Genomic DNA, 57671 nt, shown 5'->3' with positions numbered 1-57671 from the left:
AAAAGGCGTATCCGCATGTGACGATCAAAGCGTATACAGGCGCGGAAATCGAATTCTTTTCGCGCATCGCGGGCCTGTCGTTCCGCGAAGTGATTGAGGAACTGATCAAGGCCGGCCTTGACACCCTGCCGGGCGGCGGCGCGGAGATCCTGACGGAGCGTTACCGGGAGAAGATGAGCCCGGAGAAAGCCAGCACCGATCAATGGCTGGAAGTCCATCGCACCGCCCATCAGCTGGGCCTGCGCACCCATGCCACCATGCTGTACGGCTCCATCGAGACGCGGGAAGAACGCCTGATCCACATGCTGCGGATCCGCGAACTGCAGGATGAGACCAACGGCTTCATGGTATTCATTCCGCTGGCCGTGCAGCCGAAGAAAGTGACCGCCGGGATCAAGCTGCGCACTTCCGCCATCGATGACCTGAAGACATTGGCGATCAGCCGCTTGATGCTGGATAACGTGCAGCATATCAAGGCTTACTTCATCAATATCGGCACGCAACTGACACAGGTATCCCTGACGATGGGAACCTCCGACGTCCACGGCACGCTGATTGAAGAGCGCATCAGCCATGCGGTGGGCGCCCTCACCCAACAGGCCTTGACCGTGGATGAGCTGGTCTGGCTGATTCGGGGGGCCGGCAAAAAAGCCGTTGAACGGGATACATTCTATCAAGTGATTAAGGAATACTAGTACATGAAGAAGGACCTTCCTAGAAAGGAAAGTCCTTCTCCCATTTATCCTGGTCTTCCTGTACTTTTTGTTTGATGCGCGCCAGCAGCTCTTCCGGCGAATCCGCCTCGACGTAATCCCCGTTGACCAGCGCAAACGGCTTCATGTAGCATTCACCGCAGTGGCCGAGACATCCGTATTCCATCACGTCCACATCCAAATCCGGAGCATTCTCCAACGCTTCCATGACCGGCTTGGTATAGGATGATACATTGCTGGAGCAAAATTCAACCAATGCTTTCATGTTTGTCACCTGTCTTTCTCATCCCTTATTGTACCTCGTTCCCGGGAAAAATCCAGCATTCACGCGATGGGAAAAAGATTCTTCTTGCATTTTTGTGGCAGTCGGACAAAAATAGAATGGGTACATTTTTCATGGTTTTTATTCGGTGAAGAAAGGAACAGACCTCGTATGAAGCAAATAGTCATCCTTGGGGGCGGCTACGGCGGACTGCGCATTCTGGAACGCCTGCTGGCCGCCGACTTGCCTGACGATGTAGGGATTACCTTGGTTGACCGAATGTCGTTTCACGGTTTGAAAACCGAGTATTACGCACTCGCGGCCGGAACGGAGCCTGAGCATGCGATTCGCGTTCCCTTTCCCAGCAACCCGCGCTTGCAGGTGAAGCTTGGCGAAGTGGTACGCGTCGATCTGGATACACAGCATGTTGTGTTTGCCGATGGCGATATGCTGCCCTACACCTGGCTGGTGATCGGGCTTGGCTGTGAAGATCGCTACCACGACATTCCGGGCGCAGACCTTTACACGTATTCGATTCAGACACTGAGCGCCACACGCACCACCTATGCCGCTCTCAACAACCTGAACCCGTACGACCAGGTAACCATCGTCGGGGGCGGCTTGAGCGGGGTGGAACTGGCTTCGGAACTGCGGGAGAGCCGTCCGGATCTGAATATCCGCATCCTCGACCGCGGGGAAAGCATCCTCAGCCCGTTTCCCCAAAAGCTGCGGCAGTACGCGTCCCAGTGGTTTATTGAACACGATGTGCAGTTGATTTCAAAGGCCAATGTCAACCGGGTGGAACCGGGCATCGTGTTCAACCACAATCAGCCGCTGGAGAGCCATGCGATCGTCTGGACAGCGGGCATTCAAGCCAACCGCATCGCCCGTGAGCTGCCGGTGGAACAGGACGGCATCGGACGGATTGTCCTGAACAGCTACCATCAGATTCCCACCCACCCCAACGTCTATGTGGTGGGAGACTGTGCGAGCCTGCCGCATGCACCGAGCGCCCAACTGGCCGAGGTGCAGGGCGAGCAGATCGCCATGCTGCTGGTGCGGGACACCAAAGGCGAAACCTATCCCCCCAGCCTGCCGCCGATCAAGCTAAAAGGGGTCCTCGGTTCCCTTGGCAAAAAAGAAGGCTTCGGCGTGATGGGGAAAGTTTCCCTCGTCGGTCAAATGCCGCGTGTCATGAAAAGCGGCGTCCTCTGGATGTACAAAAAACATCTCGGATAGCGTGTAAAAATCCCCCGGTTAACGGGGGATTTAGACTGATGACAAACTTCTGCTTGGGGTATGGAGTAATGGGGCCAGGTGAGCTCCTTTGACGACCGGCTCAGTGGAGAAACAAAGACGCGGGGTCTCAGGGGGCGTGAGTCTCACATCCCTGAGACGCCCAGATGTTGAGCCCCCTGCCCGCGTCGCGTTTCGGAGCGGACACGCCCCACTTCCTCGCGGGTCGTCAAGAGAGCGAGCAGGAACCATTACCCATGATCGACCAACGTTGTCTGCACATTGAATCCCCCGGTTAACGGGGGATTTTGGTTTTACCACTCATGTTTTTTGCACCTTTATCACGGGAATCTGCCTCACCACATAGGTTCCCTGCAGAATCTCGTCACTGATCACATTCAACTTCAGCAGCCCGTTGATTTTTCCTGCATCGGCCTTTGACACCAGCCGCCAGATCTCCTTGTCAGGCAGCGCCTTGTACAGGAGATTGTCATCATACTCCTTCCGTTCCTGGTAAGAAATAATGCACTTGTATGGACCGCTCTCCGCCGTGTACGGTCCCGGATACAGCTCCAGGATCTGTTTGCGCAGCGTCTCCACCTCCTCCTCGATCTCTTTTTGCAGCTGCTTCAATTCATAATATCGGGCAAAAATCTGCTCCATGCCGCCACCGCTCCTTTGTCCGAATTTCCCTACAGCCAGCCTATGCGGAGGCGGGGCGGCGAAGAACGAAAAAAGCTGCCGGTATAAAACCGGACAGCCTAATCTCTGTCAATTCCACACACGTCACCGGTGGAAGCAACGTCGATATGGATGGTTTCGGATGTGCTTGCGTTTGTAAAAGATACCCGTGCAAAGGTTTGTTGGACGGGACCTTTCGGCGTGTTATGCGTGTGTGTGTTGGCGCTGACTCCGGTCAGTCGATAGCCGGCTGCCGTTTCACCCAGATAGCTTTTCAAAAAGTCGGCCGCTTTCCGTTTTGCCGCTTCGTCAGCGGCCGGTTTGTTCAGGCTCGGATCAACGATCAGGAAGTTAAGGATCTCTCCCTTCTCATCAAACTTCATATAAATGCCCGGATACGGATTCGCCTTATCTTTTTGCAGATAGATTTTCGCTGTGCCGTCATCCCCTGCAATAATCCTTTCGACAGGATAATTCCGCATCAGAGGGAAAAGTGTCCGCATTTTTTCCAGCGTCCTTGCCGCATCCTCCGACAGGACGTCATTGGGCCTGACCCGTTTGTCCAGTTCCGCGCCGTACCAGGAATCGTAAGCAACGGGCAAGGTTTTCCTGCTGTATTCCAGGAAATCGCCGTTGTTCAGGAGCGTGATCTCCACATAGTCGGCCTTACCTGAATCTCCGCCAACAGGGGCTTTATAGTTGATCTGGGAATACAGCCGTTTTTTCTGCCCCAGTTCAAATGTCTCTATAGGCCAAACCGAGACCTTGTGATACATCTCTGCCTGTTTCCCCAAAAGGGCCTGCAGATACTCCTTCGACTTGGCGATCACTTCCTCAACAGGGATTTCTGTTGAAGACGGCCGTTTGCCCATCATGGTGATGCGCTGGACTTCCCCTGTTGTCAAGTCCAGTTCCAGTATGGCAAGTCCTGTCAGATCGTGTACGACTCCGTTCGGATCGACCGTTGCCGCATTCGGGTCCCGTTTAAGCAGGCCCACTGTCACCTTGTTCCGGACAAGGTCATTCACATCGATCTTGTCATACGATTTCAACTGTGGGAATGTTTGTCCCAAGCGCTCGATGGATTCAAACACGGCTTTGGGCAATTCGTCCGCCTTCGGCAATTTCTTGACCGGTTGAGCCGGTATCTTTGGTTGCGGTTCGGCCCACGCCGGAGAAATCGCCAGCAGGCTGACCGCCAGCAGCGCGCTTACCAGTTTGTTCATCTTCATCATACATCCTCTCCTACTCGCCAGATTGTGGAATGGTTTCCTCTATTAGTGCCGCCTTTCGCCAAAAGGTTACAAATCCACCCAATTTTTCAATTGCGTTTTCCTGTTCGGGCGTCAAATACCACGGGCTCCCGGGATAAGTCCGGCAGCGAATAGATGAAATCGGGCGCTGCCGTTGCGGTGCTTCCCGGTGTGCAGACCAACGCGGGCGGGGACTGCGCAAAGTATTGTCCGATGACCGCAGTTCCCGTCATGATGTTGGTCTGCTCCGGCCGACCATGAGGGATGCTGGCAAAATCGCCGGAGAAGCCGATGATCCGTCCATCCGTCATATCCATTGTGACGATGTACGGGTGCTCCAGAACCGGAATCTTGTCAAGGGCGGGGTGGAAACGGAATTCGAGGATGGAATCTTCGGCCCGCCGGTTGACATCCCCTACATAGAGCGAAGTGACTGGCAAAGGGAGATGCCGGGCCAGGAAACGAACGGCGATATCGCGTGCGTCTGCCTCGGATATCCTGATCATCTTCCGGCGGCCGGTAAGGGTCTGGGCCGCATCCGTGAAGGAAAAATGCGTGATCCGTCCGTCGCCGGCTGTTTCAACGCTCACGGTCGCAGCCTGCCCTTGTTTCCAGACATACCGGGAACCGCCATTCACCTTCTGCACCCCCGCGAACGACAGGCCGCTTACATCTATTCCCGTCTGTGTCCGCAGCAGATCGCTTGCCTCTTGCGGATTTGCCGCCGCAAACATCTGCTGCTGCGGTTCCACCTTCAGCAGAAAGGGATGCGGATAACGGGAAGAGGTAGGATCTTCCAACCCGTTAAAATGGCCTGATCGCGCATCCAGGTCGGCCAGCTTTGGCAGCACGTAAACAACGGACGATGATTTTTCGCTGTAGTACAAGCGAAGGCGGCTGGCTACCATGTTGGTCAGCTGGTCATGCGTGATCAGGCTGCGCGCTTGAGCAATCGCCTGCTGATCGATGGGATGGGCCGCGATCAATCGCTTCACCGTTCCCATGCTGTCGACCGTGACCACCATCTTGCTGCCAGATACCGGGACGCCGTTAACGAAGCGGCTGAAGCTCACGTCAAACAGGGAAGGCTGCCGGGGGGAAACCGCCGTGGCCCGATACTCTTCCACATTCCTCTCCCCCACCAGGTCGCCAAGGAACTGTCTGGCGCTTGTCACAATCCGCTGATCCCCGATGGCCTGACTCACGTCCGGAGTGACACTTTCTCCCTGTGTGCTTGTGCCATTCGCCTGAGCTGTCGGGGAGGGGGGGAGGTTGCCGGTATCTTCCTGCTGTCCCACCGTTGACGGGGGATGCTGCTCGTTGCCTGGCTCCTGGGACCATTCGCGTGTGGAAGAGCGCTCAGCCTGCTGCTGCATCAGGGAGTGAAGGGGGGACTGGATCACCTTTTGCCCGGACGCTGAAAACAACCACACCAGCAAAAAAAGGCAGACCGCAGCTGCGGTGCTTCGACTGGCGATTCGCCACATCTGACGCTTGTGCTGCATGCTCCTTATTTTTTCCAAACATGCCATCTCCAACTTTTTCACAAAGGCTTTGTCCGGCTCGAAACCATCAAGCTGTTCCATCATTCGTCGCAGCTGCTGCTCATTTAGCCAGTCCATTTGCCCACTCTCCTATTCTTGACGGGTGTAACCTTTCCTGAAGCATCTTGCAAGCGCGATGGTAATCCACCTTTACCTTTGCTTCCGAACACCCCAAGATTTCCGATGTTTCTTTGATACTGCATTCCTTGAGGCAGCGAAGGATGAATACCATCCGGTACTGTGTCTTCAAGCCCTGCAGGGCACTGATGAGCTCCCGGACCCCTTCTTTGCTGTCCAATTCCGCTTCCGGCAGCCCTTCCTTCGTCCGGAGACTTTGCAGCAGGGTATCTGAAAAAAAGGTGGTCAGCCGTTTTTTGCGGTACCAGTACCTTGCCTTGTTCTTGGCAATGCCCAGAATCCAGGTTTTCAAATGGGAGCGCCCTTCAAAGGTGTCAAGAACCTTCACGACCGTCAGGAATACTTCCTGTGTCAAGTCCTCCGCATCGCTTTTATGACCCGTAAAACAAAAGAGAAACTGATAAACGTCCCGATAATATTGTTGGTACAGCGCTGAAAATCTCTGCTCCGTCGTTTGATTGTGATCCAAATCGATCGCTCCTTGCCAGACCAAACGAAAATGGAAATCTTTTTATGCTTTGGTAACATTCCCCCTTCAAAAGGTTACAAATTTTTTCCGGTGAGGCAACATTTTTCTTTCGGAGGATTACTATTCGCAGCGGACACGGCCAACTTCACATGCTGATTCTCAAGAAAGCAATCGGTCCCCCATGACAGGACGTACATTGTCGAAATACAAAAAGACGGGATTGCTCCCGTCTTCTCGTGTGTAAACAAATTCCTTTTTTGTATGGGGAATGGTTCCTGCTCGCTCTCTTGACGACCCGCGAGGAAGTGGACCGTGTCCGCTCCGAAACGCGACGCGGGCAGGGGGCTCAACATCTGGGCGTCTCAGCGAAGTGAGACTCACGCCCCCTGGGATCCCGCGTCTTTGTTTATCCGCTGAGTCGGTCGTCAAAGGAGCTCGCTTGACCCGATTCCTCCATGCCTCCAACAGTAGTTTGTCTTCAGTCTGGAGGACGGGATTGCTCCCGTCTTCCGATGGCGTCGTCTATTCATCCGCCGCTGGCAGCGGCTTTACCCCCAACGCTTCCAGCCTGGCGTAAATATCTTTCAATTTCGGGTTACCTTCACCGACAATTTCCCCGGAAATTATGACAAGCGGATACCAGAGATCTTCATTGACGATCCGGTCCGCCCAGTTTTTGTCTTCTGCTGTCTCCGGATGCTGAAAATCGCTGTATGTGACAATTACCGCATCATTTCCGTATTTGCGCGAAACGGCTGCCGTCAGCCATTCAGCCGTCTCTTTGGCAGAGGGAAGGTTTACGCAGCTGGCACAGAGCTGTTCCGTGCCGTATACTTTGATCTCGACAGCCATGGGCCTCCCCCTCCTTACGACAAGGCTTGTTCCAAATCCTCGATCAGATCCTCTACATCCTCAATCCCTACGGAGATGCGAATCAGCCCGTCGGTGATGCCAAGCTCCGCGCGCCGTTCCGGCGGGATCGAAGCATGTGTCATCCGTGCCGGCACGCTGATCAGGCTTTCCACCGCTCCCAGCGATTCCGCCAGCGTGAACCATTTCACCTTGGACAGCACTTCTTCCGCACGGCTGGCGCTGCCCACATCGAAGGAGATCATGCCGCCGAAGCCGCGCGCCTGTTTTTGGATCAGGGTGTGGCCCGGGTGGCTCTCCAGCCCCGGATAAATGACGCGCTGGATGTCGCCGCGCTCGGCAAGCCACTTGGCTAGCGCGCGTGCATTGGCCTCATGCTCTTCCATCCGGACGCCCAATGTTTTCATCCCGCGCAGCAGCAGCCACGAATCCTGCGGCCCGAGAACGCCGCCGATCGCATTTTGCAGGAAGTGAAGCTCTTCTCCCAGCATCGCATCCTTCGTTACCGCCAGACCGGCCACCACGTCGCTGTGGCCGCCGAGATACTTGGTGGCGCTGTGGAAGACGATGTCGGCCCCCAGGTCCAGCGGATTCTGCCAGTATGGCGTCATAAAGGTATTGTCGACAATCAGCAGAATGCCTTTCGATTTGGCAATTCCTGCCAGTGACGCAATATCGCTTACCTTCAGCAGCGGATTGGTAGGCGTTTCCATCAGGATCGCCTTCGTCTCGGGCCGGATCGCCGCTTCAACGGCAGCCAGATTGCTGGTGTCGACATACGTCGCCTCCAGGCCAAGACGGGTGAAGACGCGCGTCACGACCCGATAGGTACCGCCGTATACATCGTCCCCGACAACGAGGTGGTCTCCCTTGTTAAACAGCGACAGGATGGTGGAGAGGGCGGCCATCCCCGAACCGAATGCAAGGCCGCGCGCTCCTCCCTCCAGCTCGGCGATGTATGTCTCCAGCGCATGGCGGGTCGGATTGCCGGTTCGTGAGTATTCAAAGCCTTTGTGCTTGCCGATGGCTTCCTGCTTGTAGGTGCTCACCTGATAAATCGGCACCGAAACGGCGCCGGTATGCGGGTCGCCGTCGATGCCGCCGTGAATCAATCGTGTTTTCAACCGCATGGGTCAAATTCCCCCTTGGTAGATTTTCTTGCTCAAATAGCGTTCGCTGCCATCCGGGAAAATCGTGACGATATGGGTTCCGGGCTTCGCCTCCTTGGCTTCCCGAAGCGATGCCGCCATCGCCGCCCCGGACGAACTGCCCACCAGCAGGCCTTCCTTGGCCGCCAGCTGTTTGACCAGCTCAAAAGCCTCTACATCCTCAATCGTGTGAATGGCATCAAAGTAGCTGGTGTCCATAAACGGGGGAAGAAATTCCATGCCGATCCCTTCCGTCTTGTGCGGCCCCGGCTGGCCGCCGTTCAGGATGGAGCCCTCGGGTTCCACAATGACGGTCTTGACAGCGGGATTCTTCTCCTTCAGGTAACGGGCAACGCCCATAAATGTCCCGCCGGAACCGGCTCCCGCCACGAACACATCCACCCGGCCGTCCATCTGTTCCCAGATTTCCGGTCCGGTGGTTTTGTAATGGGCTTCCGGATTGGCCGGATTGGCGAACTGCTGCGGCACGAATGAACCCGGAATGGATGCGGCCAGCTCCTGCGCCTTGGCGATGGCTCCCCGGATCCCTTCTTCGGTCGGGGTGTTGACCACCTCCGCCCCCAGCGCCCGCATCAGCTCCTGCTTTTCCTCGGAAAACTTGGCCGGTACGCAGAAGATCACCCTGTAACCGCTTCCTACCGCTGCCAGTGCGATTCCGATGCCGGTATTGCCGGCAGTCGGCTCGATGATGGTGCCGCCCGGCTTCAGCTGGCCGCTGGCTTCCGCTGCGCGGATCAGTTCCACGCCGAGGCGGTCCTTCACGCTTCCTCCCGGATTGTAGAATTCCAGCTTGGCAAAAAGACGCACCCCTTCAGGCAGGGCAAATTGCGTAATTTCGACAATCGGCGTGTTGCCGATCAATTCCTTGACGTTGTGGTATACCTTCACGCAAGTATCCCTCATTTCGTTTTTCTACCTGCTCCATTATAGCATGACCAGGGAGAAGGGTCATGACCCGAAGTGTCGAAACGCGAAGAGGGAGAACTTCGAATGTTCTGGCAGCGTGCACCTTTCCAGCATGATGGTCATGGATTTCTCTCGGCCGGAGGATTATAATAAAGGGGAGGATGGAAAGGAGTGAACAAGCCATGGAATTGTTTGATCAAGTACAGGAAGTTTTAGATAAACTTCGTCCATATCTGCAGCGCGACGGCGGCGACGTGCAGCTGGTCGACGTGGAGGATGGCATTGTCAAACTGCGCCTGATGGGAGCATGCGGCAGCTGCCCGTCCTCGACGATCACCCTGAAGGCAGGGATTGAGCGCGCCCTGTTTGAAGAAGTTCCGGGCATCAAAGAAGTTCAGCAGGTATTCTAAGCCTCACAGACAGCAAGCCCCCTACAGCGGTAGGGGGTTTTTTGCCGTCTGCCGCAAAAAGGCGAGCACCCTTTCCGCATACTCTTCCGGCCGCTGTGCATAGCTGCGGACATGCCCGGCCCCGGGCACCAGCCACAGCGCGGTATCGGGATGAAGGGCGTGCTGTACCAGGCGCTGGCTGTTCTCGCAGGGAACGGTCTGATCCCCCGTCCCGTGGATCAGCAGAATCGGACGCTGCCCGATCTGCTCCACGGCCCGGCAGGGGGAGACTTCCCGCGGATCGGCCCGCAGCACCAGCGGAACGAGCGTCATGATCAGGGCATTGAACGGAAAACGGGGCAGGCCGGTCCAGACGGGCAAATTTTCCTGCAAATATTCGTCCAGGGAATAAAACGGCGAATCGGCCACCACGGCCTGCACGCGTTCATCCTGGGCAGCCGCGAGCAGGGAGGTGACTGCCCCCATCGAGAAGCCGATCAGGCCGATTCTCTGCCCCGGGCGGCGGCTGGCGGCATAATCGATGGCTCCCAGCAGGTCCCGCTGTTCCAGATACCCGACCGTGGTGAACCTTCCTCCGGACATGCCCGCATTGCGGAAATCAAACATCAGCACATCGTAGCCTTCCCGCAGCAGGCGGGCGGCCAGGGAGAGTGCCGGCAGATGCGGTTCGAGACGGTTCTGGCCGTAGCCGTGGGCAAAGATCAGGGTCATGCCGTTCTCCCGGCAGCCATTGGCGGCAGCTGACAGATACCACCCGCTCAGCGTGACCCTCGTCTCCCTGCTGGGAAAGGTGACCTCTTCATACCGGGCGATGCCGAATTCCTCCGGCTTCATGCCCACTTTCTTGCGCGGCGGATGAAGCAGTTTCCAGCCCACATAAAGGGAGAACCCGCATACGCCAAGGAATCCGACGATGACGATGGCGACGATGACGGCAAGGGCACTCCACCACCCGTTCATACCGGTGTAATCGGCTCCTTTCCGGACAGGACGGCGATGAGATTCTCCGCCGCGAGCCGCGCCATCCGGTCCCGGGTCTCATACGTGGCGCTGCCGATATGCGGGAGGGCCACCACGTTGGGAAGCGACAGCAGCGGATGATCGACGGGAACGGGCTCCTGCGCAAACACGTCCAGTCCCGCCGCCCAGATCCGCTTCTCCTTCAGCGCCCGATACAGCGCCTCTTCATCAACGGTGCCGCCGCGGGACACGTTGAGGAACACCGCGGTTGGCTTCATCAGGGAGAGTTCCCGCTCCCCGATCAATCCGCGGGTCTCGGGGGTTAAGGGCGTCAGCAGCAGGACATAATCGGATGTCCGCAACAACTCGTCCAACTCGCAGAAACGTACACCCAGCGTCTGCTCCGCGATGGGGCGGGGACGCCGGTTGTGATACAGCACGTTCATGTCAAAGCCTTTTGCCCGCCTGGCAACCGCCTCCCCGATGCGTCCCATGCCGATGATGCCGAGCGTGGCCCCGTAGACGCTCTGGCCGGCCATCAGATAGGGACTCCATGTCTGCCAGCCGCCGCTGTGCAGAAAGCGGTTGGCTTCGATCAGACGGCGGCCGGTTGCCATCAGCAGGGCAAACGCCAGATCGGCCGTCGCCTCCGTCAGCACGTCCGGCGTATTGGTGACGATGACGCCCTTCTGCTTCGCCGCCCGCACATCGATATTGTCATAGCCGACCGCCATATTGGCCACGATGCGCAGCCGCTTCGCCCGGTTCAGCAATTCCTCGTCGATGGTATCGGTCAGCAGGACGAAGAGGCCGTCCGCCTGCTCCGCTTTTTGCAGCAGCACCTCCCGGGGTACCGGCCGATCCTCCGGCCATACCTCCACCTCCGCCACCTCTTCCAGGGCGGCTACAATCTCAACCGCTACTTGCCTCGTCATGTACACGAACGGTTTTGTCATCGAAAGACCTCCACAACCAATGGATTTCGGGAATGTGTACGCCGTATCTGGTTGCTATCAATCGGGGATAGTCGCGGAGCGCCCGCTCCATCTCCTGCAGCTCGCCGTCAAGCATGTCGCGCCAATCCGCAAAATCCACCCCTTCCAGTTCTTCCGCCGGAACATTGCGATACCCTTCCACCATTTTCAGAAAACGCCCCGGATACAGCAGCAGCGCGTAAATGCAGGCGTATTCTTCCTTCAGGAGCGGGGAGATGCTGTTGTAGCCGTCCAGAAACCGCTCCACCCGGTCCCGGTTCCAGCCATCCCGCCGGATCTCCGCCTTGATCCACTGGCCGATGTCACGGGCGCGCATGTCAATCACCCAGCTCCATTCCCCGGCCAGATACCGGCTGCCATCATCGGCGACCAGCAGATAGCCGTCGTCAAAATTTTGATAGGCCACTTTCCCCAGGCCGGCCGTCTCCTTGATCACCTTGCTGTATCCCGCATCCTTCAGATACTGCACGGCGGTGTCCCCGATATGGTGGATGTACGTATACGTGGTAAGCAAATATTCGTCGAAGGGGGTAATAATCCCTCTCTCCTGCTCCAGTTCATCCCGGTAGGCAGCATACTGGCGCAGCTTTTTCAACCACATACCCGGCCATCCGGCGAGGGAGCGGTACGGCAGAAAGAGCTTCTCCCCCGTAAACGAGCCGGTCGACCGATGAAACCTGGCCAACGCCTCGCCCAGCGCAAAGGCAGGTTCCGGAAGCGATGCTTCCCGCACGCCCTCCTGCAGAAAATAAAGCTCATTCTCCTGGGTGACATACGACTGTCCCTTTACGGTTTTCACCAGCGGCAGCACGCCGCAGTCGCCATGCTTCAGCAGGTGTCGCTGCACCATCTCCACGAATTTTCGCTTGAACCGATAGACGGCCGGGCAGCTATACAAGTAATAAAGCCCCCGATCGGTAAACACTTCCGTGCGGCTTCCCGCTTCCCGGACGCCGAGCACCGTCAAGCCGTAATGGTCCCCGATCAGCTTCCTGATCTCTTCCACGCTTCATGCCTCCTCCCATACATCTCCCTGCGTTATTTTATGTAAGGTGGGCGGGATAGGTGCCTAGGGCGCGGCACATACTACAAAAATCCCGCCCGACGGCGGCAAGCTTTCGGGTCGGGCGGGTCCGCATGCAGGGGAAACGCGCGCTGGGAGGAAGAGTATGCAGCCACGTTCGCAAGAGATGCATCAAACCGTCATCCGCCTGCTGGAAAAACGCGGCGTGCCTGTAGAGGAGATCGCCCGCATCGTGATGTTTTTGCAGCAGGATTATATTCCCGCCTTAACCCTGGAGGCCTGCCTGGAAAGCGTGCATGCCGTCCTGTGCAAGCGGGAGGTGCAGAACGCCCTCCTGACCGGGATACAGCTGGATATGCTGGCGGAGGAAGGACGGCTGATCGCCCCGCTGCAGGAGTTGATCGCTTCGGATGAGTCTTTGTACGGCATCGACGAGGTCCTCTCCCTGGCGATCGTCAATCTGTACGGAAGCATCGGCTTTACCAATTACGGCTACGTCGACAAGCTGAAGCACGGCATTCTGGCCTGGCTCAACGACAAGCGCAACGGCGTCCACACGTTCCTGGACGATCTGGTGGGCGCAATCGCGGCCGCCGCTTCCAGCCGGCTGGCCCATCGGGCGCGGCAGGCCGAAGAAGAGAAGGAACCATGCGGGAAGCATACAACCGGAGCGTGAAGTGACGGCGGTTGGCTATCGGTTCCCGCCCGCAAGCTTTTCGTACCAGGCCATCAGATGGTCGGCCACATACGTCGGCTGCCACGGGGAGACGGCCGCATCGGCGGCGCTGGAATAACCGGTCAGGACGAGCAGGCTGTCCATGCCGCTGTTGACACCGGCCGCAATGTCGGTCATCAGATTGTCGCCGACGATCAGCGTCTCTTCCTTCGGGGTACCCAGACGCTTCAGCGCATAATTGACAATGATGCTCTCCGGTTTGCCGATCACGATCGGCTGCGTGCCGCCCGCCGCCGCCACGGCCGCCACCAGGGCCCCGTTGCCGGGCATCAACCCGTTTTCCGTGGGGAGGGCGGGATCGCGATTGGTGGCGATCAGCGTGGCTCCGCTGCGGATGGCACGTGCCGCTGCGGCCAGTTTCGCGTAGCTGAACGACCGGTCGATCCCCACCACCACATAGTCTGCCTCCTGATCGGTGAGGGTGCACCCGGCCTGTGCCAGTGCCATGTGGAGCCCTTCTTCTCCAATCACATGGACGCGGGTCCCCTGCGGATGTTTTTCCGCCAGATAGGCCGCCGTCGCCATGCTGGAGGTATACACTTCCTCGGGAGACGCTTCAATCCCCATGGCCTGAAGCTTCTTCGCCACCGCCTCGGGCGGGGCGGACGAGTTATTGGTCAGGTACAGGTAGGGAATCCCCTCCTCCCGCAAGGCGCGGATAAAATGTACCGCCTCCGGAATCACCTCGTTCCCCCGGTAAACGGTCCCGTCCAGATCCAACAAATATCCCTTGTATGCTTTCACGCTGTTTCACCCCTGTAAAAACGAAAAGAATCCACTCGCTCGGGAGTGGATGTTATCCGCCATTTGCCGCTTTTTTGATCTGAAACACGCACTTGTCGCCGCCTCTCGCCATGCAGGAGGTTTGCTCCACATCCGCTTCCAGCACCCGGCGGAACAAGGAGAGCTCGCAGTTGCAGGCTTGCTTGAACTCGCGCGCGATCTGCGCGATCGGACAGTTGAATTCCTTGATATAGTAGCTGCCGGTGGCTTCGTCTTTTTCCCATTCCACCATGTAGCCTTTCTCGTTCTGCAATCTCGCCAGGGTCGCCACCCGCTCTTCCAATTTCCCCGTTACCAGCGGACGGTATGCTTCTTCCAGGCGGTTCTCCCGGCGGCGGAACAGCAGTTCCACCTTTTCCGGCCCGTCCAGTTCATGCAGATCACGCAGGAAATCAAGGGTAAAATGCGAATAATTGCGCGGGAACAGTTCGTCGGCTTCTTCGGAAAGCGAATACACGTTGGTCGGACGCCCCATGGCCTGCCGAACCAAGGTGGACGTGATCAGATTGTCCCGCTCCAGGGTATTCAGATGGCGGCGCACGGCCATTTCGGTAATGCCCAGCTCCAGCGCCATGTCGCTGACGGAAAGGGAGCCTTTCGTCTTCAGCATGTGCAGGATCTGGTCACGCGTGGAAGTATGCTCATTCGACACGATTATCACCGCCCTTCATACTGTTATTGTAACGAAAAACACAGCTTTAGTAAACTAAAGAAAAAGTTTTGTATCAAAAATCAACGCGGCCGGTTAAAACAGCTCCTGCTGAATATAGGTGCGAACGGCAGGGGCGAACGTTTCGAGCCACTCCACCGATTCCCGAACCAGCCGGATCATGTCGGCAACCGGCACGCTGGTATATTCATTGACGAGCGATTTCCGGAAAGCGACAACCGCCCCCAACCGCTCCGCCTGACGGTCATCGATCACCTTCTCGTCCCGCAAAATCTCCACAATATCCGCATAGCTGCCCGGGTCGCGCATGATGAATCCGTCGATCAGCGCGTTGCCGACATCGGCGATCCCCTCGATGCAGAGGTGGAGCGCCCGTTCCATCGCGGCGACCGCGATTGCGTCCGCGGCAATCTCGCCGTCGCTTCGCGCACTCACTGCGCGCAGCACCTGCAGCATGCGGTCCATATGAGCCAGAACTTCTTCGATTCTGCCAGTATTCACATCATACATCGCTGATCCCTGCCTATTGATCATTCTCTTTTCTGCGTTTTTTGGATGCCCGTTTTGCATAAAGGATGGTCCCGACAAAGGTTAGCACGAGCATCAAGATCACGAGTTCGCTTTCCGCGAGATACGAATTGTGTTCCATTGACGTCACTCCTTACCCACCAGTATACCAGAATTGGCCTTGCTGTCACGAATCACGAATGAACGGGAAACGCCGCGTGAAACGATTCCCGTTCCCTGTCGTCATTATGGATATACCTGACAGAAACAAAGAGGGGGGTTTTCTTGTGTATGGCCGAATGAAGAAAAGGTGGATCGCGCTGATCTTGCTGGGGCTGCTGCTCCTGGTCAGCGGATGCGGCGCCTCCCGGGAAGAGGAACAGTCGGCCGGTGCATCCCGGTCGATGGCAGTGGTAACAGAAAGCAAAGACGTAAGCCAGGAACAGGAAGCGCCGGCACCCGCTGCTGCCAACGCCGCCGGGGAGCAGCCCGCTGGGTTCGTCCCGAATGTTGCCGCGCAAAACCGGAAAATGATCTATCGGGCGGACGTCACCATGGAGGTGGAAAGCCTCGCCCAAACCCGCAAGCAGCTGGATCAGCTCCTCGTCAAGTACCAGGGGTATGTCCTCTCCTCCTCCGAGCAGGAAGGGGACGGGACCAGGCAAGGCTATCTGGAACTGCGCATTCCGCAGGGTGGGTTCCAGGCGTTCATGAATGAGCTGGACCGGCTGGCCGTCCGCATTCCCGTGCGCTCGGTGCGCGGAGAAGATGTGACGGAGGAGTATGTGGACCTCTCCTCCCGCCTGAAAGCCCAGCAGGCCGTGGAAGCCCGTCTTCTGCAGTTCATGGGCCAGGCACAGAAAACGGAAGACCTGCTCAAAATCTCGGCCGATCTGGCCAAAGTGCAGGAAGAGATTGAACGGATCAAAGGCCGGATGCGCTACCTGGATGAGAACGTACGCTATTCGACGCTATCGCTGACGCTCCTGGAGAAAAAGGCGACCGCTCGTTTGGGCGAAGTGGCGGACGAAAGCACCTGGAAGCAGGCCTGGCTTTCCATGAACCGCTCCGCCTTGGCGGTGCTGCATTTCCTGAACGGCACCATCATCGTGCTTGCCGGAGCGCTGCCGATCCTGCTGCTGCTCGCCATCGTGGCGATTCCGATTTTTCTTTACCTGCGGAAACGGCACAAACCGCGCCCGCCTGCCGAACCGCCCACGCTTTCGTAAGCCCCATAAAGCGCCAAAACCCAACCGGCAGAACCGGTTGGGTTTTTCATCAAATACCGAACGCAAAACCGTCCTTCTGCTTGGCCACCCAGTTGTCTTTAATCTCCGGAAAGGGCTCAAGCGGCAGGGAGAAAAAGAACCCTTGGGCACAATCCACCTTTTTGGAAAGCAGCACCTTGGCTTCCTCCTCCGTCTCGATCCCTTCCGCCACCACATGGGAACCGATCTTTCTGGCTACCATCATGATGGCATCCAGCACGGCATCCTTCACTTCATGCCGGTCGATGTCGTGGATGATGGAGCGATCGATCTTGATGACATCCGGCAGGAGTTCGGAAATCACGTGCAGGCTGGCGTATCCTGCTCCCGTGTCATCCACCGCCAGCTTGAAGCCCGCCTTTCGGAGAATCCCCAGCGAGCGGGAAAATGCAGCAAGGTCATCGATCGGATGGCGCTCCGTGATTTCAAACACGATCTGCTGCGGATCGATTTCAGGAAACTGCGTCAGCAGCTTGGTCAGGCTCTGAAAGAAGTAGGGATTTTTGAGACTGGGTACGGTTACATTGAGAAAAACCGGACGCGTTGTGTTTTGCTGGCGGATCACCATAAACGCTTTTTTGACCACCAGCAGTTCCAAATGAACCAGCAAGTCCGTCTGGTAGGCATAGTGAAACAATTGATCCGGCATGGCGAAAGGGGTATTCTCAGGCCCTCTCGTCAGCACCTCCCATCCGGTGATGTGGCCGGTATCAAGAGAGACGATGGGCTGTGCCAGCACGCGGATCTGCTCCTCCTCGAGCACCTGGCGAAGAGCCGCGCGAAGGTGGCCGATATTGGCGGGAAGGTGCCTTTTCGCAATGGAACGGGCATCCTGCAGAGCATGATGGACGGCTTCAAAGGCGTCCTCCCCCTGCCTGATCCATGAAAAGGCGGTATGAAACGCAATGGGGAAATCAAAGAAAGAAGACGTGCGGGCCGCAATCTCCGCTTCGAGCTTTTGCTGCACATGCGTCAGCCGTTCCGCCAGCCGGCTGTCGTCCTGACCGGCGTGGCGGAGAATCACCACATAATCGTCATCATAATACTTTTGCATCGCAAGCACATGCTCCGGAGCAAACCACTCCGGGACAACCAGCTGAAAAACACGTTCAATCGTGTCTTCGATTTGCTGCATGACATGGACGGGATAGAGAGCTTTCATCTCTGCATGCTGTTTCACATCGAACAGTAGCAGCATGCACCGGTTCCCGCTCCGAAGAGCCCTGTCCACCTGCTCGATCACGACATCCCGCATGATAAAATGTGGAGGAAACTGATGTAGGCAACGGGCAGGGTACATCAATTTCATCCACATTCTGAATCGTTCCCAACCCTTGTATGTCTTTTGGTACATGTTGGCCCTCCGCGTGCAGATGGCAGGATATGTATTCTAAGATTATAGTAGACGAAAAAATAGCGGCCAGCAAGAAGAATCATTGACTTTGCCCGGCGAAGGGATACAATGGGTTGAGGATAAGTGAACGACAGCGCGGAAAGGAGCAGACGGATGGACAGGGAGTTGGCACTGGAAGTGGTACGCGTCACGGAGGTAGCGGCACTTGCTTCCGCCCAGTGGCTGGGGCGCGGGAAAAAGAACGAAGCGGACGGCGCCGCAACCAGCGCGATGCGGGCGATGTTTGATACGATTGCGATGCGCGGAACCGTCGTGATCGGGGAAGGTGAACTGGATGAGGCGCCCATGCTTTATATCGGGGAAAAACTGGGCAACGGGGCGGCGGATGCCCCCGAGGTGGATGTGGCTGTCGATCCGCTGGAGGGAACGACGATCGTAGCCAAAGGGCACAGCAACGCATTGTCGGTACTGGCTATCGGCGATCGCGGCACGCTGCTGCACGCGCCGGACATGTACATGATGAAGATGGCCGTTGGAGCGCGCGCGGCCGGCCTCATCCATCTGGACGATCCGGTGGAGAAAATGATCGAGGTAGTCGCCCAGGCCCATCACAAACGGGTGCAGGACGTCACCGTCATCATCCAGGAGCGCGAGCGGCATCAGGCCCTGATCGAGGCGGTGCGGGAAACGGGCGCGCGGGTCAAGCTGTTCGGCGACGGGGATGTGGGCGCAGCCATCGCGGCCTGCATGCCTCAAACGGGGATCGACCTGTTTCTGGGCATCGGCGGAGCGCCCGAAGGCGTCATCAGCGCCGCAGCCATCAAGTGTTTGGGCGGCGATATGCAGGCGCGGCTGAAACCGCAGAACGAGGCCGAACGGGAGCGATGCCGGGCGATGGGGCTGCGCGACCCGGAGCAGCTGCTGACGCTGGAAGATCTGGTAAGCGGCGATGATGCCATCTTTGCCGCCACCGGCGTCTCTGACGGAGAACTGCTGCAGGGCGTGCGCTATCTGGGGGACAATCTCGCAGAGACCCATTCCATCGTAATGCGGGCCAAGACGAAAACCATCCGCTTCATTCGCACTTTGCACAATCTGGATTATAAACCCAATCTTGTCTGGGGGTGAGCCGACCGATGACGAACGAACTTTTTTACCTGTACGATGAAACGGAAGAGACCAGCACCCGCTTTGTCAGTTTCATGGGAAAAGCCAACCGCTTTGATCTTGCCATTACGACGACCAACCGCTTTTACGGGAAAAAGCTGGTGATCAATATCCAGAATGGCCGCAGCGCCATTATCGGGGAAGACGATCTGGACGAGGAAGGATACCTGGAATATGCTTTCCAGCTTTCCGCAGAAGACGCGGAAGACCTGCGATCGTTTTTGCATACGGTGGTGTAGGAAAACCCCGCCGACTTTAGCTAACGCTGGTGTCGGCGGGGGCCCCCAACCTTTCTCACTTCGCTTTATCGCTTTAAAGAGTCTAAACTTTCTGATATACGAGCAAAAGACCCGGGCAAACGAAAAGAAGCGTTGCCCGGGTCTTTTTTCATGATGCCCGTATCCGCTGCGGGGGGCGGGCATTGGTTGATCGCCCCAACGCTGTTCCTGCTTGCGGGCGTTCGCCCATTTCGGGCTGGACAATTCGCCTATTCTTGGCGGGCGCGTATACTGCTGGTGTAAAAATAATCTATGCCATGTGAGGAGTGCGAACGAGTATGCAACCGTATGACCATGATCAACAGGAAAAACGGAAGCCGGTTCCCGTCGGTTTTCCCCGGCGTAGACGCAAACAGGATTGCGACAGTTTCGAAGACTTTATCCCATTCCCGCCGCCCTTCCCCCCTACACCGTTCTTCTTTCCACAGCCCTTACCGTTTCCGTATCCGTATCCCATTCCCTATCAGCAGACACCCTTCTTTCAGCAGGCGCCTTTCTATCTGTCGACTCCCTTCTTTGCGCAGCAACCTTTCTTTGGGCAGCAACCTTTCTTTGGGCAGGCGCCCTTTTTTGGGCAGACTCCCTTCTTCGGATCCCCTTTCTCCCCGTGGGCGGACCCCTTTGGATTTCGTCCGGTTTATGGGCAGGCGATCGATGATGACGGATCCGACGAGGAACGTGATTAACGCGCAGCCATCGTGGTGCATCGAAAAACGCCTCATCCGCAACCAGGTGCGGATGAGGCGCTCTTTCTTATATAAAGGTTGGGGGCCCCCGCCGACATGTTCAGGGGTCCCCAAAAAGTACTCGGACTATGCTTCGAAGGTCAACGTCACTTTTTGGGGTTAAACAAAGCTCAAGTCGGCGGGGGTTCTTACGGGCGATTCTCATTGTTTGCCGAATTGGTGGATACTTTCTCCCGGTTGGGGCGGTATTGATTCATTCCCCGTCTCTCTTTGGACGGGCGCTCCCCTTTTCCCTTGTCGCGGCCGGGCTGCTCCTGCCGCGGCTTGCCAAGCCGTTCCGTGCGGTCGGAACGGGCTTGCCCCTGTTTCCCCTGCTGGCCTGCCGACTGCCGGTCTTCCCGATCCCCCCGCGGGCCTGACGGACGTCCCGGTCGTTCCCTTCTGTCGCCATTGCCGGACTGCCGCTCGTAACGTTCGGGACGTTCGTAGCGCGTGAACCGTTCCTGACGCTCCTGTGCGGATTCCTCCGCTTCCGTTGGGGATCCCGCCCCCTCCGGCAGTCGGGCCCCCTTGACCCGGTGCAGGACGAAGTACGGGCAGCCGAAGTTGCAGAATTCCTGCAGGTACTCGTCCAGATAGTCAATTCTTTGTTCAAACGGCACTTTGCGGTTCATGCTGTCGTAAAAGCCGCGCAGCCGCAGCTGCCCGTATCCCCAGTCGCCCACGACATAGTCATACTTATCCAATATATCGCTGTAGCGCTCCTTGAACGCTTCCTGATTCCAACCGCCCCGGTATTCCTCTACCAGTTCAAAGACCCCTGCCTGCGTGCGGATCAAGGCGCTTCCTCCCCTTCGTGGCCATACTTCGGACTCATTTCCCCCATCTTACCACATTTTTTGGGTTTGGACATAAAATTCCCACGAAAACGGGAGGTTCCGAGGGGGCACGCTAGATGCAGGGGGTGTAACCATGAAAAAAAGTTGGCTGATTGGCGCGATTGCTGGCCTGACACTGATGGCAACAGCTTGTGCGAACAATGCTGCGCCCAACTATACGAACCGTTACGATGGCGCAGCGGTTCGAAACCAGGCCGCTCCCGTGTACCCGCGTACCGGAACAACCGGCATCACCGCCTATGACGGCTATGGAGCCGCTTACGGCACGCCCGCCTATGGCACAACCGACGGTGCTCTCGGCTGGAATACCGGACGCTGGGGCGCGTATGGCACCGGCGCGGACAACACTGCATTCGGCTTGAACCGGACCGATGGGTATTACGGCATGACAAGCAACAATACCGGTTTCCGCGGTCTTGGGAACTTTCCTGGCTTTGACGGGACGGCGGGCACGCGCGGCAGGGTCCATGGGCCATTGTCGATCTATCGCGACAGGGGCATGGGCACTCTCGGTACGCAGGCGAATCCGCACATCGGCTATGCCACCGTCCACCGGAACAGCCTGCGATCCAATGCCGTTCCCAACATCCACGTAGACCGCGATGCTCTTGCCCGCGCAGTCGGCAACGTTACGGCAAGCTGCCCCGGCGTTGTCACCTCTACCGTGCTCGTGACGGATGAAGAAGTGTTTGTCGGGCTGCATACGCGCGGTACCGACAGCCGTACGGCCAAATCCCAGGCCCGGATGAACGCCATGTCCGTATCTCCGCGCTACTACAAGGTGTATGTCACCGATAATCCGCAGATGATCAACGAAATGACGCGCATCGCCAGCCAATCCTCCCGCCTGAATGCCAACGCCACGCAGGAAGAGCGTCACATTGACGCGCTGATCCGCAGCTTTGGCGGCCTTGTTGACGGGGATGAGATGCGCAGCAAAGGCTCCAACCGTACCACGCAAATGGGCGGCATGACCGGCAAAGGAACAACAGGAAGGTAACAAAAACATTCCCCTATGCACAACCATAGGGGAATGTTTGCGTGAGAGGCCGTTAAGTTGCCTGGGCAATCGCATCCCTGGCCGCATGGGCCTGCTCATGGGCATGGTAGGAGCTGCGCACCAGCGGCCCCGCCTCCACGTGGCTGAAACCGCGCTTCATGCCTTCCTCTTTCAGCGCCTTGAACTCGTCGGGATGATAATATTTCTCCACCGGGAGATGCTTCTTCGTCGGCTGCAGGTATTGGCCGATCGTCATGATGTTGACGTCGACGGCACGCAAATCGTCCATCGTTTCCAGGATTTCCTCGAACGTCTCCCCCACGCCGATCATCAGGCTTGACTTCGTCGGAATGTCCGGCTGCATCTCCTTGGCTCTTTTCAGCAGTTCAAGCGTTCGGTCGTACTTGGCCCGGGCACGGACGCGATCGGACAGGCGGCGCACCGCTTCAATATTGTGGTTCAGCACGTCCGGACGGGCATCCATCACCGTTTTCAGAGCATCCCAGTTGCCTTGAAAATCGGGGATCAGCACTTCCACCGCAGCCAGCGGCAGGCGCTTGCGGATCGCTTTGATGGTGGCCGCGAAAACGGACGCTCCGCCATCGGCCAAGTCGTCTCGGGCGACGGATGTCACGACGACATGCTTCAGCCCCATCTGTTCCGCCGCCTCGGCCACGCGTTCCGGTTCGGCCAGATCAAGCTCGGTCGGCAAGCCCGTCTTGACCGCGCAAAAACGGCACGCGCGCGTGCATATATCACCTAAAATCATGAATGTAGCCGTACGATTTGCCCAGCATTCATGGATATTGGGACATTTCGCTTCTTCACATACCGTGTGCAGCGTTTTGCTGCGCATGGTATGTTTCAACTCTTTGAAAGCTGCCAGTTCTTCGCCAGACACCAGATTGATCTTGAGCCACTCCGGTTTGCGCTGTATCATACGGCCCATTCACTCCTCGCTGCTTCAGTGGTCTCTCCTATTATAGAGGAATGGCCTCCTTCGGGGCAACACCGCCCGGAGAGTTGCCGACTGCATAAACATCCATTTTGCCGCAACTACTTGGATCGAACTGGGACAGCATATATAGTATTGGTAGGATACAGTGAGCGCTCAGATTAGGAGGAACCGCAACATGGAGCAGGTCATTGAAGTGCGCGGCCACATCATCCGCGACAACATTTTGAAGCAGATCGACGCTTCTGTGGAGCAGTACAACGGGAAATACCGCGTGCTGCAGCTGAGCGTCGGCGATCAGGTCGATGATGAATCGGTAGCCAAAATCGCCCTGGATTTGCCGGAGGACAAGATCGAGCTGATCCTGAACGAGCTGATCAATCTCGGCTGTACCATCCCGCGCGCGGAGGAGACGGTAACCATCAAACCGGCAGAAAAAGACAAGGTGGTGCCGGACGATTTCTACTCCACCACCAACCATGCCACCGAAGTATTCCTCAATGGCACCTGGGTCCGGGCCAAGTATCAACGGATGGACGCCTGTCTGGTGGTAAAGGGAAATGAGGTGCATTGCGTCAAACTGCGTGACATCAAAAAAGGGGACCTGATCGTTTGCGGCAGCAGTGGCGTCCGCCTCGTCCTGCCGCAAGCCGAAGAGACCGGCACCGAATTCTCCTTCATGTCCAACGAAGTAAGTTCGGAACGCCGGGTGGAGGTTATCGTCAAGAAACTGGCGGAAGAGATGAAGCAGATCCGTGCGCGCCAAGGCAGGATTGTCTTTGTGGCAGGGCCCGTCGTGATCCATACGGGCGGTCAGGAAGCGTTCCAAAACCTGATTCGCAAAGGCTATGTGAACGCCCTGCTGTCAGGCAACGCGCTGGCGGTCCACGATATCGAGCGGGCCTTGTTCGGCACCTCGCTTGGGGTCAACCTGGATACCGGTTCCGTGGTCAGGGGCGGCCACAAGAACCACATGCGCGCCATCAACGCGATCAATCGTTCCGGCTCCATCGCCGCAGCGGTGGCGGACGGCACGCTCACGAGCGGGATCATGTACGAATGCGTCAAACATCAGGTGCCGTTCGTACTGGCGGGCTCCATCCGCGACGATGGTCCGCTGCCGGACACCATGATGGACCTGATCGAAGCGCAGGCCGCCTATGCGGAACAGGTGGCGGATGCCGACATGGTGATCATGCTCTCCACCATGCTGCACGCGATCGGCACCGGCAACATGATGCCAAGCTGGATCAAGACGGTCTGCGTGGATATCAACCCGGCGGTGGTCACCAAGCTGATGGACCGCGGCTCCTCCCAAACGGTGGGGGTCGTGACGGATGTCGGCTTGTTCCTGACGATGCTGGAAAAGGAATTGTAAATAACCCGCCGACTTGAGCGAACGTTCCACCCACTCGGCAGCGCCGGGTGGGTGCGATTGTCGCGGCGGTTTTGGCGTTGTGGAAAAAGGAGTGAAACCTATGCGGATCGCTTATCTGGACTGCTTCTCCGGGATCAGCGGAGACATGACGCTGGCGGCATTGGTCGACGCCGGAGCCGACCGCGTCCGGATCGAAGAGGAATTGCGCAAATTGCCGCTGGGCGCCTTTCGCCTCGAGTGGCGGCAGGTGGTCAAAAACGGCGTAAGCGCCTTGAAGGTGGAGGTAATCGACGAGGAACATGCCCGTCAGCAGGATGGCCATCGCAAGGAACTGCGGGTGCTCTCCCACGGTCATCACCACCACCATCACAGCGATGGGGATCACCATCATCACCACCATCATCACGGTGACGGGGGGCACCACCACCACGAGCATCGCCGCTACAAGGAGATCGTGCAGATGATTGAACAGGCCAACCTGCACCCGCGGGTCACGGCCCGGGCCCTCGCTGTTTTTGCGAAAATCGGCGAGGCGGAAGCCAAGATCCATAACATCCCGGTGGAGACGGTTCATTTCCACGAAGTCGGCGCCATCGATTCCATCGTGGATGTGGTCGGAATCGCCCTGGCGCTGGAAGATCTCGGCATCGACCAGCTGTACTGCGGACCCGTCCCGACCGGCAACGGCTATGTCCGCTGCGACCACGGCCTTTATCCGGTCCCCGCGCCGGCGACGATGGAGATGTTGAAAGGGATTCCGCTGCGCAGCACAGCCATCCAGAAGGAATTGACGACGCCGACAGGGGCGGGGCTTGCCGCTGCCCTGGTGAAACAATTCGGGCCGGTTCCCTCCATGACCGTCGATGCGGTCGGCTATGGCGCGGGAACACGCGACCTGCCGGATCAGCCCAATGTGCTGCGCGTGCTTGTCGGCCGTGCATAATCATGCATCCATTTCCTGGGCAAGTCGGCGCGCCTCTTCATAAACGGTCTGCAGGGGCACGCCCGCTTCCTTGGCCAGTCGGGCGCACATCTCATACTCCGGCGACACCTGCACCCTCTCCCCGCGATGGAAGCCGATCTTTACCCGCACGTCGCCCCACCGGGTGGCAACCGTGGCAAAACGGCGGCCAAGGCGATGAACGGCGACCGGAAAATAGCGGAGCCCAAACGTCGTCGTCTCGGTGAACACAATGCTTTTCATCATCTCGAGGTCACTCTGGTAACAAAGCACCTGCAGGAGCATGCCGGGCCTGCTTTTTTTCATGGTCATGGGCAAAAACGACACGTCGTTGGCCCCGGCGGCAAGCAGCCGTTCCATCGCGTACGCCATCCATTCCGGGCTGGCGTCGTCCAGATTGGCCTGGATCATCACCATGCCTTCGTCGATATGCTCCTCCCCGTGCCGCCGTTCTTCCCGGACACGGGGCACCGCGCCCTCATGCCCGATCTCGAGTACCGCTATCCCCTCCCCCGCAGCCACCCGGCGAACTACGCCCGGCGGAACCGCTGGAAGAAAGCGGACGCCCATCGCTTTCAGCCAGAGCAGGGCCAGGGGAGACAGCGCCCTCTCCGCCGCTTGGCCGCAGCCGCTGCCAACGGCCATCCCTTCCAGCAGCGGAAGCAGGCGAACCGGCAGTCCTGCTGGCACCACGAGCGGGCTTGCAAAGACGTCCCCTTTCAGGATGCTGCGCGACGCGGCCAGTTCCCTGAGGGCTTCCTCCTCCCGCGTCCAGACGGTGTCCGCCATTCCCTCCCGAAAGCGTTGGGCCTCGGCAAGCAAACGCTCGGCCCATTCCCTGTTCGCCGGCTCTTCTCCCCGGGGCTGTCCCAGAATCTCCCGCCAGGGTTTCCGCAGCGCCTCCAGCGTGAGCGGCCTGTCGCTCTGGATGTAGATCGTCATCGTCATCTCCCTCGCTCCCCTTGATTTCCTTTTTTGATCATACAACAATCCCGCCCGTTTCCCTGCCAGGGATGGTAAAAAGTATCGCGATTAATTCCGACCTGCTGGCAGAAACTACAAAGGAGACTCTCGGCTGAAGGGAGACGGTTGCGTTCCATGCGCCCCTATGTTGCAATCAGCATGCTGCTCGTCTTATGCCTGCTTCCGTTCGATTTTGCCGCGTCAGCCGCCAAAATCCCCGCCAGGCCGCCGGAAAAGCAGCAAGCGGCGGACAAGACCTTGCAGAATCGGCTTGCCCTTTTTCAGCAAATGGAGGGCCTGTACGGGATCCCCTGGGTTTATCTGGCCGCCATCGACCAATATGAGCGCTCGATGCAAAAACGGAAAAAGGGAGAAGCCCCGTCGGACCGCTTAACGGCGATTACGATTCCTCCGTTCGTCTGGTCTGGCTATCTGAATCCGGACGAGCAGGACACAGATGAATCGTCCATCTCCTTCTTCGGCGGCATCGGCGTGGACGGCAACGGGGATGGCAGAGCCGATCAGCATGACGACATCGATGTATTAACCAGCATCATCCGATTCCTGAGCGAATACGGCTATGCCCGCGAAGATTTTCGCATCGGTTTGTGGATGTATTACAAACGGGATCGCGCGGTGAAGACGATCGACCAGTTCGCGACCATTTACGACAAATATCAGACGCTCGATCTGGGACGGCATGTATTCCCCATTCCGCGGCGTTATGAATGCAGCTACAACAACACCTGGGGAGACGCGCGCGGGTGGGGGGGCCGGCGAATCCATGAAGGGACCGATATTTTTGCCGACTATGGCACCCCGGTGCTCAGCACCTCCTACGGCATGATCGAAGTGATTGGCTGGAACCGCTTCGGCGGCTGGCGAATCGGCATGCGCGACATGGACAACGTGTATCATTACTTCGCCCATTTGTCCGCCTTTAAAAAAGGGTTGAAGGTGGGAGATATTGTCGAGCCCGGACAGGTGATCGGTTATGTGGGCAGCTCCGGTTACGGCAAACCGGGCACGTCCGGCAAGTTTCCTCCGCATCTTCATTACGGGATGTACCGGGACATGGGCGATGCCGAATGGGCCTTTGACCCTTATCCGTATCTAAAGAGATGGGAAAGACAGATGCGCAGCAAGAAAAAATGGTGATACCGCCCGCGGGTACGGGAACGATCGGCGAGACCATCATCCGTGACATGACGGGTCTTTTCAGCACAAACCGGGAGCTGTCACGCTCCCGGTTTCTTTCGCGTTATTCCATTGCCGGTTCGGCTGCCTGTGGCAACCGGACCACGCAGACGCCTGCCATGCCGAGTCTGCTTACCATTTGAATATTTGAAGGGCGTCTTGCAATTCGTTTGCCATATTGGCAAGATTTTGGGCAGAGCTGGATATTTCCTCCATGGTAGCGTTCTGTTCTTCCGTTGAGGCGGCTGCATGCTGCGTATTCACGGCAGCCTCCTTGGAAATATGAGCAAGCTGTTGGGACAAGGACATCATCGTCGCTGTGCTTGCATGAATCTGCTCAACGGCCGAGCTCACTTCACGGGATTGTTCCGATACTGCAAAGACGGCAGTCAAAATCTCCCTGAACGAACTGCCGGCGTTATCGACCATCAAGATGCCTTTATGCACGGCAACGGCACCATCGTTCATCGAAGCGACCGCTTTCTCGATCTCCTGCTGAATATCGCTGATCAATTCGTTAATCTGGCTTGCGGCCTCTCCTGACTGTTCCGCCAGCTTGCGCACCTCATCGGCAACCACCGCGAATCCTTTGCCGTATTCCCCGGCTCTTGCCGATTCAATGGCTGCGTTTAATGCAAGCAGGTTGGTTTGCGCCGCTATGGAAGTGATCAACGAGGTAATCTGGTTGATCTCTTGGGATTTGGCATGCAGAATGTTGATTGCTTCCGAACATGCTTTTACTTTTTGATCAATGAAATTCATCTGATGAATGGAGCCCTCGACGACTTCGTTTCCGTTATTGGCGATATCAGAAGCCTTTTGCGCCGTTTCGGCAACCATCTGTGTACGGGAGGCGATCTGATCCATCCCGTTCGTAATCTCAGCTACAACCTGCACAGCGCGATCGCTGATCGACATCTGTTCATCAGCACCCACTGCAATCGTTTGAACGGCGTGGGTAATCTGTTCGGTCGCCTTGCTGTTCTCTTCGACGATGGCGGCCAATTGTTCCGAGGTCGCCGCCACCTGTTGGGAATGAAGAGAAACTTTCTCGATGATCGAACGGAGCTGTTCCCCCATTTTATTGAGTTGACTGCCCATCTGGGCGAATTCATCCGTTCCGTTCACCGGAATGGTACAGGAAAAATCCCCCTGCGCCATGGCAGACACAACTTCGTTGACCTGACGGATGTTTCTGTTGATGTAGCGGCTGTTATACAGAATGCTCAGGACAACCAGCAAGATGGCAATCACCATGACCGGAGCAACCGCCCATGTCATCTCATTGATCGGCTGGTAAACCTCGGTTTCGTTCAAGACAAAGGCCAGTTTCCAGCCGGTGCCTGGCACCGTCTTATAGTAGACGTGATAGACGTCTCTCCCCTCCTTGAACGAGGTCGCCCCGTTTTCCTTGCTCATGATTTCCTTCCCCAGGGAAGCAACGGCCTGGTTTTGTTCCTCTGTAATTTTTACCTTCATCAACTTTTCCGATTCACGCGCCGCCAGATAGGTACCGTTTTGGTCGAGAAGGAAAGCATAACCTGTGCGGCCCACTTTCAGTTCGGAGACCATTTTTTGCAGGCTGGTCAAATCGATATCTCCGGTGGCCACACCCAGGAACTTCTTTTGTCCGTCATAGAAAGGCGCTGTCGATGTGACCATCGCCACATTGGTGTTCTCATCAAAATAAGGATCAGACCAGACGACCGGCTGTGACGTATTGATCGCGATTTTGTACCAATCCCAATGCGGATAGTCGTATTCCGGCGTGCTCAGATCGTCCGTGTATGTAATTTCACCGTTTTTGCTGTAATCCTTATATACATATGGGCCGAAATACTTGAGATCTCCCTTGTATTTGAAAGGCTCATAAAAGATACCCGCCCCAAACGTCTCGCGATTCTGGGAAACGGCGTTTTTCAACAATGCCGCAAAGTCATCCTTGTTCAGTGTGTGACCGACCGATTCCACGCTTCTCGCCAACGTTACGGCAATCCGGCTGTGTGCAGTCAATTTGGTTTCAATCTCATGCACCGTTGCATCCAACTGATTTTCCATTTTCTCGTTAATCAATGTTTGAGACAGCTGGTAGCTTCGGAAAAAGATGAACCCCATTGCAATGGCGATACCGAGAATAATTACCGGCAGCACAAAAAACATCGTTCTCCTGTTGATCGTCTTAAACTGAAGCAACCTCACGTTGCCTGCCTCCTTATTTTGAATAGTATTCCTTTCTCCTTATCTACCCCATCTTCTCCCAAATAAAACATTAAATTCAAAATTTTCCTTATGTAAATTTTTGGGCGATAGCTGGGGTAACGCGGCCGCTTCCAGATCCAGAACAGGCTAAAGGAATGGGAGGAGGAGAAGAGGGAACAGACGATCCCTTCAGACCGCTTGCGGGAGAAGCACACCTGTCCGGCTGCCGTGTCTCAGGATGAACCGAGCACCGCCATGACCGCACGCACGGATGCTGCCGACTTGTCCAGCGCGGCTTTTTCTTCTGCGGTCAGCTCCAATTCGATCACTTTTTCCAACCCCTTGCCGCCCAAGAGCGTCGGTACGCCGAGACACAGGTCGCGATAGCCATACTCCCCTTGCAAATAGGCGATGGCGGGCAAAATGCGTTTCTTGTCCTTCAGGATGGCTTCGACCATCTGGACGAGCGACGCTGCAGGTGCATAGTAGGCCGACCCGTTGCCCAGCAAATTGACGATTTCTCCGCCGCCTTTGCGCGTCCGTTCGACGATCGCATCCAGACGATCTTTGGGGATCAGCTTCTCCAACGGGATTCCCCCGGCATAGGAATAGCGGATGAGCGGAACCATGTCGTCGCCGTGGCCGCCCAGCACAAAGCCGGACACATCCTCGACGGAGACGCCCAATTCCATCGCTACAAAGGTGCGGAAACGAGCGGTATCCAGCACGCCGGATTGGCCGATCACCCGTTCTTTCGGGAAGCCGGACGTCTTGTAGAAGGTATAGGTCATCGCATCAACCGGATTGGACAGGATGATGACAATGGAATGGGGGGCGTGCGTTTTCACCTGTTCGGCAACGGACCGCATGATGCTGGCATTGGTATTGACCAGATCATCCCGCGACATGCCCGGTTTGCGCGCAATCCCCGCGGTGATGATGACGATGTCGGCGTTGCGGATATCCGCATAATCGGAGGTGCCTGTCAGGTTCGCATCAAAGCCCAAGACGGGAGAGGACTCCAACATGTCGAGCGCTTTTCCTTTTGTGGGATTCTCCAGTTGGGGAATGTCCACCATGACGATATCCCCCAACTCTTTTTGAGCCAGCAGAAAAGCCGTTGTCGCACCGGTAAAACCGCTGCCGATAACCGCAATCTTTTTTCGGGTAAATGCCATGTTCTCTTCCTCCAGACCTGATCAGATGATGAGATGCACACCGCTCGCTTTTTGTTCCAGCATCTTGCTCAGAATCGTTCCGATATGCGCCCCCGCTTCGATGGGGGGTGTGCCGCCCTTGTGGATATTGGAAATCACCGTCCGCTCCGACTCCACCATCCCTTTGCGCGGGCGATAGCACATGTAGGCGCTCATCGAGTTGGCCGACACCAGACCGGGCCGCTCGCCGATCAGCAGCACCATCACTTCCGGCTGCAGGATCTCCCCGATGTGATCCATGCAGGCCACGCGTCCGCCTTTGATAAAAAACGGGGTGCCCCAGCTCAACCCGTAAGAGCGAAGCGAATCCAGCAAAGCCGGAAAGACATCGCGCAGATTGGCTTCAATCGCGTTGGCGCTCAAGCCGTCGGACACCACGATCTGCACCTGCGGCTTCGGTTTGCATTTTTCCTTGATCGTTTTTACACCCTGCTCCGTGATGATGCGCCCCAGATCCGGCCGTTTCAAATAGATTTCCGTATTTTCGAACCGGGTCTCCACCGTAAACAAATCAAACTCCCGCAAGAGCGCATCGCTGACTTCGCCGTAGACGGCGTCCACGGCAGCCGCATGGTCACGGCGCAGCTGCAGCATGGTTTTGGTCATCGGCCGGGTTCCTGCGCGCCACACGCCGATCCGTGCCGGGGTGCTGGCAATCAGCTCCGCCAATCCCTCTTGCCATTTCGGCGAGGGAATCAACGAGCGGGGTTCATCCGTTTTTTCATCCTCGGCGTGCATGTTCGCCGCGTGGATCACCGCCTCTGTCGCCTGCTCTTTCGACAGGGACGTTCCTTCCCTGCCCAGCTTTTTCTCCAGTTCCGCCATGACCTTTTCCAGCAACGTCTCCAATTGGATCTCTTCTCTCATCGATGCCACCTCCTTTTACATAAAAATGGTGGGATCTCCGGCATGCGGCGTTAATTTGCCGTTTTCCATCAGCCCCATTTTTTCCAACCACTTTTCAAAGGCAGGCGCCGGACGAAGGCCGAGCAGTTCCCGCAGGGTCGCAATATCATGGTAGCTGGTCGATTGATAGTTGAGCATGCAGTCATCCGCCATGGGCACGCCGATCAGGTAATTCACCCCAGCGGATGCCAGCAGAACCGCCAGATTATCCATATCATTCTGGTCCGCTTTCATGTGGTTGGTGTAGCAAACGTCCACGCCCATCGGCAGGCCCTGCAGTTTGCCCATGAAATGGTCTTCCAATCCAGCCCGGATCACCTGTTTGCTGTCGTAGAGATATTCGGGGCCGATAAAGCCAACCACGGTATTGACGATAAAGGGGTTGAACCTACGCGCCAAGCCGTAGCAGCGTGATTCCAGCGTGACCTGGTCGATCCCGAAATGCGCCTCCGCCGACAGCTCGGACCCCTGGCCGGTTTCGAAATACCAGAGGTTTGGACCGGTGCCGGTTCCCTGGGTGCGAATCAGCTCGTCCGCTTCCTGCAGCAGCTCCACATTGATGCCGAACGCCTTGTTGCCCAATTCGGTACCCGCCAGGCTTTGGAAGATCAGATCAGCGGGCGCCCCCTGCCTGATCGCCCGCATCTGGGTGGTGACGTGGGCCAGCACGCAGTTTTGCGTCGGGATCTCCCATTTGGTCATCACTTCTTTGGTCATCAGCAGAATATCCTTCACGCTGTCCGTCGTATCAATCACGGGGTTCACCCCGATCACCGCGTCCCCGATCCCGTAACTCAACGCCTCATACAAGGATGCTTTGATGCCTTGCAGATTGTCGGTGGGATGGTTGGGCTGCGCCCTTCCCGCCAAAACCCCCTTTTGGCCGATCGTGATGTTGCAGTGGGTGGGATTTTCCATTTTTTTCGCCGCTTGAATCAAATCCAGATTGGACATCAGCTTGGCCACGGCGGCCACCATCTCGCTGGTCAACCCGCGGCTTATCCGTTTCAGCTCATCCGATCCCGTGTCATGGCTCAAGATGTATTCGCGCAGCTCGGCTACGCTCCAATTCTTGATGCTCTCGTAGATTTTCTCATTGACGCCTTCCTCGATGACACGCGAAACCTCATCTTCTTCCGGAGGCAAAAGGGGATTGTTGCGGATGTCGCTCAAGGTCAGATCCGCCAGAATCTGTTTGGCCGCCACGCGTTCTCTGGCATCGGCTGCCGCGATACCGGCCAACTGGTCTCCCGACTTTTCCTCATTCGCTTTCGCCATGATTTCTTTCAAATCCCGAAACTGATACGTTTGCCCCAAGAGCGTAATTTTGGTTTTCATTGTGTCACCCCAAACGAGCTTTCATGAAATGCCAGCGTTTTGACTATGACGGGAATCATGGCATGAGAGATCGGCTCTCCCAGATCAATGTAATCGCCATGCTCCACTTTCACCTGGTCAATGCAGATCACCTGCGGCTGATCTTTGCAGCGGATCGATAACGATTGCCCCAGCGCTTTGGCCATATCGTTTTCGCAAATGACCACCATCAGCCCGCTTGATGGAAAATGCGCGCGAAAAGCGTTGGACAACTCTTCGGCGATCAGCTGCAGGGCGCTGTAGGAACAGTAGGAGATGCCGGTCATCGCGATGGCAAAGGGAGGAGAAGCCGTGGGATCAAACAGCGTTTTTCCCAACTGCATCAGGCGGTTGATCTCCTCCTGCAGCACAGCCGGATCGGACAGATGGCGATCCGTGATCTCCACCTTCAAGACGGGGATATTTTTTAGCGGCAGCAGCTGCGGCTTCAAAAATACCGTTGATCCGCTGATCTCGGTGCTTTGCATGCCCGCCCCGATCACCGTTGCCCGCACCGTTTGCTCCGCCGCCACCAGCCGGAACGGATAGGATTGCGCTTCTGCCTTGATGACAGGACCAAGCAGCGGCCCCATGTCTCCGTACACCGCAACCTCGGCCAGACTGTGCGGATGCGGCTGCGTCATCAGATGCCCGACGCCTCCCGAGATCATCACTTCCTCGATGGCGGGGATCTCCTGCGGGATGGTTCCCAAGATGAGCAGATGCGCATGGTACTGCTCTCCCTGACCAAGCAGCCAGGAAAACATGCTTCTCGCCAGGAGCCGGGTAATCTTCTCCAGCGTTTGGTAATCGATGGTCTGCTTTTCCTGCAGGTGAAACCCGTTCTGCTGCAGCCATGGCTGAATCGCCGGGGAAAGATAGTGGATAAGGCCGTGTTGATCCAGCCGAATCAGACGGCCGCCCACGTGAAACGTAACCGTCCCGATCGCCTTCCCCCGGTGAAAGAAAGCGACGTTGGCCGTTCCTCCCCCGATATCGATGTTGGCGATCACGCCCTGGATCTGCCTGGAACGTGCTTCCGCCCCGGAGCCTTTGCCCGCCAGCACCCCCTCCAGGTCGGCGCCCGCTGTGGCGACAACGAAATCCCCGGAACGATCCGCCAACAAATGGACGATCTGCTGCGCATTCCGTTTGGTCGCCGTTTCCCCGGTGATAATGACCGCTCCTGATTTGATGTCGGATTGCTTGATTTGGGCTTTTTCATACTCCTCGCGCAGAATGCGGGAAACCTGCTCGACGTCGATCTCCTCTTTGTTTTTCAACGGAGTGGAATAAATCGGGCTGGCGTAGACCAGTTTTCGCTCGACGATTTGAAACCGCGGCAGCGAAAAGGCGCTGGACATTCTCCCCAAACGCAGCCGGCTCACGATAAATTTGGTCGTGCTGGTTCCCAAATCGATTCCGACGCTGGTGATCCATTGTTCTTCCATTTCAACACCCGCTTCCTGTGAGGCCCTGTTCCTTTCAGTGCGAAGCCCTGTAAAAAAAGGCGCCGAAACAAAGTCAATGCTCCCATTGACCCGTCCCAAAGCGCCTTTGCTTTGCCAACAATCTATGAACTTATAAGGTCAGCTTGCTCAAATCGGTTTGCAAAAGTTGTTCGGCCAGCTTCGACATTGCGACCCGCTGCTTCATGCTTTCATTGCGCATCCAGCGGAACGCTTCCTCCTCGGGCAGCGAAAAGTGGCTCATCAATCTGCCCTTTGCCTTTTCCACCAGCTTCCGCTCTTCCATCTTTTGCTTCATCTGCTGCACATCTTGTTTCAGCGAAAGCATTTTTTCCCGTTGGCTTAACGCGATCTCGACAGCCGGAATCAAATCTTCCTCCGAAACGGGTTTGACCAGATACGCCGTCACTCCCGCCCCCTTCGCCTCCTGCACCAGTTCCTTTTGGCTGTAGGCGGTAAGCAGCATGATCGACGTGTCGGAGAACTTTCTGATGATTTCGGAAGCCTTGATTCCATCCATCACAGGCATCTTGACATCCATGATGATCATGTCGGGTTTGTGCTTGTAAGCCAGCTCGACGGCTTCCTCGCCGTTTTTCCCTTCCGCGATCACATGGTAGTTTTCCGCTTCCAGCATTTCTTTAATGTCCATCCGGATGATCGGCTCGTCGTCGACCACCACGATTTTGGGCGGTGTCATCATACTTCCAATCCTTTCGTCGGAAATGTGATGGTGATTTCCGTGCCATGGCCGGTATCTTCAAATTCAAGAACGCCTTCCAAATCCTCTCTGACCAACGTCTCTACAATTTTCAAGCCAAGATGGCCGTTTTTGAGCGTGCTGCCGACAAAGCCGATGCCCACGCCATCATCGATGATCTGGATGCTGGCGATTTGGTCATATTTCCCCAACACAATGGCAATGCTGCCGTTCGTTCTTTCCCGGAAAGCGTGAATGATGCAGTTCTGGATCAGCTCATTCACAATCAGGGCCAGCGTTGTCGCCTTGTCCGACGGGAGGAGCATGCCTTCTCCCGTGATCGTCACATGAATGGTCTGCTCCGGTCTGGCCATGGAGGACACGATCGTTTTGGACAGCCGTTCGATAATCTCTTTGAAGTCGATCATCTCCAGGCCGCCTTGCGCCAAAAATTCATGAATCACCGCAATGCTGTTGATGCGGTTGATACTTTCCCGATATACCTTTTCCAACTCGGGCGAATTGGAGCGTCTCATCTGCAGGCGAAGCAGGCTTGCAATCGTTTGCAGATTGTTCTTGACCCGATGATGAATCTCTTTAATCACAGCCGATTTGATCATTAACTGTTTCTCTTTTTCCTTCAATTCAGAAATATCCCGCAGCAGGATCACGCCGCCCACCACATTTTGATCCCGAAAGATCGAGACCGCTTTTACCTGCAAACACATGTTTCCAAACTGGATATCTTCAAAAATCATGCCGCCGTGCTGTTCAAAATTTTCCTTGGCAAATTTGCCGAAGAAAAAACGGTCGATCAATTGGCCCTTGACGGGATACTCGTATCCGATAAGCTTTAACAGCTCATACGCTCTCGCATTGGCGTAGGTGATCACTCTGCGATAATCAAAGAGGATAAACCCCTCATGCATTAAAGACGGAATCTGACTTTCTGACATCGCTACCTGCATCAGCGTTTCACTGAGATGCTCCGTGGTTTCGATCAGCATCTCCACATTTTTTTCCTGTTCCACCTGCTCGGAAGAATCTTTTTCAACGATGAGCACCCCGATCGTCTCACCGGCAGGATTTTTGATCGGGACGACATTTTGCTGCATCACCACATTTTCCTGTGAGACTCCCCGCGAGCCCATGACCGGTTTTCCCGACAACAGGCTGAAAAGAACGGCCGGTTCATTGTTCACGTGGGCAAACTGCCCGACCAGCGATTTGTTGTACAGCGATTTCGCCGTGCTGGGGTGCGCCTGGGCAACGATCAGCGCAACGCTCTTGTCCATGCAGGGACAGTCGATAAACACGTCCGCCTGCGAGATGTCTGCGAACAGCTGAAGATAGGCAGCCAAATCCTCAATGCGGCGGATATCTTCCGTGGAGATTGTGGAATACTTTCGACAAAGCTGCTCAATGGAGGTCATGACACACCTCATTTACCAGAAAATATCTGCTGTTATTTATTCTTCCACATTCTCTCTCCTGTGCAAAGAGGGATGATTCAACGGCCTTGCATCAGCCTTGCGCGCAGCTCTTCGATCCCGTATTTCGATACGGAGGAGGTTAAAAAAATCTCCCCCTCCGGCAGGGATTCCCGCAGCAGGGAAACCGCCTTTTCCACGTTCGCCGCCGGATGGTCAATCTTCGTGATCACCCCGATGGGCGTGATGGGAAAGCCGTGGGCGAAACCGGGGGGAAAATAGTTCCTGTCGCGCGTGGCATCCTGCACCATGATCAGCGTGCCCGCCTCCAGCGCGGTAGCCATCAGGGAGCGGTAGTACATCGGGTTCTCGCTGTATTCGCCCGGCGTGTCGATGATCCAGTCGTGATATTCCAGCGTCTGCGTTTTTCTGGCAGGCTGATCGTCCTGGCACAGCGCCCTGACCAACGAGGATTTGCCGGCTTCGATCGCGCCAATGATCATTACCTTTCGCATCGTCATGACCTCGTCAGTACCGCGGGCGAGAATCGCAGCTTTTCCCCCAGAAATCTGTTGATTGCTTCAATGGCCATCTCCACGGCGGCCACTTCCCCCACCAAAACCAGCGAGCCGGTGAAGCGATCGAGAAACCCCAGCTCCACGTCCGCTGCCTTAGTCGCAATGTCTGCCGCGATGATCGATGTTTCCGTCGGAGTGAGGGTTAAAATCCCGATGGCTCCCGCCTCTTTAATGCCCAATTTCGTATAGAGAACCGGATCAGGATTGGCAATCACATGGGCAAGCGTCACCTGTTTGCCGGGGACGTACTCCTGAATGACCCTTTGTCGTTCCTGGTCCACGCAATCCTCTCCTTTTTGCTCACTCGCTTACTTCAAAAGAATCGACAATCCCGACGATGACGGCATCGATCGGCGTGCTCTTGTTATCAAAAAGGATGCGGGCAGGAGTTCCGCGGGAAACAATCACACGTTCCCCCACTCCTGCGCCAATGCGATCAGCAGCAATGACCGGCTGCCCGGTTTCCCTTTCCTGCAAATCGATCGGCTGCACGATCAGCAGCTTCAGATTTTCCATGCCCGCTTCTTTTTGGGTCGCCCAGACGCTTCCCACCACTTTTCCGATAAACATCTCCTTATCGTCTCCCCGTGTATCGGATTTGGATGCCTTTTTCCTTCAATACATCAAGGGCCAGGGGAGAAAGGATCGTTCCCTGCCGGACGTGCAGGATGTTTTCCGAAAAGTTTTGCCGTTTGACCCAATCGGCTGTCAGCAGCTTTCCGGTAAAGGTGCTTGTTTCTTCCGGGGTGGGGGCCGGAGAATGTTCCGGGGCGCGTCTCGCCGCATTCAGCTTGCGAATGACAAACTCCGCGATGTTTTTTTGCGGAACGGTATCGATTCCCAACTCTCTCAGCTCGTTCATGTACCGCTGGAACAGCTTCTGATACGCCGGCGGCAGGGCAACCGTCTTCAACGTGCGCCGGTCGGCACGCTTCAACCCGGGAACATCTTCGCCAATGATGACGGGTTTATTCAACACGAGGGCGGAAAAAATGACCTCCGCCTTGATCGTCCCTTTCAGTCCGGCCACCACCCTGGCCGCGTTGTCCAGATCGATCTCCGGCACGATAATGGCATCGTACTCCTTCGGAAGCTCCAGCGGGGCCGGGGCGTACTCGTCCGCCGCAATCACCTTGCCGGAGCCGGCGCATTCTACCCGGCTCATTCCCAGCCAGGATGAGGTCTCTCCGTCCAAAAACAGGAGGTCGTGACAGATACCGTGGTTTTGCAGCAGGATAAACTGATCGGCAAACGGTTCATGCGCCGTGCTGTCGCAAAAAATGAACAACACCCTGGGAGAGGAGGCGTTTTCCTTTTTCCATGTGCTTACAATTTCACGGGCAATCGATTCAATCATGGCCTTCAGATCGGCATCCATGCCATCACCTTCCCGTACGGGTCAGCAGCTGACCGTTTTTCCCCGTCATGTAAACGTAATCGCCCGTCCGCAGGTTGGCTGCATTGCCTTCATCGAGGTCCACGTGAAAATCGAGGACAAATCGGTCAGAGACCCGAACCACCACATCGGGATAGATAATCGGTCGATCTCCGGGCGTCTGCAGGATGATGGTGTCGCCGTTTTTCACCTGGAATCGTTCCGCATCGGCAGGTGACATATGAACATGCCGTTTGGCAACGATCACCCCCTGCTTGAGAACGACGCAGCCGTTTGGTCCAATGAGGGTGATCCCCGGTGTTCCCTCGATATCCCCGGATAAACGGACGGGCGCATGGACCCCAAGGTGGAACCCGTCTGTGCGGGAAATCTCCACCTGGGTAGCGCCGCGTGCCGGACCAAGAATACGTACTCCCTGAATGAATCCTTTCGGCCCAAGCAGCGTGACCTTCTCCTTGGCTGCGAACTGTCCCGGTTGGGACAATTCGCGGTCAGGAACCAGCGAATAACCTGGGCCAAACAGAATCTCCACATCCTCAGGTGACAAATGAACGTGTCGATTGGATACACCAACCGGAATGGTGTACTGCTCCGCTTGCCATTCCGGCTGTTCGGAAAGGTTGGTTATTTCTACAGGCTTCAAAACGATACCTCTCCCTTTTAGAAAATCTGCTGCTGCAGGGGTAATTTTGTCTCCTGCACGGAGCGGAAACGGATTGGGTATGCCCTTTGGGAGCAAGGTCCGTAAATAGGATTCCGTGATCAGACCCATACGTTAGCCGTTATCCTTCCAGCTTCGGGAGAATCAGTTCAATATCGGAGTGCGGGCGCGGGATGACGTGTACGGAAACCAGTTCTCCCACTTTTTCAGCAGCAGCAGCCCCTGCGTCCGTCGATGCCTTTACCGCGCCGACATCGCCGCGTACCATGACCGTTACCAAACCGCCTCCGACATGCACCTTGCCGATCAGCTTCACGTTTGCCGCCTTCACCATGGCGTCCGCTGCCTCAACAGCGCCTACCAACCCTTTTGTTTCCACCATTCCCAGTGCTGACATTTCTCCTGCCATGTAAAATCCTCCTTTGCATCATTCCATCGTGATTATTTCATTTCAGCCAAAACGCTTTTAATGATTTCCAATACTTCCTCCCGACGAATCGGGAAGCTGCCTGCTGTCGAAGCCTGTTCCACCCTTGTTTCCTCTCTCACCCCCTCATCGGGACCAACCTCTCTGATCCCAAAGGCAACGCGTTTGATATTGAGCAAATGCTGCGGCCCGATATTGTCAGAGGTGATGTTGTTGCCAAACGAGCCGCAGCCGAGGGTAAGCGAAGGGAAAATGCCGGTGGACAGGCCGATTCCGCCAAACGTGGTTCCAGCGTTGACGACAATGCGGGAGGCCGGTTTCTCCAGGCCGAACGCTTCAATGACCGATTCGTCTTCACAGTGAATGCCCAGCGTATGTCCCAAGCCGCCCAGTTCCAGCAGCTTCATGGATATGTCGCAGCCTTCTTGCCAGTTTTGGACGGTGTAGAAAGCCAGGATGGGCGACAGCTTTTCAATCGAGAACGGATATTCCTTGCCGATGTGCTGCTCTTCGGCAATCAGCACTTTTGTTTCGGCCGGAATCCGGATGCCGGCCATTTCCGCCAGCTTCTGGGCAGACCGTCCCACGATTTTGGGGTTCAATCCCTGCCCTTCCATGATGATCGCGGCCACTTTCTCTTTCTCCTGCTGGTTGAGGAAGTAGGCCCCCTGCTTTTTCAGCTCGGCGATCAGGATCTCCTTGATGCTTTGGTCGGCCACAATCGCCTGTTCGGATGCGCAAATCGTCCCGTTGTCAAACGTTTTGCTCTGCACAATCAGTCTGGCTGCCCGCTGCAGATTGGCGCTGGCATGCACATAGACGGGCACATTACCGGGGCCTACCCCGAAGGCCGGTTTTCCCGAGCTGTAGGCCGCCTTCACCATGCCAATCCCGCCGGTCGCCAGGATCACGTCCGTCAGCTTGTGCGTCATTAATTCCTGGGTGGCGGCCAGCGTCGGAGCGGTAATACAGTGAATCAATCCTTGCGGGGCGCCTGCCCGTTCTGCCGCTTCCCTGACGATGCGCGCCGCTTCCTGCGTGCATTTCGCCGCAGACGGATGAGGGCTGAAGATAATGGCATTGCGTGACTTGATGGCGATTAACGCTTTGAAAATGGTGGTGGAAGTCGGGTTGGTTGACGGAACGATCCCGGCAACGATGCCCATCGGCTGGGCCACTTCCCACACCCGATTGGCTTCATCTCTCCGGATGATGCCAACCGTCTTCATATCCTTAATCGCCGCATAAATGTGCTGGGCGGCGAACAAGTTCTTGATTCGCTTGTCCTCCACCTTGCCGAACCCCGTCTCTTCCACGGCCATTTCGGCAAGCCGCGCTGCTTCCGCTTCCGCTGCCTTGGCCATGCTGTGGACGATGGCGTCTATCTGCGCCTGGCTCATTTTCTCCAGTTGCTTCTGCGCCTGCTTCGCCTCGTGGAGAAAATTCCTTACTTCCTGAATGGACTGCAGATCCTGATCCAGCTTCATTTGTCTTGTTCACTCCCTTCTTTCTTCAGCGTTTGGATATGCCGGATCAACTCATCTTTTTTCGCCAAGGTAATCTCCTGGGGAGAAAGCGGGAAGTTGGGAATGGTTCTGGCGATTTTTCTGATTTCCGCAATGGACTTCTGTTCCAGTTCCTGATCGTCACTGCCTTTCGCCTGCGTGCTGCCACGTGTGTTCAAGAGCTTCCGGATCAACCGATGGACGCTTTCATCCGGGCCGGGGATCACATGGAAATGGCGCAATTGCCCCACCTGTCTGGCCACTGCCGCCCCGGCCGCAACGGCCGCCTGTACGGAAGAGACGTCGCCGATCACATACACCGTGACAATCCCGGCATCAACGCCTTCGTACCTGACAACCTTCACATCGGCGGCTTTGGCGGCGGCGTCTGCGGCAGCGATCAGGCCCGGCAGTCCGACGGTTTCAATCATGCCCAATGCAAGGCTTTTTTCCACTTGCGCTCATCTTCCTTCCTTTGCTACCTTTTGAGCGGGTTCTCCGCAATGCTTCTGACCGCATCGGCAAAGGCCCTGGCAGCTGCCGTACAAGCGGATTGACTGCCTGTCAGCAGACCGCCGCCGAAGTTCGTCTCAGTCGGCGGACCGTAAAATTGTCGAATCGTCACATCCGCTGCTTTCAACGCCGCGTCCAGCCCATAAACCGCTTCCAGCGGCGGTGCGATCAGGTAGGCCAATGGCTCGCCTTCGCGGATGCCTGCCACTTTGGACAGGTAGGAACCGGTGCGGGAAATGACATGCGCGTAGTAGGCATGCGTCCCTTCCTCGTTCAATGCATAGAAGCACGCCCCGTCTTCCATCAGGGCGATCGCGGCATCCAGACCGGTGATCACTTCCGACGGCGTTTCTCCTCCCAAAATGCCGATAAATTCCCCGGAATACGGTCCGGAGGCATGGGCGGCTCCGGCATAAAACGACTTGGCATAAACCACTTCCACGGCAGCCTTTTTGGTTGCTTCATCGAGCGCGGTATACCCGACGTCGTCGATGGTGGAAGTGAAGAGGCCAAGACTCCGGATATGGGCGGGCAGGTTAAGCTTTTTGGCCAAGCCCTCGTCCACATTGGGAATCACCCGCGTGGCGAGAGGTACGGCACGAATCGGTTTTTCCGTCACATTCTCACCTCGTTTCGTTGCCTGCCCTGCTAAGGCGTTTGCCGCCTCGGGCAGGAACACAACCTATCAACATATAAAAAAGTGCCCTGGTACGGGATATCCCGTAACCAAGGCACCGTTGCCTCTCATGCATTCACTTGTACTTGGATGATGTTCGCAAATTATATTCTAAATATATATTCTTTTCAGGTAAAATGCAACCGTTTTCTTGCAGGAAGGACGGGCATTGTCGCCGGGCGAAGCCGCTAGCCTCGGGACGCAGCGAACTTGACCCCGCTCGCTTTGAAGGCAAGGATATCCTTGATCAATTCGGCCAGGTAAGCCCCGGCTTCAATCGGCGGAGTTCCGCCGCGATGGATGTTGGAGACAACCGTTCGATCCGCCTCCACGGTCTGTGGCGTGGGCCGGTATACCATATAGGCGCTTAAACTTTCCGCCGTCGCCAATCCGGGTCTTTCCCCGATCAGCGAAATGACGACGTCGCAGTCAACCAACTGGGCCACCTGATCCTGCACCCATACACGGCTTCGCTTGATAAAAACGGGCTTGCCGTATGTGATGTGATTCATCTCCAACCCCTGAATCAGCGCCGGCAGCAGGTCGGGAATGTTGGCTTCCACCGCGCTTGAACTTAAGCCGTCGGAAACGATGATCTGCACCTGTTTCCCGGTGGGACAGTTGTTCCGGATCCATTCCACCGACGCGTCATCCAGCTTTCGCCCGGCGTCCAGATCCATCAGATACTTTTCCAGCGTGTCTGCTTGTGTATGCAGGATGGGCAGTCCCAGGCGGTGGATAAACTCGTCCGAAACCCCTCGCAAAACCGCATCCTGCGCCGCTGCATGGTCAATCCGGAAGCGAAGCAGGCTGTGTGTTTTCATACGGGTGCCCGCCCTGCCGATCCCGATTCTGGCGGGCGTGATGGCTTGAGCGGCTTCAATCACCCTGGCATTTTTCGGATGGTCCACCATCACTTTTTTCTCCATGCTGAAGATGATGGGGTCATCCTCCCGTTTTTCCTGGGCGGCGGAGCGATTGCGCAGTCTTTCCTCCAACTTCTCCAGCACACGGCTGGCAATGTGATCAATATCATGCAAGTCCACACTGATCCTCTCCTATCCCTCGCCAAAAATGGACAGATCGCCTGCATCCGGTGTCAAGCGCCCGTTTTCCATGATGCCCATTTTCTCCAGCCATTGTTCAAATTCCCGCAGCGGACGCAGCCCAAGCATCTCCCGCAGGCTGGCATCGTCGTGGTAACTGGTATCCTGATAGCTCAGCATCACGTCGTCGCCGCCAGGCACCCCCATGTAGAAGTTGGCACCGGCCAGGGCGGTGAGCATGCCGGCAATCTCCTGATCGTTCTGGTCCGCCCTCATATGGTTGGTATAGGTGGGAGCGATGCCCATCGGCAGACCGTGAAGCTTGCCCATGAACAAGTCCTCCAGATCGGCGCGGATCACCTGCCGCCCGTCATACAGCGTTTCCGGACCGATAAAGCCGGAGACGTTGTTTACCATGAAGGGCTTCCAGTGGCGGGCGTATCCGTAGGTGCGGGCTTCCAGTGTCTGCATGTCGACGCCATGATCGCTGTTCAAGGAAACCTCGGAGCCCTGCCCGGTTTCGAAATACATCACATTGGGCCCGGTCGATGTTCCCTCTGTCAGCATCAGGTGATACGCTTCATCCAGGATTTCCTTGTTCACCCCGAACGCCTCGTTTGCCTTTTGCGTGCCGGCCAGACTTTGGAACATCAGCGCAATGGGCGCCCCCTTCCGCAATGCCTGCATTTGGGTGGTAATATGGGCCAGCACGCAGTTTTGGGTGGGGATCTGCCATTTCTGCATGAAGTCGTGCGTCATATGCAGCAGGCGGGATACGGATTCGACGGAATCGTTATTGGGATTGATCCCGATCACCGCATCGCCCGATCCGTACGACAGCCCCTCTTTGATGGAGGCCAGAATGCCCTCCGGGTCATCGATCGGGTGGTTGGGCTGGCAGCGGAACGCCAATCGGCCCGGTTCGCCAATCGTCGTGTTGCAGTGCGCCTGAAACTTCATTTTTTGCGAGGCAATCACCAGATCGATGCTGGACATCAGCTTCGCAACCGCGGAAATCATCTCGCTGGTCAAGCCGCGGCTAAGGCGGGCCAATTGCGGCTGTCCCGTTTCGTGGCGGAGAATCATCTCCCGCAGTTCGCCGACCGTCATGCCGCAGATTTCCCTGTAAATCTGCTGGTTGATATCGTCGTAAATGATTCTGGTCACTTCGTCTGTTTCATAGGGAATGACCGGATTTTCATAGATGTCTTTCAACTGTATTTCGCTGAGGACAACCTTGGCCGCCGCCCTTTCCAGGGCCGATTCCGCCGCGATGCCTGCCAGCTTGTCGCCTGATTTTTCTTCACTCGCCTTTGCCAGCACCTCTTTCAGGGAAGAAAATTGAAAATGCTGGTTTCGGATCACGCAGGACAGCTTCATCTTGTTCCTCCTTTCAACAAAAGTGGAAAAACGCCACCTGCCCCCATGAAACAGGGGCAAATGGCGCCATTGCCATCATGCACACCAGGACAGCGGCTTGCCCATGCGGGATTCACGCCGTCTGCCTGATGCGTTCGTTCACTTCTTTGTACGCGCCGAGATGAGGACCCTCGAAATGTTTGCGTACTTTCACCGTATAGGTGATCACCAGCAGGATCAGCACCGTAAGGAAGGTTTTCCCTGTGGCATACGTCAGGGTGAAATTGTCCGTAATCTGCACTTCGCTCGGTGCCAGGAGCAGGTCAATGCTGATGAACACAATCCAGATCACCGCCACCACATTGACAAAGATGCTCCAGTTACCCAAGGACCAGGGACCGTTGTCCGCCACGGTCCACACCCCTTTGTACTGGGCGCGCAGCTTCAGCACAAGCGGGATCATGTAAGAGATATGCAGCCCGATTACGCTCAGCGAGGTAACCACCGCGTACACGTTGTCCAGAATGGCACAGAGGAAGGCCAAGGTAGCGGTGAGCCAGATCGCATTTGCCGGTGTCCGGAAACTGTCGGAAACCTTGCTCCAGATGTTGGACAGCGGCAATCCCTTGTCACGGGAGAACGCATAGATCATCCGAGACGCGGAAGTTATACTGGAAAGACCGCAGAACCACATGGCGAATGTCACCATCCACAGCATCGCCTTCCCGAACACGCCGCCCATCGCCTGCTCGATGACCACGATGAACGCGTTGCTGCCGCCTGCGGCTACGGCATTTGGATCCTTGATGGACAGGGTGACAAGCGCGAGCATGATAAACCCGAAGAATCCGGATAAGGCGACGGACATATAGACGCCCCACGGCGCGCGTACTCTCGCTTCAATGGTCTCTTCGCTGGTGTGGGCTGAGGCGTCGTAACCGGTAATCGTCCACTGCGCCTGCAGCAGCCCGACCAGAAACGCGATCCAGTACGGCGTGCCGTCCGAGGTGGCGGTGGAGAAGCTGGTATCAAACAGATAGCTTACATCCTGGCTGGGCCCGAAATAGATGAGGGCGGCGATCAGCAGACCGGCGCCGACCAGATGATAGACGGCGGAAACGTCATTCAGCTTTGCCACGATACGAATGCCCACGTGATTCAGAATCGCATGGCTGATCAAGATCACGGCATAAACGGAGAGCAGCTGCAGCTTGGTGGGTTCGGCAAACAGCAGCGAGGCCGCAAAGGTGGCGCAGCCAAAATCGATGCCCGCTACAACCGTGACTTGACCAATCATGTTAAACCATGCGGCAAACCATCCCCACCCCGGACTGCCCAGAATGGACGCCCAGTGATAGATCGCACCGGATGTCGGAATCGCGGAGGTCAGCTCAGCCAGGGAGGCGGACAGAAACAGCACAAACAGGGTAACCAGCGGCCATCCGATCCCCATCACGGCCGGACCGCCCTGATTAAACCCAAATCCATACAGCGTGACCGCCCCGGTCAAAATGGAAATGATCGAAAACGAGATGGCGAAGTTGGAGAAGCCCCCCATATCGCGCAGCAGTTCCTGCTTGTACCCAAACGCATTCAAATCGTCGCCAATCCCTCCCTTTTGGCGGGCGGCCCGAACGCCCTGATTCGCTTTTACAAAAATGGAGATCATCACGAAAAGTGTGAGTGCAAGCAAACCGACCCCAAATAGTACCATGGCAATCCTCCTTAAGCCTTTAAAATATCCCGATGAATCAAATGAGAACGGAAGTGAAGATCGTTGAAATGAGCCCCCTTCCCCATGAAAATGGAACCGCTTACGAAATGAGGGGAAAATAAAAAGACACCATTCCCCCAGATAACCTACGTATTGGGACCAAGGCGTCTTTGCCTTTGCGACTATTCACTTGTTAAATATCTGAATCTTTGTCCTATTCAAAAGAGTAGTTGATCAGCTGGATTTTTTCAAGCTTTTTTTACTTTCCCTTCCAAAGAAAGAAGGCCTTCGCTTGGTGAAGGCCTTCGTGTGAAGAGACCATCCGCCCTGCCATGGGTGATGGGTCATTGTGTCGTTTGTGTCATTTGTTCGTTCGCCCGCGGCACATCCGGCTTCCCTTCCGGATTGTTGTACCAGTACTGCGGCACCTGGCCGATTACCAGGGAATGGGTAATCGGAATCTTCGTTGTCACGGTCTGGAGATCGGTGGCAAACGGGATGATGATCCGCAGGTCCACTTCGACGTAAATATAGACGGTTACCAGCACCATGTTGATGCCGGCCTCTGACATATCTGTATCGAGACGGGTGCGGACAGAGCCGATCGGGACGAAGGTAACCGGCAGATCGGGCCCCATCTGGGCAAGAAAACTGCTGCCCGTCGCCAGGCCCAAAGGGATGGTCCGTTCCACCTTCTCCTCCTCAAACTCCTTCAGCTTGTTCTGGACCCGGGAAGTGGTCTCGCCCACGATCCTCGAATACTCCTTGTAATTAAACTCCATCGCCTGGATTCTGCCGTCCTTGTCCTTCTCCATCTTGACGATGGCGTTGAAGTCGACGCCCTGCTGGGTGATCCGTTTGGTAACGGCATCGGTGATCGCCTCCTTGGCCAGCTGTTCCGCCTTTTGCGAGGCGATGATGAGCAGCGTCGGTTCCAGCCGTTTCTCGACAAAGACAAAGAATTGGATCAGCAGGACAAAAAAGAGAACCAACGCGATAAAAAATGCCTTCGTGCGCGAAAGCGGATTTCTCCATCGCCGACGGGGTCGAAAAACGGCCACTTCCGCCACCTCCCATTCGGTACATCCTATGCGTCGAACAAGGGTTTATGCCAGTTGGGGGGAGGGGCGCAGCAACGCTTGGCCGGCTGAATGTTCCGGCCGCGCTTTCTGCCGGGAACAACCAAACCGTGCTTGTGATTACACGCTACAGCCGAGCAGCCGCGCGAAAGAAGCGATGTTTTGGGTAAGTACGTCGATATTTTTCAAGGACGAGTGTTCTGCCCGCTCTTTCATCTCGGTTGCAAATGTCTCCATGTCTATCGTATTGACACCTTCAAAGCGATTGTCAATTTTGGTGTTTCGCAAGTCCGTCATGAGACGATCTTGCTCTTGTCGATACTCCCGAACCCATTCCGGATGCTGCCGCAGCTTTTTGGCAAATTCAATGAGGATTCCTCCCACATTGCCTCCCGTGGCGACGGCCGATTGCAAGCTGGCATAGGCTTTTGGGTCATACCGCTGCATCACTTTTTGGATATTGACATAATCGCTGGGAGCTCCTTGGGGCTTTTGAGGCAGCTCAATGTAAGTGACATTACCTGTAGCAGGATCCACTTTTCTGGTTTTGGCCACCGCCCCCAGCAGGTTGATGGTGGCGAGAAATTCGGAAGCCTCATCGTCAGTCATGTAGTGATCAGCCAGATATTTTGCCTGGGACAATCCTGCTTCCAATAATGCAGCTCTTTCATCGTCACTCAAGTCACGATTGGTGGCGAACAGATTAAACTCAATAATGCCATACGCTGCTTTCTTGACCTCCGGAGCCTTCTCAGCCAGAATTTTGTCCAGGGAAGCGTTGATTTCGGAGTTAAAGAAAAATTTCGGCGTTTCGTGCTGAATAACGCCATCCGGTAACTGTCTGGGTACTGCTGAACGAAGTTCCACCGTGTCCTGGTGTGCGAGCTCCGGAATGCTGCCGGCCACCATTTCCGTCTCTTTCCTTGCCTGAGCGTACAGGTTTAGCGAAATGTATCCTTTATCGGTCTGAATTTGCATTCTTGTATCTCCTCGTTTCCAAATAAGATTCAAACAGATCCGTTTCAAATTCATTCATCTATCTTACTTATCGGTTTTGCCAAATTTTTATTTACCTGTAAATATTTTATTAAAAGGGTTGATTTTATGGAAATAATCGTTTCTGTGATCATAATGGTTATCTTCTTAATCATTGAATGGCTGTTTCTTGCCAAAAGACCCAAGAGATCCAGCAGAAGAAACATTTATTGGATTATGATTTGCATTGGCTTATCCATCTTGTTCATTTCCATACTGGATGAGATGACGTTGCCAATCAGTCAGAAGATGACAAATGGCAATCCCGGATATCTCCTGTGGATCCCCACTGCTGTCGTACTGGAATTATTATGTTACTTGATAAAAGAAACGGTCAGGCATATGACAAAAGGAATATCGTCTTTCTATCGAAAAATAATGGCGACCGTTAGTTTGTCTATTTTCGTGACAAGCAGCGTTTATCAAGTGATGACAATCGCTACGCATATGAAAAATGCCATTCAACATCAGGTTCTGGATACGGCTCACATGAACGGTGTCATGTTTAACTTTTCAGTTTTAATAGTGATAATAAGTGCTGGGATTGTATGGGGATGTCAAAAGTGAGATTTTAAACGTAATTGGAGATTTCCACCAGATTGTGATCCGGATCCCGCAGATAGACGGACCTGATTTTCCCTACCGCTCCCGTGCGTTCGACCGGTCCCTCGATGATGGTAACCCCCCGCGATGTGAGGTGTTGGATCACGTCAGAAAGGGGCGTCTCTGTAATGAAGCAGATGTCCGCCGAGCCGGGAGTTGGACACAGGGCTTTCGGTTCAAACTCTTTTCCGGCCTCATGCAGATTGATCTTTTGGCTGCCAAACTTTAACGCCTTTCTGCCGCCGCCAAAAGTCACCACCTCCATGCCGAGCACTTCCGCATAGAACCGGCACGTGGCTTCCAGATCCTTCACGGTAAGCACAAAATGATCAAGATGGCTGATTTTCACGGACATTTTCCTCCTCTCGGCAGGTCGCAACCCCCAAATTTGCCTTCCAGTCTATCCGTTTCATACCGCCAATTCCATACTCTCCCTCTATTCTCTCATCGGCTTTCTGCTGATGACTTTTTACTCCGGTTATTTCAACGCCCGTGTGATACATAAGAAAACGAGCAGCTCAACAAAGCTGCTCGCAGTGTGCGGACAAAGTCTGTCGATCATGGGGAATGGTTCCTGCTCGCCCATTCCGCCATGCCTCAACCGGTAGTTTGGCATGGTTTTGCTTCCCCAAACCTTACACAAATGACAGGATATGTTGGTATATATGAGGCAGAGAAACTTGTCGATCAGCATAACCCGCCTCGTAAACCGCTTTCGGCATCCCATACACGATACACGATTCTTCGGATTCCACGATCACATGGCCCCGCTGCCGCTTCACCTCACCGCAGCCGATTAACCCATCTGTCCCCATGCCCGTAAGAATCACGACCAATAAACGATCGCGATAAATCGAAGCTGCGGACTGCAGCGACACATCAATGGATGGCTTGTACAATTTGCTGTCGTCCGCCACGATTCTAAGCGCGATCTTTCCGTCATTTGTCCGTTGAAACAGGGTTTGGTATCCTGCAGGAGCGACATAAATGATCCCCGGCATTACGACATCGCCATCTTCCGCTTCTTTCACTTTCAAGCTGCACATGTTATTGAAGCGGTCTGCCAACGGTTTGGTAAAACCGGGCGGCATATGCTGAAGCACCACAATTCCTGCAGGAAAGTCGGCAGGAAACCGGGGAAGAATGGATTGGATGGCCGACGGTCCGCCAGTGGAGCACCCGATAATGAGCAGTTCAACGGGAGAGGATTCCTCCCTCTTTGTTTCCTCCACTGTTTCTTTTCCAGAACCAACACTGCTTCTCATAGGCAATTTCGCACTGGCGGCAGCCTTTACCCTCAGCAGAAAATCGTCTATCATTTTAGGATCTACCGGATCCTTTATTAATAAACTTTTTGGAAAGAAATCTACCGCCCCCAACTGCAATGCCGTCAGCGTTGCTTCAGCTCCTACGCTTGTTTGCATGCTCAGCATCACGACGGCTACCGGATGATCTTTCATGATTTGTTCCAAGGCGGTTATTCCGTCCATTTCCGGCATTTCCACATCCATCGTCACGACATCCGGTTTGAACCGCTCGATCTTTTCGATGGCTTCGAGGCCGTTGCGGGCGACACCCACAATAAAAAAATCCGGCTCCTTCTCGAATATGAGGCTGATGGCCCTCCTCATGAAGGCAGAATCATCAACGATGAGCACACCATACCGACCCAATTGGCGTTGCCTCCTTGTGAAAAAAAAGTTTCGTCAAAATGACGAACTTACGAATCAGCATTTCTTTTTCGGTAATAAAATGTCGCTTGACCATTTATTGTCTCGAAATTGGTGTTCATGCCGGTTATCGTTTCAGCATGTCCCAGGAATAAATATCCGCCCGGATTTAATCGGTCATAAAACTTCGAGATGACCCGACGCGTTGTCCCGGAGTTGAAATAAATCAGCACATTTCGGCAAAAAATGACATCGAATGGTTCGTCCGCCGCCATCTCCTCATCCTGCAGGAGATTCGAAAGCCGGAATTCAACCCTGTCCTTGATATCGCTCTTGATTTGAAATCCTTCCTCTTGCGGAAAAAAATACTTCGCTAACATCTCCTCGGGAGTCCGGCGGAAGCATAACGAATTTTTATGATACCACCCGCGATTGGCGATGTGCAGAACCTTACCATTAATGTCGGTTGCGATGATATGGATGGATTCCAGCGGTACAATTCCTGATTCTGCGATTGTCATCGCCAGGCTGTATGGTTCTTCTCCCGTGGAGCAGGCGGCACTCCAGATCCGAATCCTGCTTTTGTGGCGAAACTGTGGAAGAATCACGCTGCATAATTCATTGAGCTGACTCTCTTCACGAAAAAAATAGGTTTCGTTGTTGGTAATGAGTTCAACGAGATGATTCCATTCTTGCGGGTTCCTTGCCAAGAATTCGGTGTACGCTTCCAACGTCATGTTCAGAGTGGATAGTCTATTCGAGACCTTCGAGGCGAGCAAAGAAAGATTATCCAGGTAATACAGTCCGCAAAAGTCAGCAATCATTTGTCCCAACTGCTGCAAGCACGCATCATCATGTTGAATATCGTTGAATAACTCTGTTGTCATGGTGTTACATCTCCCAATTCAGCAGCGCATTGAAAAGTTCGTAGATTTGACCCACGTTGGAAAATCTTCAAGAGCTGATCCGCTTTTTTCGGACCAACACTAGGATTTCAGCATTTGAAGCGAATGTTTTATGGTTGCAGAACGGTCTGCCAACACGCGCATCACCGAAACCGTCTTTTCCACATCCTGCACATTCTGGTGGAGTGCGCTGCCCGTATCGGAAATCGCCTGTTCGAGTTTATCCATTTCATTTGTCTGAAATTTTGTCGCTTCCGTAATCTCGGCAGCCTGTTTGGTTACATGTTCGACGGCTTTGACAATATCCTTTCCGTGTTTTGCCTGTTCCACGGTAGCCGCAGTAATTTGTCGCATCTGCTCACGAGCGTTCACGACACCCTTGATGATTTCTTCCACGCCGACGGCCTGCTCCTTCGTCGCCTGCGTCACCATGGCGGCCTGTTTCGTTACATTTTCTCCCGCCCGCGCGATATTATCGCCCTGCTTGGCCTGTTCAACCGTCGCTACGGTGATTTGACGCACCTGCTCACGGGCGTTCACGACACCCTTGATGATTTCTTCCACGCCGGCGGCCTGCTCCTTCACTGCCTGCGTTACCATGGCGGCCTGTTTCGTTACGTTTTCTACCGCCCGCGCGATATTCTCGCCCTGCTTGGCCTGTTCAACCGTCGCTACGGTGATTTGACGCACCTGCTCACGGGCGTTCACGACCCCTTTGATGATTTCTTCCACGCCGGCGGCCTGCTCCTTCGTCGCCTGCGTCACCATGGCGGCTTGTTTCGCTACATTTTCTATCTCCATTGCGATATTCTCGCCTTGCTTGGCCTGTTCAACCGTCGCTATGGTGATCTGGCGCACCTGCTCACGGGCATTTACGACACCCTTGATGATTTCCTGTACGCCGGCAGCCTGTTCCTTCGTCGCCTGCGTCATCATCTCCGCCTGGTTGGTCAATACGCCGACGGCTTTCACAATCTGTTCGCTTCCCTTGGCCTGTTCGACGGTAGCAGACGTGATCTGTCTGATCTCATTCGTGATCTTTTCCACTCCGGTCACGATTTTTTCGATGGCTGCACCTGTTTCATCCGCCAGTTTGTTTCCTTGCTCGACTTTTACCATTCCGATCTCAATCGCTTTGATGGCATCGGTCGTTTCACTTTGAATCCCTTTGATCAATTGGGCGATTTCTTTGGTAGCCTTTGCGCTTCGTTCGGCCAGCTTCCTTACTTCATCGGCAACAACCGCGAACCCTTTGCCGTGTTCGCCCGCCCTTGCAGCTTCGATCGCGGCGTTCAGCGCCAAAAGGTTGGTTTGCTCGGCAATATCGTCGATCACTTCAATAATGCTTCCGATTTCCTCCGAGCGTTTCCCCAGATTGGTGATGACGCCGGAGGCCTGTGTTACGACATCCGCTATCTCTTTCATGCCGGTAAGGGACTGACCCACCGCTTTTTGTCCATCTTTGGCATCCTCTTGAACTTGATCGGTAAGTGAATTCACATTTTGCGCATTTTGGGCAACCTGTTCAATCGATGCCGCAATCTGTTGAATCGAGGCAGAGGTATCGTCGGCGATTCTCTGCAGCTGGTCTGCATTGGCAGCAATTCCGCGAATCGATTTTCCCATCTGCTCAATGGATGCGGAGATTTGTTCAACCGAACTGGCCGTGCTTTCCGCGTTTCCGGCTACCTGTTGAATGGACGCCACCATCTCCTGGACCGCATTCGCCGTTTCTTCCGTCGAAGCGGTCAGGCTCGCCGCATTATCGGCCACGCCTTTGATCGATTGGCCCATCTCTTCGATGGATACGGAGATTTGCTCAACCGAACCGGCTGTGCTTTCCGCATTGCCGGCTACCTGTTGAATGGAAGCCACCATCTCCTGGATCGCATCCGCCGTTTCTTCCGCCGAGGCGGTCAGGCTCGCTGCATTATCGGCTACGCCTTTGATCGATTGCCCCATCTCTTCGATGGATACGGAGATTTGTTCTACCGAACCGGCTGTGCTTTCCGCATTGCCGGCTACCTGTTGAATGGAAGCCACCATCTCCTGGATCGCATTCGCCGTTTCTTCCGCCGAAGCGGTCAGGTTCAGCGCATTATCGGCCACGCCTTTGATCGATTGGCCCATCTCTTCAATGGTAGCGGAAATCTGCTCCACGGAACTTGCCGTACTCTCGCTGTTTCCGGCAACCTGTTGAACCGTAATCACCATTTCCTGGATGGATTCCGCGATTTCATTGGCGGAAGCATGCAGCCGACTGGAATGATGGCTTACTCCTTCAATGGAATTGGAGATTTCCGCCAACATTTCGGATGTGGATGCAATGGCTGATGACTGTTGTCGGGCCCCGAGCGAAATTTGTTCCGTAATGACGGCCAGATCCTTGAGATTTTGCTCCAACTGTTCCGCATCGAACAAAACCGCTTCAACCGTTTCGGAAACCCCTGCGACTTTCATAAATTTGTAAGCAATGTTTTTTTTCAACGTGCTCATCGAACGTTTTCCTCCCTATGATCAGCTTCTTTGATGATGGAATTCTGTCAGCTTGTTGCCAAACGATTCAGTTGGAGTTATTCGCCATTTTGAATAATCCGGTTACATCCAGGATCAGCGCTACGCTTCCGTCACCCAAGATCGTGGCCCCTGAAACGCCTTCGATCTTTCCGATATAGGAACCGATGGATTTTACGACGATTTCCTGATTGCCGATCAATTCATCGACAACCAGACCGAGTCTTTTTTCCGCCAGCCCCACCACCACGATATATACATTTTGGGTATTCATGCCGCCGGAAGGCATGTTAAAGTAATCGTGAAGCCTGATGAGAGGAAAAATCTTGTCCCTGATTTTGACAACAGCTTGTCCCTTGATGGAGCGTATCTCTTGTTTGGACAGGCGGACGATTTCGATCACGCTGCTCATGGGCAGGGCATAAATGGTTTCTTTTAACCGGATCAGAAGCCCCCGAAGAATCGCCAACGTAAGCGGCAGTTTAATCGTAAACTTCGTTCCCGCTCCCAAGCGGGTTTCTACCTCGATCAATCCGTTTAATTTCTCGATATGATTGCGGACAATATCCATTCCGACTCCGCGTCCCGAAATATCGTTGACGGACGAAGCCGTGGAAAAACCAGGAAGAAATATAAGCTGAATCAGTTCCTGTTCTGACATCATCTCGGCATTTTGGGCAGGAATCAGCTGCTTGCGAATGGCGGATTCCTTTACTTTCTGTACGTGAATGCCTGCCCCGTCATCCTCTACCGTCAGCACCACCTGATTTTCCTGATGGGCTGCCTTGATCCTTATGGTTCCCTTGGGGGATTTTCCCCGTTTTTTTCTGACTTCCGCTTCTTCGATGCCATGGTCGATGGCATTTCGGATCAGGTGAATCAGCGGATCCCCGATTTCCTCGATGACAGTCCGGTCCAGTTCTGTCTCTTTCCCCTCAAGCAGCAGATTCACTTCCTTGTTTAACGTCCGGGACAAATCCCGTACCATGCGTGGGAACCGGCTGAACAATTGCTCGATGGGAAGCATTCGCGTTTTCATGACGGATCCTTGCAGTTCTCCGATAATGCGGCTGAAATGATTGGAGATTTGCTCCAGATCGTCAATGGTTTCGTCCGAGGAATAACGGTCGCGCATCAGATTGCCCACCTGGGCGATTCTTGTCTGGTCGATGACCAGTTCGCCAACCAAATTCATGATGTTCTCCAAGAGATCGACACCCACGCGAACCGTTTGCCCGATTTTCTTCCCTTCCTTTTCGCTCCTGATGAGGGGGGGGTTCTCCTGTTCCACGTCCTTTCCGGCTTCTGTCACTGACACAGAACGCTCATCCAACAACGGCACCACTTTGACATCCTCCACATCTAGAAGCTCGCCCAAGCGGTATTGGAAGGTTTCCGGCTCCAACCCGGTCGCGATGTAATAGGAGATTTCCTGAATGGCTGCGTCTTCAGAGATGCTGTTCAAGTCCGGTTCCGTCGCAATAACAGACGCCCAATTTTTTATATGGTTGAATACAATGTAGGCACGAGCTATTTTCATCTCGCACTGATCGGATAAGCGGACTTTGCAGATCCACTTCTTTACCGGTTGTCCTGCAACGGCAGACAACCTGCCTTCCGATCCAACATTCTCTACCAGCCTGTTGTCCAACTGCTGCAATTGGTGCACAATGGCATCCACATTCGTTCTGGTTGCGCCTTCCAGTTCAATCTCCCTTTTCAAGCCGGATAACTGATCCAGACATTGAAACAGGACATCCACAACCTGCTGCGTCACCGGCAGACGCTGATTGCGAATCTTGTCCAAAATATTTTCCATTTCATGGGTTAAACGTTTCATCTCCTCGAAATCCATCGCCGCCGATGAACCTTTTAACGTGTGAGCGGCCCGAAAAATACTTTGTATGATTGCCGGAGACTCGCCTTGCAGTTCCAGATTCAGAATTTCCCGTTCCAGCAATTGAAGTTGTTCTTCCACTTCGGAGAGGAAGACTCCCATCATTTCCAATCGATCCATGTTTGTCTCCTTACCCTGCAAGAACCTGTTCTAAATTTAAGATGCCGATAAGTCCATCTTCCGACTGGCCGATCTCCTGAACAAAACTTCCGTCCACTCCCGATACAATGTCTGCGGAGGATTGGATCTTGGAAAATCTGGTGACTTGATTCACCCCATCCACCACGATGCCGATCAGTTCTTCGTGATAATTCACCACCACGATTTTTGTTTGATGAATTTCGGGCCTCTCTTCCAATTGAAATCTTTTGCGCAAACTGATCACGGGGACGATATTGCCCCGGATATTTGTGACGCCTTCCAAAAAGGTCTTGCTGTTCGGGACAGCGGTAACTTTTTGCATTTTGAGGATTTCATAAACCTCAGAAATCTTTAGCGCATATTTGTCCACACCCACCTCAATGACGATGTATTGGTCCTGCTGTGAAGCTTCCACGGTTTCACCCCCATCGGATATGCTCTCCACTCTTGTGATACAATTCACAAAAGTACGATTCATTTATCTGCAAAAAGATGGTCAAATACTCCGTGTCAAATTGTTTGTCCCGGTTTTTCCACAGCTCGATTTTGGCATCCGCGAACGAAATGCCTTTTCGGTAGGGGCGGTGCGAAACCATGGAATCAAACGCATCCAAGATGGAACATATTCTGGCGCAGCTTGGAATGTCGCTGTCATCCAGACCATAGGGGTAACCCGCTCCATCCAGACGTTCATGATGATAGAGAACGATATGGGCAATATCCGGGTTGGTAATGCCCTCTTTCTGTAATAAATCGTTCCCCCAGATGGGATGCTGTTTCATCAATTCCCATTCACTTTGGGTCAGTGCGGAACTCTTTCTTAATATGGATATTGGAACAAAAATTTTACCGATATCGTGCAGGATACATCCCAGGACAAGACTTTGGGCTTGCTCTTGATTCAAATGCAAGGCAGCTGCCATTTGTCTTGCCAAACATCCAACGCGCATACAGTGATGATATGTACCGTAATCGTGCAACCACAATCTGGACATCCAACTTGCGAGCTGTTGAATCAAAGAGGTATCTCTCCATTTCGCTTGATGAATTGGAAAGGGCACATGATAAAATATTTTTCCGTTTGCACTGGGTTCTGCAGACAACGTACAATTTCGTACAACTGAACTTGTGCGACAACAGGAGGGTCATAGATGCAGCAAGGGAACGAATACTTGGATCTAATTGAGAAACAGCAAGAGGATTTGACAGATGAAGAAATTGTCAGCATGTTTTTGGCAACGTA

Annotated in this window: 59 protein-coding genes (1 of these 59 running past the window's edge); 12 read left to right on the top strand and 47 right to left on the bottom strand. The window is 55.1% G+C overall.

Features of this window, described 5'->3' with window-relative positions:
- A protein-coding gene (mqnE, locus tag G3578_RS17535; protein WP_165214317.1) for an aminofutalosine synthase MqnE crosses the window boundary here: on the top strand, positions 1–695 show its 3' portion. 409 nt of this gene lie to the left of the window's left edge; only the last 695 of its 1104 coding nucleotides appear in the window; its start codon lies beyond the left edge, outside the window; the stop codon is at positions 693–695.
- A 19-nt stretch (positions 696–714) separates the two neighbouring features.
- Here mqnE and G3578_RS17530 read toward each other — a convergent pair whose 3' ends face one another.
- Entirely contained in the window at positions 715–978 is a 264-nt protein-coding gene (locus G3578_RS17530) for a DUF1450 domain-containing protein (protein WP_165214315.1), read from the bottom strand.
- Between the two features lie 168 nt (positions 979–1146).
- Here G3578_RS17530 and G3578_RS17525 point away from each other — a divergent pair, with 168 nt between their 5' ends.
- Entirely contained in the window at positions 1147–2214 is a 1068-nt protein-coding gene (locus G3578_RS17525) for an NAD(P)/FAD-dependent oxidoreductase (RefSeq protein ID WP_165214313.1), read from the top strand.
- A 318-nt stretch (positions 2215–2532) separates the two neighbouring features.
- On the opposite strand, the gene G3578_RS17520 is transcribed toward G3578_RS17525, so the two are convergent.
- From G3578_RS17520 to cysK, 7 genes are all read right to left on the bottom strand, one after another.
- The gene (locus G3578_RS17520) at positions 2533–2874 is read right to left on the bottom strand and encodes a hypothetical protein (RefSeq protein ID WP_165214311.1); all 342 of its coding nucleotides are present in this window, start codon (positions 2872–2874) and stop codon (positions 2533–2535) included.
- Positions 2875–2972: 98 nt separating this feature from the next.
- Positions 2973–4127, bottom strand: coding sequence for a hypothetical protein (locus G3578_RS17515; RefSeq protein ID WP_165214309.1), 1155 nt, complete (start codon positions 4125–4127; stop codon positions 2973–2975).
- A gap of 86 nt (positions 4128–4213) precedes the next feature.
- Positions 4214–5767, bottom strand: coding sequence for a hypothetical protein (locus G3578_RS17510; protein WP_165214307.1), 1554 nt, complete (start codon positions 5765–5767; stop codon positions 4214–4216).
- On the bottom strand, positions 5751–6296 hold the full coding sequence (locus G3578_RS17505; protein WP_165214305.1) for an RNA polymerase sigma factor: 546 nt from the start codon (positions 6294–6296) through the stop codon (positions 5751–5753). Before G3578_RS17505 ends, G3578_RS17510 begins: the two co-directional genes overlap by 17 nt.
- 522 nt (positions 6297–6818) lie before the next feature.
- The gene (locus G3578_RS17500) at positions 6819–7148 is read right to left on the bottom strand and encodes a YuzD family protein (protein WP_165214303.1); all 330 of its coding nucleotides are present in this window, start codon (positions 7146–7148) and stop codon (positions 6819–6821) included.
- Between the two features lie 14 nt (positions 7149–7162).
- Positions 7163–8296 carry a bifunctional cystathionine gamma-lyase/homocysteine desulfhydrase gene (locus G3578_RS17495; protein WP_165214301.1) on the bottom strand — a complete coding sequence of 378 codons (1134 nt, stop codon included), beginning with the start codon at positions 8294–8296 and terminating at the stop codon, positions 7163–7165.
- Between the two features lie 3 nt (positions 8297–8299).
- Positions 8300–9223 (bottom strand): cysteine synthase A, encoded by a 924-nt coding sequence (gene cysK, locus G3578_RS17490; protein ID WP_165214299.1) that lies wholly within the window; start codon positions 9221–9223, stop codon positions 8300–8302.
- 200 nt (positions 9224–9423) lie between these two features.
- On the opposite strand from cysK, the gene G3578_RS17485 reads away from it, so the two are divergent.
- Positions 9424–9651, top strand: coding sequence for a NifU family protein (locus tag G3578_RS17485; RefSeq protein ID WP_165214297.1), 228 nt, complete (start codon positions 9424–9426; stop codon positions 9649–9651).
- 21 nt (positions 9652–9672) lie between these two features.
- Here the strand turns inward: G3578_RS17485 and G3578_RS17480 are convergent, their stop codons facing one another.
- The 3 genes from G3578_RS17480 to G3578_RS17470 are packed head-to-tail and all read right to left on the bottom strand — an operon-like array spanning position 9673 to position 12612.
- Positions 9673–10611 (bottom strand): alpha/beta hydrolase, encoded by a 939-nt coding sequence (locus G3578_RS17480; protein ID WP_165214295.1) that lies wholly within the window; start codon positions 10609–10611, stop codon positions 9673–9675.
- The gene (locus tag G3578_RS17475) at positions 10608–11567 is read right to left on the bottom strand and encodes a 2-hydroxyacid dehydrogenase (RefSeq protein WP_165214293.1); all 960 of its coding nucleotides are present in this window, start codon (positions 11565–11567) and stop codon (positions 10608–10610) included. The genes G3578_RS17480 and G3578_RS17475 overlap by 4 nt, the downstream gene beginning before the upstream one ends.
- A complete protein-coding gene (locus G3578_RS17470; RefSeq protein ID WP_165214291.1) occupies positions 11524–12612 on the bottom strand; it encodes a hypothetical protein in 1089 nt (362 codons plus the stop codon). The genes G3578_RS17475 and G3578_RS17470 overlap by 44 nt, the downstream gene beginning before the upstream one ends.
- 163 nt (positions 12613–12775) lie before the next feature.
- Here G3578_RS17470 and G3578_RS17465 point away from each other — a divergent pair, with 163 nt between their 5' ends.
- Positions 12776–13306, top strand: a complete 531-nt coding sequence (locus tag G3578_RS17465; protein WP_165214289.1) for a phosphatidylglycerophosphatase A family protein — start codon at positions 12776–12778, stop codon at positions 13304–13306.
- 15 nt (positions 13307–13321) lie between these two features.
- Here G3578_RS17465 and G3578_RS17460 read toward each other — a convergent pair whose 3' ends face one another.
- The 4 genes from G3578_RS17460 to G3578_RS17445 all read right to left on the bottom strand — a co-directional run bounded on the left by G3578_RS17460 (position 13322) and on the right by G3578_RS17445 (position 15468).
- Entirely contained in the window at positions 13322–14110 is a 789-nt protein-coding gene (locus G3578_RS17460) for a TIGR01457 family HAD-type hydrolase (protein ID WP_165214287.1), read from the bottom strand.
- A 52-nt stretch (positions 14111–14162) separates the two neighbouring features.
- Complete coding sequence (locus G3578_RS17455; protein WP_165214285.1) at positions 14163–14801, bottom strand: ArsR family transcriptional regulator; 639 nt, start codon at positions 14799–14801, stop codon at positions 14163–14165.
- Positions 14802–14894: 93 nt separating this feature from the next.
- On the bottom strand, positions 14895–15329 hold the full coding sequence (locus G3578_RS17450; RefSeq protein ID WP_165214283.1) for a DUF86 domain-containing protein: 435 nt from the start codon (positions 15327–15329) through the stop codon (positions 14895–14897).
- Positions 15330–15342: 13 nt separating this feature from the next.
- The gene (locus G3578_RS17445) at positions 15343–15468 is read right to left on the bottom strand and encodes an amino acid ABC transporter permease (protein WP_165214281.1); all 126 of its coding nucleotides are present in this window, start codon (positions 15466–15468) and stop codon (positions 15343–15345) included.
- 145 nt (positions 15469–15613) lie between these two features.
- On the opposite strand from G3578_RS17445, the gene G3578_RS17440 reads away from it, so the two are divergent.
- Complete coding sequence (locus G3578_RS17440; protein WP_165214279.1) at positions 15614–16555, top strand: DUF4349 domain-containing protein; 942 nt, start codon at positions 15614–15616, stop codon at positions 16553–16555.
- Between the two features lie 49 nt (positions 16556–16604).
- Here the strand turns inward: G3578_RS17440 and G3578_RS17435 are convergent, their stop codons facing one another.
- A complete protein-coding gene (locus tag G3578_RS17435) occupies positions 16605–17792 on the bottom strand; it encodes an EAL domain-containing protein (RefSeq protein ID WP_165214277.1) in 1188 nt (395 codons plus the stop codon).
- A 309-nt stretch (positions 17793–18101) separates the two neighbouring features.
- Here G3578_RS17435 and glpX point away from each other — a divergent pair, with 309 nt between their 5' ends.
- From glpX to G3578_RS17420, 3 genes are all read left to right on the top strand, one after another.
- The gene (gene glpX, locus G3578_RS17430; protein WP_165214275.1) at positions 18102–19076 is read left to right on the top strand and encodes a class II fructose-bisphosphatase; all 975 of its coding nucleotides are present in this window, start codon (positions 18102–18104) and stop codon (positions 19074–19076) included.
- Positions 19077–19084: 8 nt separating this feature from the next.
- Positions 19085–19354, top strand: coding sequence for a DUF3055 domain-containing protein (locus G3578_RS17425; RefSeq protein ID WP_165214273.1), 270 nt, complete (start codon positions 19085–19087; stop codon positions 19352–19354).
- Positions 19355–19671: 317 nt separating this feature from the next.
- Entirely contained in the window at positions 19672–20079 is a 408-nt protein-coding gene (locus G3578_RS17420) for a hypothetical protein (RefSeq protein WP_165214271.1), read from the top strand.
- 188 nt (positions 20080–20267) lie between these two features.
- On the opposite strand, the gene G3578_RS17415 is transcribed toward G3578_RS17420, so the two are convergent.
- Entirely contained in the window at positions 20268–20918 is a 651-nt protein-coding gene (locus G3578_RS17415) for a YutD family protein (RefSeq protein WP_165214269.1), read from the bottom strand.
- 133 nt (positions 20919–21051) lie between these two features.
- Between G3578_RS17415 and G3578_RS17410 the strand changes: the two genes are divergently transcribed.
- The gene (locus G3578_RS17410) at positions 21052–21978 is read left to right on the top strand and encodes a YhcN/YlaJ family sporulation lipoprotein (RefSeq protein WP_165214267.1); all 927 of its coding nucleotides are present in this window, start codon (positions 21052–21054) and stop codon (positions 21976–21978) included.
- Positions 21979–22030: 52 nt separating this feature from the next.
- On the opposite strand, the gene lipA is transcribed toward G3578_RS17410, so the two are convergent.
- A complete protein-coding gene (gene lipA / locus G3578_RS17405) occupies positions 22031–22918 on the bottom strand; it encodes a lipoyl synthase (RefSeq protein WP_165214265.1) in 888 nt (295 codons plus the stop codon).
- Between the two features lie 193 nt (positions 22919–23111).
- Between lipA and G3578_RS17400 the strand changes: the two genes are divergently transcribed.
- On the top strand, positions 23112–24311 hold the full coding sequence (locus G3578_RS17400; RefSeq protein WP_165214263.1) for an ornithine cyclodeaminase, nickel-pincer nucleotide-dependent: 1200 nt from the start codon (positions 23112–23114) through the stop codon (positions 24309–24311).
- A gap of 100 nt (positions 24312–24411) precedes the next feature.
- The gene (gene larC, locus G3578_RS17395) at positions 24412–25254 is read left to right on the top strand and encodes a nickel pincer cofactor biosynthesis protein LarC (protein WP_165214261.1); all 843 of its coding nucleotides are present in this window, start codon (positions 24412–24414) and stop codon (positions 25252–25254) included.
- On the opposite strand, the gene larC2 is transcribed toward larC, so the two are convergent.
- Positions 25255–26220: a nickel pincer cofactor biosynthesis protein LarC2 gene (gene larC2 / locus G3578_RS17390; protein WP_241254691.1), complete on the bottom strand. Its 966-nt coding sequence runs from the start codon at positions 26218–26220 to the stop codon at positions 25255–25257.
- A gap of 141 nt (positions 26221–26361) precedes the next feature.
- On the opposite strand from larC2, the gene G3578_RS17385 reads away from it, so the two are divergent.
- Entirely contained in the window at positions 26362–27393 is a 1032-nt protein-coding gene (locus tag G3578_RS17385; RefSeq protein ID WP_481752756.1) for a M23 family metallopeptidase, read from the top strand.
- 171 nt (positions 27394–27564) lie between these two features.
- Here G3578_RS17385 and G3578_RS17380 read toward each other — a convergent pair whose 3' ends face one another.
- From G3578_RS17380 to G3578_RS17245, 28 genes are all read right to left on the bottom strand, one after another.
- Positions 27565–29631 carry a methyl-accepting chemotaxis protein gene (locus G3578_RS17380; RefSeq protein ID WP_165214257.1) on the bottom strand — a complete coding sequence of 689 codons (2067 nt, stop codon included), beginning with the start codon at positions 29629–29631 and terminating at the stop codon, positions 27565–27567.
- Positions 29632–29864: 233 nt separating this feature from the next.
- A complete protein-coding gene (mdh, locus tag G3578_RS17375; RefSeq protein ID WP_165214255.1) occupies positions 29865–30809 on the bottom strand; it encodes a malate dehydrogenase in 945 nt (314 codons plus the stop codon).
- A gap of 21 nt (positions 30810–30830) precedes the next feature.
- Entirely contained in the window at positions 30831–31715 is an 885-nt protein-coding gene (gene eutC, locus G3578_RS17370) for an ethanolamine ammonia-lyase subunit EutC (protein ID WP_165214253.1), read from the bottom strand.
- 15 nt (positions 31716–31730) lie between these two features.
- Positions 31731–33092, bottom strand: coding sequence for an ethanolamine ammonia-lyase subunit EutB (locus G3578_RS17365; RefSeq protein WP_165214251.1), 1362 nt, complete (start codon positions 33090–33092; stop codon positions 31731–31733).
- A complete protein-coding gene (locus G3578_RS17360) occupies positions 33089–34561 on the bottom strand; it encodes an ethanolamine ammonia-lyase reactivating factor EutA (RefSeq protein WP_165214249.1) in 1473 nt (490 codons plus the stop codon). The genes G3578_RS17365 and G3578_RS17360 overlap by 4 nt, the downstream gene beginning before the upstream one ends.
- A gap of 130 nt (positions 34562–34691) precedes the next feature.
- A complete protein-coding gene (locus G3578_RS17355; protein WP_165214247.1) occupies positions 34692–35279 on the bottom strand; it encodes an ANTAR domain-containing response regulator in 588 nt (195 codons plus the stop codon).
- Positions 35279–36712, bottom strand: a complete 1434-nt coding sequence (locus tag G3578_RS17350; RefSeq protein WP_165214245.1) for a sensor histidine kinase — start codon at positions 36710–36712, stop codon at positions 35279–35281. The genes G3578_RS17355 and G3578_RS17350 overlap by 1 nt, the downstream gene beginning before the upstream one ends.
- 77 nt (positions 36713–36789) lie before the next feature.
- Positions 36790–37224 (bottom strand): EutP/PduV family microcompartment system protein, encoded by a 435-nt coding sequence (locus G3578_RS17345; RefSeq protein WP_481752755.1) that lies wholly within the window; start codon positions 37222–37224, stop codon positions 36790–36792.
- 2 nt (positions 37225–37226) lie between these two features.
- Complete coding sequence (gene eutS / locus G3578_RS17340) at positions 37227–37568, bottom strand: ethanolamine utilization microcompartment protein EutS (RefSeq protein ID WP_165214241.1); 342 nt, start codon at positions 37566–37568, stop codon at positions 37227–37229.
- A 19-nt stretch (positions 37569–37587) separates the two neighbouring features.
- The gene (locus tag G3578_RS17335) at positions 37588–37857 is read right to left on the bottom strand and encodes a EutN/CcmL family microcompartment protein (RefSeq protein ID WP_165214230.1); all 270 of its coding nucleotides are present in this window, start codon (positions 37855–37857) and stop codon (positions 37588–37590) included.
- A 4-nt stretch (positions 37858–37861) separates the two neighbouring features.
- Positions 37862–38665 carry a hypothetical protein gene (locus G3578_RS17330; RefSeq protein WP_165214229.1) on the bottom strand — a complete coding sequence of 268 codons (804 nt, stop codon included), beginning with the start codon at positions 38663–38665 and terminating at the stop codon, positions 37862–37864.
- A gap of 4 nt (positions 38666–38669) precedes the next feature.
- A complete protein-coding gene (pduL, locus tag G3578_RS17325; protein ID WP_165214228.1) occupies positions 38670–39455 on the bottom strand; it encodes a phosphate propanoyltransferase in 786 nt (261 codons plus the stop codon).
- Positions 39456–39465: 10 nt separating this feature from the next.
- Entirely contained in the window at positions 39466–39753 is a 288-nt protein-coding gene (locus tag G3578_RS17320) for a BMC domain-containing protein (protein ID WP_122915147.1), read from the bottom strand.
- Between the two features lie 32 nt (positions 39754–39785).
- Positions 39786–41258, bottom strand: a complete 1473-nt coding sequence (locus G3578_RS17315; RefSeq protein WP_165214227.1) for an acetaldehyde dehydrogenase (acetylating) — start codon at positions 41256–41258, stop codon at positions 39786–39788.
- Positions 41255–41707 (bottom strand): BMC domain-containing protein, encoded by a 453-nt coding sequence (locus G3578_RS21195; RefSeq protein WP_165214375.1) that lies wholly within the window; start codon positions 41705–41707, stop codon positions 41255–41257. The genes G3578_RS17315 and G3578_RS21195 overlap by 4 nt, the downstream gene beginning before the upstream one ends.
- Before the next feature lie 47 nt (positions 41708–41754).
- Entirely contained in the window at positions 41755–42408 is a 654-nt protein-coding gene (gene eutL, locus G3578_RS17305) for an ethanolamine utilization microcompartment protein EutL (protein ID WP_165214226.1), read from the bottom strand.
- A gap of 245 nt (positions 42409–42653) precedes the next feature.
- Positions 42654–43511, bottom strand: a complete 858-nt coding sequence (eutC, locus tag G3578_RS17300; protein WP_481752754.1) for an ethanolamine ammonia-lyase subunit EutC — start codon at positions 43509–43511, stop codon at positions 42654–42656.
- Between the two features lie 12 nt (positions 43512–43523).
- Positions 43524–44891, bottom strand: coding sequence for an ethanolamine ammonia-lyase subunit EutB (locus tag G3578_RS17295; RefSeq protein WP_165214225.1), 1368 nt, complete (start codon positions 44889–44891; stop codon positions 43524–43526).
- A gap of 112 nt (positions 44892–45003) precedes the next feature.
- A complete protein-coding gene (locus tag G3578_RS17290) occupies positions 45004–46584 on the bottom strand; it encodes an amino acid permease (protein ID WP_165214224.1) in 1581 nt (526 codons plus the stop codon).
- A gap of 344 nt (positions 46585–46928) precedes the next feature.
- The gene (gene yunB / locus G3578_RS17285) at positions 46929–47645 is read right to left on the bottom strand and encodes a sporulation protein YunB (RefSeq protein WP_165214223.1); all 717 of its coding nucleotides are present in this window, start codon (positions 47643–47645) and stop codon (positions 46929–46931) included.
- A 138-nt stretch (positions 47646–47783) separates the two neighbouring features.
- Positions 47784–48641, bottom strand: a complete 858-nt coding sequence (locus tag G3578_RS17280) for a hypothetical protein (protein WP_165214222.1) — start codon at positions 48639–48641, stop codon at positions 47784–47786.
- A gap of 628 nt (positions 48642–49269) precedes the next feature.
- Positions 49270–49650, bottom strand: a complete 381-nt coding sequence (locus G3578_RS17275) for a VOC family protein (protein ID WP_165214221.1) — start codon at positions 49648–49650, stop codon at positions 49270–49272.
- Between the two features lie 286 nt (positions 49651–49936).
- Positions 49937–50974: a protein-glutamate methylesterase/protein-glutamine glutaminase gene (locus tag G3578_RS17270; RefSeq protein ID WP_165214220.1), complete on the bottom strand. Its 1038-nt coding sequence runs from the start codon at positions 50972–50974 to the stop codon at positions 49937–49939.
- 47 nt (positions 50975–51021) lie between these two features.
- Positions 51022–51858, bottom strand: coding sequence for a CheR family methyltransferase (locus tag G3578_RS17265; protein ID WP_241254690.1), 837 nt, complete (start codon positions 51856–51858; stop codon positions 51022–51024).
- 99 nt (positions 51859–51957) lie between these two features.
- Positions 51958–54372 (bottom strand): methyl-accepting chemotaxis protein, encoded by a 2415-nt coding sequence (locus G3578_RS17260; RefSeq protein WP_165214219.1) that lies wholly within the window; start codon positions 54370–54372, stop codon positions 51958–51960.
- Between the two features lie 67 nt (positions 54373–54439).
- Positions 54440–56407, bottom strand: coding sequence for a chemotaxis protein CheA (locus tag G3578_RS17255; protein ID WP_165214218.1), 1968 nt, complete (start codon positions 56405–56407; stop codon positions 54440–54442).
- Positions 56408–56417: 10 nt separating this feature from the next.
- Entirely contained in the window at positions 56418–56843 is a 426-nt protein-coding gene (locus G3578_RS17250) for a chemotaxis protein CheW (RefSeq protein ID WP_346774030.1), read from the bottom strand.
- A gap of 4 nt (positions 56844–56847) precedes the next feature.
- Positions 56848–57447, bottom strand: a complete 600-nt coding sequence (locus tag G3578_RS17245) for an HD-GYP domain-containing protein (RefSeq protein WP_241254689.1) — start codon at positions 57445–57447, stop codon at positions 56848–56850.
- Between the last annotated feature and the right edge of the window lie 224 nt (positions 57448–57671).

It is taken from the genome of Brevibacillus sp. SYP-B805 (assembly GCF_011059135.1).
GTDB lineage: Bacteria > Bacillota > Bacilli > Brevibacillales > Brevibacillaceae > Brevibacillus_F.
Note: the sequence above shows the minus strand (reverse complement) of the source record. Positions and strands in the feature narration are given on the sequence as shown.

Bases quoted from the DNA above. Each gene is read 5' to 3' on its own strand.
- G3578_RS17260 (WP_165214219.1), bottom strand. From the start codon at position 54,372: ATGAGCACGTTGAAAAAAAACATTGCTTACAAATTTATGAAAGTCGCA.
- eutC (WP_165214253.1), bottom strand. From the start codon at position 31,715: ATGAGAGAAGAGATCCAATTGGAGACGTTGCTGGAAAAGGTCATGGCG.
- G3578_RS17360 (WP_165214249.1), bottom strand. From the start codon at position 34,561: ATGGAAGAACAATGGATCACCAGCGTCGGAATCGATTTGGGAACCAGC.
- mdh (WP_165214255.1), bottom strand. From the start codon at position 30,809: ATGGCATTTACCCGAAAAAAGATTGCGGTTATCGGCAGCGGTTTTACC.
- G3578_RS17420 (WP_165214271.1), top strand. From the start codon at position 19,672: ATGCAACCGTATGACCATGATCAACAGGAAAAACGGAAGCCGGTTCCC.
- lipA (WP_165214265.1), bottom strand. From the start codon at position 22,918: ATGATACAGCGCAAACCGGAGTGGCTCAAGATCAATCTGGTGTCTGGC.
- G3578_RS17400 (WP_165214263.1), top strand. From the start codon at position 23,112: ATGGAGCAGGTCATTGAAGTGCGCGGCCACATCATCCGCGACAACATT.
- glpX (WP_165214275.1), top strand. From the start codon at position 18,102: ATGGACAGGGAGTTGGCACTGGAAGTGGTACGCGTCACGGAGGTAGCG.
- G3578_RS17255 (WP_165214218.1), bottom strand. From the start codon at position 56,407: ATGGATCGATTGGAAATGATGGGAGTCTTCCTCTCCGAAGTGGAAGAA.
- G3578_RS17425 (WP_165214273.1), top strand. From the start codon at position 19,085: ATGACGAACGAACTTTTTTACCTGTACGATGAAACGGAAGAGACCAGC.
- G3578_RS17330 (WP_165214229.1), bottom strand. From the start codon at position 38,665: ATGGATGCCGATCTGAAGGCCATGATTGAATCGATTGCCCGTGAAATT.
- G3578_RS17495 (WP_165214301.1), bottom strand. From the start codon at position 8,296: ATGCGGTTGAAAACACGATTGATTCACGGCGGCATCGACGGCGACCCG.
- larC2 (WP_241254691.1), bottom strand. From the start codon at position 26,220: ATGACGATGACGATCTACATCCAGAGCGACAGGCCGCTCACGCTGGAG.
- G3578_RS17290 (WP_165214224.1), bottom strand. From the start codon at position 46,584: ATGGTACTATTTGGGGTCGGTTTGCTTGCACTCACACTTTTCGTGATG.
- G3578_RS17450 (WP_165214283.1), bottom strand. From the start codon at position 15,329: ATGTATGATGTGAATACTGGCAGAATCGAAGAAGTTCTGGCTCATATG.
- larC (WP_165214261.1), top strand. From the start codon at position 24,412: ATGCGGATCGCTTATCTGGACTGCTTCTCCGGGATCAGCGGAGACATG.
- G3578_RS17365 (WP_165214251.1), bottom strand. From the start codon at position 33,092: ATGAAAACCAAAATTACGCTCTTGGGGCAAACGTATCAGTTTCGGGAT.
- G3578_RS17445 (WP_165214281.1), bottom strand. From the start codon at position 15,468: ATGGAACACAATTCGTATCTCGCGGAAAGCGAACTCGTGATCTTGATG.
- G3578_RS17345 (WP_481752755.1), bottom strand. From the start codon at position 37,224: ATGCGAAAGGTAATGATCATTGGCGCGATCGAAGCCGGCAAATCCTCG.
- G3578_RS17480 (WP_165214295.1), bottom strand. From the start codon at position 10,611: ATGAACGGGTGGTGGAGTGCCCTTGCCGTCATCGTCGCCATCGTCATC.
- G3578_RS17355 (WP_165214247.1), bottom strand. From the start codon at position 35,279: ATGACACCGCCCAAAATCGTGGTGGTCGACGACGAGCCGATCATCCGG.
- G3578_RS17320 (WP_122915147.1), bottom strand. From the start codon at position 39,753: ATGGCAGGAGAAATGTCAGCACTGGGAATGGTGGAAACAAAAGGGTTG.
- G3578_RS17525 (WP_165214313.1), top strand. From the start codon at position 1,147: ATGAAGCAAATAGTCATCCTTGGGGGCGGCTACGGCGGACTGCGCATT.
- G3578_RS17410 (WP_165214267.1), top strand. From the start codon at position 21,052: ATGAAAAAAAGTTGGCTGATTGGCGCGATTGCTGGCCTGACACTGATG.
- G3578_RS17510 (WP_165214307.1), bottom strand. From the start codon at position 5,767: ATGGACTGGCTAAATGAGCAGCAGCTGCGACGAATGATGGAACAGCTT.
- G3578_RS17295 (WP_165214225.1), bottom strand. From the start codon at position 44,891: ATGAAGCTGTCCTGCGTGATCCGAAACCAGCATTTTCAATTTTCTTCC.
- G3578_RS17465 (WP_165214289.1), top strand. From the start codon at position 12,776: ATGCAGCCACGTTCGCAAGAGATGCATCAAACCGTCATCCGCCTGCTG.
- G3578_RS17485 (WP_165214297.1), top strand. From the start codon at position 9,424: ATGGAATTGTTTGATCAAGTACAGGAAGTTTTAGATAAACTTCGTCCA.
- pduL (WP_165214228.1), bottom strand. From the start codon at position 39,455: ATGGGTCTGATCACGGAATCCTATTTACGGACCTTGCTCCCAAAGGGC.
- G3578_RS17520 (WP_165214311.1), bottom strand. From the start codon at position 2,874: ATGGAGCAGATTTTTGCCCGATATTATGAATTGAAGCAGCTGCAAAAA.
- G3578_RS17280 (WP_165214222.1), bottom strand. From the start codon at position 48,641: ATGCAAATTCAGACCGATAAAGGATACATTTCGCTAAACCTGTACGCT.
- G3578_RS17315 (WP_165214227.1), bottom strand. From the start codon at position 41,258: ATGAAGCTGGATCAGGATCTGCAGTCCATTCAGGAAGTAAGGAATTTT.
- G3578_RS17350 (WP_165214245.1), bottom strand. From the start codon at position 36,712: ATGACCTCCATTGAGCAGCTTTGTCGAAAGTATTCCACAATCTCCACG.
- G3578_RS17515 (WP_165214309.1), bottom strand. From the start codon at position 4,127: ATGATGAAGATGAACAAACTGGTAAGCGCGCTGCTGGCGGTCAGCCTG.
- G3578_RS17530 (WP_165214315.1), bottom strand. From the start codon at position 978: ATGAAAGCATTGGTTGAATTTTGCTCCAGCAATGTATCATCCTATACC.
- G3578_RS17435 (WP_165214277.1), bottom strand. From the start codon at position 17,792: ATGCTGCTACTGTTCGATGTGAAACAGCATGCAGAGATGAAAGCTCTC.
- G3578_RS17335 (WP_165214230.1), bottom strand. From the start codon at position 37,857: ATGTTTATCGGAAAAGTGGTGGGAAGCGTCTGGGCGACCCAAAAAGAA.
- G3578_RS17500 (WP_165214303.1), bottom strand. From the start codon at position 7,148: ATGGCTGTCGAGATCAAAGTATACGGCACGGAACAGCTCTGTGCCAGC.
- G3578_RS21195 (WP_165214375.1), bottom strand. From the start codon at position 41,707: ATGATTGAAACCGTCGGACTGCCGGGCCTGATCGCTGCCGCAGACGCC.
- G3578_RS17265 (WP_241254690.1), bottom strand. From the start codon at position 51,858: ATGACAACAGAGTTATTCAACGATATTCAACATGATGATGCGTGCTTG.
- G3578_RS17475 (WP_165214293.1), bottom strand. From the start codon at position 11,567: ATGACAAAACCGTTCGTGTACATGACGAGGCAAGTAGCGGTTGAGATT.